Genomic DNA, 55,378 nt, shown 5'->3' with positions numbered 1-55,378 from the left:
GGGGGGTGCCTGGCGCCAACTCACGCGGTTACTGCTTTGATCGCCGGATACAGTGCCCGGTAACGCTGGTAAGCATCCGCGTAGGCACCGGCCAGACCGGAATCTGGTTCGATCGTGGCGTCGGTCTTCGGCGCGGAGCACACAGCCAGCGGATCGGCGCCGGTCGCGGCTATCAGGCCGAGCCGAGCGGCACCAAAGGCGGCGCCGAAATCGCCGTCGGCGGGGATGTCGACCGGCAGTTGCAGCGCGGTGGCGATCGCCTTCAGCCAGTAGCGCGAGCGCGAGCCGCCGCCGATCGCGGTCACGCGCGTCAAGGTCGTGCCGGCCGTCTTCAACGCTTCGAGGCTGTCGCGGAAGGCAAACGCGACGCCTTCGAGCACGGCCTGGGTTAGCACGGCGCGGCCCGATTCATGCGCTAAGCCAGTGAAGGAACCGCGAACGGCCGAATCATTGTGTGGCGTACGCTCGCCTGAGAGATAGGGCAGGAAGGACACGCCGGTCGGCGCCTTCAGCGCCTCGCCGAGTTCCGATGTCAGCTCGCCGGCGCCCTTGCTCGTGATCTCGCACAGCCAGTTGAGTGAATCGGTTGCCGACAGGATGACGCCCATCTGGTGCCAGGTGTCGGGCAGCGCATGGCAGAAGGTGTGCACCGCGCTTGCCGGGTTCGGCAGGTAGGACGCGTTTGCGGCAAACAGCACGCCCGACGTGCCGAGCGAGACAAAAGCCTGGCCGGCGCCGACCGTGCCCATGCCGCAGGCGGAAGCCGCATTGTCGCCGGCGCCGCCGGCGATCGGGATGCCAGCCTGGATACCCCATTGCGATGCGAGTTCGGCACGCAGACCGCCAGCTTTCGCGGTGCCCTCGACCAGCGCTGGCATATGGCTCTCGTCAAGCGATGTCGCGGCGAGCAGGTCCGCGGACCAGCGGCGCTTGCCGACGTCGAGCCAGGACGTACCGGCCGAGTCGGACATTTCGGAAATATGTTCGCCGGTCAGCCAAAGCCGCAGGAAATCCTTCGGCAAAAGCACCTTTGCCACCTTGGCGAAGACAGCGGGCTCGTTGTTCTTCACCCAGGCGAGTTTCGGCGCGGTGAAACCGGGAAATACAATGTTGCCGGTGAGCGCGCGGAAGCGTGGATCGGCATCGAGGGCCGCTGCCTCGAGATGGCTACGCGTATCGTTCCACAGGATGCACGGGCGCAGCACATGATCGGCCGCATCGAGCAAGGTCGCGCCATGCATCTGGCCGGACAGGCCGATGCCCTTCACCGCGGCGAACTGCTTGGGATAGGACGCCTTCAGTTCGGCGATCGCGTCCTCGCAGGCGCGTGTCCAATGCAGCGGATCCTGTTCGGACCAGCCAGGATGTGGCCGAGAGACATCAAGCGTGCCATGGCCGGAGCCGATGACGCCCTGTCCGGCATCGATCAGCAGCGCCTTGACGCCCGATGTGCCCAGGTCGAGGCCGAGATACATGGTTTCCTCCCACGTCTTTATTTTTTTCGGAGTCCGAAAAAATATACTTGAGCAGTTTTTAAGGCAAGATCCGCTCCGGGTCAATTCTCTGACAAATCGGCGGCGCGTCGCGAAAACAGCGCCGCCAGCGGACTGTCCGGGCGCGCCGTCGAGCGCTCCGTCGTCAGTGCCTGGGCGAGCGCGCCGTCGCCGGCGCGCAGGGCGGCCTCGATCAGCGTGAGATCGATGACGTCGCGCTGCGCGTGGCTGCCGCCAAAGCGATGGGCGATGGCCCGGATCGGACCGATCAGCCGGATGGTTTCGGCGTAGTTGCCCTCTCCGAACGCCTTGATCGCAAGCGTCAGGGGATGTCCGACATCCCGCGTGAAAACCGCGTTGTCGTCATTGCCCCGCATCGCCTCGCGCTGTGCCTCGAGCAAGATCCGGGCCGGAGCGTCGAGCCCGGCGCCGACAAAGGCCATCATCGCGTGGGCGTCGTTGAAGGCATAGTTGCCGGCGCCGGCCTTGGGCACCCAATTGGCGGCCAGTGTTGCCCAGCGGTCGCCGACATCGACGCCACCGAGATGGAGCCGCCACAGGATCGCCGATGCATCGACCATGTTGAGCGCCAGCGTCGATCTGGTGCCGTAGATCGGCCGGTCATAGAGCGCCAGCACCTCGCAGGTTTCGCCGAGATCGTAGTGGAACAATGCAAGGTGCCACCAATTGTGGACCTGGAGGAAGCTCTCCTTCGTCCAGGCTTCGGGATCGGCACGCATCCAGGCAATGCCGTCCCTTTGCCGGCTTTGCATTTCCATCACATGCGCCACCGCATGTTGCGCCCAGCCGTCGCGCGGTTCGATCTCGACCGCTGTACGACCCAGTCTTTCGGCCTGCGTATACTCGCCCATCTCTTCGAGCCCAAAAGCCTGCATGCCGAGGATGGCGTGGTAACCCGGCATGTCGGTCTGCCATGACGACAGGGCACGGGCGATGCGGTCGCGTAGCATGCGGGCGTTGCCGGTGAAGAAATCGACCTGGTGTCCGACCTGGAGCGCCAGGGCGTCCAGCGGGAAATCGATCGCTATGTCCTGCAGGATGCCGGAGGCCTGATGCCAGCGCCCGTTGGCAAGGTGGCCGAGGGCCGAGACATGCGCCCGCTCGCGCGTTGTCGCGGCAAGCGGCAGCGCCGCCTTGTGGCAGGTCCTGGCCATGGCCGTCGCCTCCGGTTCGGTGGCAAGGCCGAAAAGATAGCCCTTGAAGACATGCGCCATGACGAAACCGGGGTCCTGCGCGATGGCACGGTCGACGGAGTTCACCGGATCGCCAACGAAACACTGCAATTCGCGCACGGCCTGGCCGTAGGGTGCGAATCCCGCGTCCGTCGCGCCCGAAAATGCCAAGCCGGATGCGTCCCGGATAGTCATGCGAGAGTCCTTGGTCGGCGCCCCATGGGCATGATGCCCCTCGGTCCAACATGATCTTAAAGCATGGGTCACGGCAACGCCAAATCACGGGCACATCTGCACCATGTCAGATATTTTTGCAGTTCATCAACCATGAGAGGCAGATTAGGCTTTGTAAAAGCGAACGAATTGTGGCTTCATTGCGGCGCTGGTAAGGGGCTTAAATCGCGATCTGAGAGGGGACGCGATGCGGCATTTTGAAATACAGCTTCCGAACAGCGGCTCGGAGCACATCGGCAAGGCTATTTCTTTGGCGCGGCGAAGGCCCAGGCGAATTAATCCTGGGTTTATTAGCTTACTTGCAACTACATCTCTGATGTTGCTGCCTGGCTCCGCGGCCTTCGCGGCATGCGTGCTGGTTCCGTCTCCGGGGAATGACATCTTCACTTGCGATAGTGGCGATTCGGGCGGCAGCCTCAACGATACCGTCGGCAACAACACGCTGACCTTTCCCGCCGGCGGTACCGGCCAGGTGAGCGGCAACGTCACTTTCGGCGCCGGCACGGACCGCATCGACATGCAGTCCGGCACCATCACCGGCACGGTCGATCAGGGTGACGGCACGGATTTCTTCACCATCGGCAGCGGCATCGTCTCCGGCAATGTCCAGCAGGGCGCCGGCATCGACGACTTCAACATGAGCGGCGGGCAGGTTGGTTCGCTGAACCAGGGCGACGGGCTGGACACCTTCACCATGACCGGCGGGCGCATCATCGATTTCTTCGACGACGGCGACCGTGCCGTGATGACCGGGGGCCGCATCGGCCGTGTCAACATGAAGCTCGACAAGAACTATTTCAACATGTCGGGCGGCATCATCGACCGCAACCTCGTCACCGGCTTCGATCAGGACACCATCATTCTCTCCGGGGGCACGATCGGCGGCAACATCAGCGTCAGCGGCGGCAACGACAGCGTGACGATAACAGGCGGCACGGTAGGCGGCGATGTGCTGATGAGCTTCGGCGCCGACAATTTCGTCTGGAACGGCGGCGGCATCATCTATGGCTCGGTCGACCTCGGCGCCGACAACGATACCGCCAAGCTCAGCAATCTCACCAAGGCCAATCTTGGCGGAGCCGATGCGCTGAATGGCGGCCTGGGCACCGATGCGCTCACCTTCGACAACGTCAAGCTGGACGGCATCGCCAGAGTTCAGAACTGGGAAACCATCGACGCCACCAACGACACCCAACTGATCCTGGACGGCAATCTCGTGCTGGGCGACAGCGGCACGGGCACCGGAAAGCTCAGCGTCGACCAGGCAAGCACGCTCTATGGCGGCGGCTTCAACAGCTCCATCCAGGCCTTTACCGCGGGACAGTTGGCCGAAGTGGTCAATGCTGGCCGCATCGACCTGACCAACGGCAGCACCGGCGCCACCGATCGCCTGACCATATCGGGCAACTATGTCGGGATGGGCGGATTGCTCCTCCTCCAGACCGAGCTTGGCGACGACAGCTCCGCTTCCGACCGGCTGGTGCTGTCCGGCGGCACGGCCTCGGGCTCGACCGGCATTGCCGTGGTCAATGTCGGCGGCGCCGGGGCGCAGACCACCGCCGACGGCATCATGCTCGTCCAGGCGGTCAACGGCGCCACGTCGAGCGCCGGCGCCTTTGCCCTTGATGCGCCGGTCGCTGCCGGCGCCTTCGAGTATTATCTCTTCAAGGGCGGCGTCAGCGCCGGCAGCGAGCAGAACTGGTATCTGCGATCGACCCTGAACACACCGGCAACACCGGCCGCTGGGCCGTCGGCGCTTGAACCGCCGCCGCAGCCAGAGCCGGAGGCGCCGCGGACCGAGCCGCCGCCCCCACCGTCCGAGCTGCCGCCGGTGCCAGTGCCGACCGATGGCGACATCAACAACCCGCCGGTCGATTCGACACCGCCGGTGCAGGCGAGCGACCCCGAGCCCGAGGCGCCACCGGCACCGCCGCCAGCGCCGCCAGCGGATCCGCCACCGCCACCGCCGGTGGTGCCGACCGCCGTGCCGGACCTGCCGACGCCGGCAGCCGGCGAGACGATCCTGCTCTACCGCGTCGAGGTGCCCACCTACTCGGCCTTGCCGCCGGTGGCCGAGCATCTGGCGATGACGACACTCGGCACCTTCCACGAGCGGCGCGGCGAACAGAGCCTGTTGTCGAACGCGGAGCTGTCGCTGGTCTGGGGCCGCATCTACGGCCAGGACGCCAAGATGGGCTGGTCGGGAACGGTGTCGCCGTCCTTCGACGGCACCTTGTTCGGCCTGCAGGCGGGCTTCGACGTCTTCGGACGCGAAACCGCGTCGGGGCCGATCGATCGCGCCGGCCTGTTCGTCGCCTATGCCAGCATGAAGGGCGATGTGCGCGGCCAGGCACTGGGGCAGAATGATCTGTCCGTCGGCAAGCTCGACGCCAACGGCACCAGTGTCGGCGGCTACTGGACCCGCATCGGCCAGGGCGGCTGGTACCTCGACGGCGTCCTCATGGCCACCTTCTTCGGCGGCGACGCCACGTCGTCGCGCGACGTCGGTATCGATATTGGCGGAACAGGTGTCACCGCCTCACTGGAGGGCGGCTATCCCATAGCGCTGGCGCAGGGCTGGACGCTCGAACCGCAGGCGCAACTGATCTGGCAGCATCTGTCGCTCGACGATACCAAGGATCGTTTCTCGTCGGTTTCCTTCGACAGCGACGGCAGCGTCACCGGCCGGCTGGGCGCTCGCCTGCAAGGCGAGACCACTGTCAACGGCATAGCGCTGCAGCCTTACCTCAAGGCCAATATCTGGCATGATTTCGGCGGCACCGACCGTGTCAGCTTCGGCACCACCGACATCTCGACCGAGGGCAGGTCGACCTCGTTCGAGTTCGGCGGCGGTATCGTCGCCAAAGTGACGGACAAGGTCAGCATCTTCGCCACCGGCGACTACACCACCGGCGGCGACAAACGCCGCATCCTCGAGGGCAATCTGGGCTTCAGCGTCAAATGGTGAAGCAAGCAGCTGTGACGAGGTTCAGCCTGCCTGCAAATGGTCCGACCTGAATCTCAACACACCTTGGATGCGTTTCTCAATTGCTGGACCGCATCGCCACCGTGGCGATGCCGGCGCCGACCAGCAGCGTGCCGCCGGTGCGGTTGAAGATGCGGATCGCCTTGGGATTGCGCACCACGTTGCGGGCGCGTGCCGCGATCAGCGCGTAACCGAAGGCGTTGGCGAAGGCGAGCGCCAGGAACGTCGTCTCGAAAATCAGCATCTGCGTCCAGAAATTGGCATGCCGGTCGAGAAACTGCGGCAGGAAGGCGACGAAGAAGGTGATGCTCTTCGGGTTGAGCGCGGTGACCAGCCAGGCATGCGCCATCATCTTGGCCGACGACACCGTGTCGGTGCGCGGTTCGGCCTTCAGCGTACCGCCGGCGCGGAACAGTTTCACGCCGAGATAGATCAGATAGCCGGCGCCGATCAGCTTCAGGACGGTGAAGACAGTGGCGGAAGCCGCAAGCAGCGCGCCGATGCCAAGCATCGACAGGGTCATGGCGGTGAAGTCGCCGAGCGCCACGCCGACGGCCATCGGCAAGGCCGTGCGCCAGCCCTGGCCCAGCGCATAGGACACGACCAGAAGGATGGTCGGGCCCGGGATGATGAGAAGGATGCTCGACGCGGCAGCGAAGGCGGCCCAGTTTTCGAAGGACATGCTCGTCTCCCTTGAGCTTAAAGAAGAGGATAAATCCTTGGGTCCCGAAGAATGTAAAGGGCCGAATCTTTGTTTTCGCGCATTCCGGCCCGGCAACCGGCACAATTGCGCCAGCGGCAACTCGGTGTCAGGTCGCGCCGCTCAGCAAACGCAAGCAGCACAAGGCATTCACGCTTTGTCAACCATGAATGATGAAAATGCCCGCTATCCGGCCGGACCGTGCTTCCCGCCGAAAGCGTAGGGTTTGGGTATATGCGTGAGTTGCCGCAAGGTCCGACGCCGCCACGAAACGGCGACGCAATCGAAACCGATTTTCTTCTCTCCCGCCGTGCCGTCCTTTCCGGGGCCGGCGCTTTGGCGCTGCTCGGCGTCGCCGGCTGTTCGACTTCGGGTGGCGGCGACCTGCCGGCGCTCCAGCTCGACGATACGGTCACGGGTTCGGTGCCGATCCGGCCCTCGATCAGCGTCGACAAGAACATCACCAGTCCCGACGTCATGTACGCCTCCTTGACTGACCACGGCTTCAACGTGCCCGAGGTGCCCTATCTCAAGGTCAAGCCGGAATTCCGCCGCCAGATCGTCGTCGACACCACTGGCGAGGCGCCCGGCACCATCGTCGTGCATCTCAAGGAACGCATGCTCTATCTCGTCCAGCCGGGCGGCGACGCCATCCGCTACGGCGTCGGCATCGGCAAGGATGGCTTTCGCTGGTCTGGCCGCGCCAACATCCAGTACGGCCGGGAATGGCCGACCTGGACGCCGCCGCCCGAAATGATCCAGCGCAAGCCCGAACTGGTGAAGTGGCAGGGCGGCCAGCCCGGCGGCCTCACCAATCCGCTCGGCGCCCGCGCGCTCTACATCTACCAGGACGGCAAGGACACCGGCTACCGCATCCATGGCTCGCCCGAATGGTGGAGCATCGGCCAGGCGATGTCGTCGGGCTGCGTGCGCCTGATCAACCAGGACATCATCGACCTCTACAGCCGGGTATCGAAGAAAAACCCGGTCGTCGTCATGTGATCGTGGCCGCGGATTGCGGCCGCCAGACTCTTCCGTTGCGCGAGGCGACAAGACAGGCCAAGGTGCCTTGAAAACCATCGCCTCGGGAGACGTCAGGAATGGCCGGAACTTTTGTCATCGCGCAGGGCGGCGGCCCGACCGCCGTCATTAACCAGACCGTTGTGGGCGCCACGCTGGAGATCCGCAAGCGTCATCCCGGCGCCAAGGTGCTGGGCTCCATCCACGGCGTGCGCGGCATCCGTGACGGCAACTATGTCGACCTTTCCGCCATCCCGGAGGACCGGCTGCGGCTGATCGCCGGAACGCCGAGCGCCGCCCTCGGCTCGACGCGCGACAAGCCGGATGCCGCCTATTGCGAGGTCATCCTGAAGGGCCTGCAGAAGGCTGGCGCCGACGCCTTCATCTATATCGGCGGCAACGACACTTCGGGCACGCAGCAAATCCTGACCGATGCCGCCGGCGGCAAGATCGCCTTCGTCCATGCGCCGAAGACGATCGACAACGATCTCGAGGAAAACGACCATACGCCGGGCTTCATTTCGGCGGCCGAATTCGTCGCCGGCGCCTTCCTGTCCGTCGATCTCGATTTCCGCGCGCTGCCCGGCATCTATGTCGGCATCGTCATGGGCCGGCATGCCGGTTTCCTGACCGCGGCGGCGGCAGCCTGGCAACTCGATCCCGACAGCGGCCCGCATCTCGTCTACGTGCCGGAGCGGCCGTTCTCCGCCGCCGGTTTCATCGACGACGTGCGCGCCACGCTCGACCGCCACAAGCGCTGCATCGTCGCCGTGTCGGAAGGCGTCAGCACCGCCGACGGCAAGGCGCTGGTCGAAAGCCTGGTGCCGGCGGATAAGCTCGAGCGCGACCAGCACGGCAACGTCAAACTGTCGGGCAGCGACCTGCCGGCGGCGCTCGAACGGGCATTGGCCGACGGGCTGCCGGGCAAGCGGGCACGCGTCGACGCACTCGGCTACATGCCACGCGGCTATGTCGGCGCCATCAGCGCGGTCGACGCGCAGGAGGCGTTCGATGCCGGCGCCTTCGCGGTCGGCGTCGCCGAACAGGGCGGCGGCTCGGTGGCGTTGCAATATGATGGCAGCAAGATAGTGCTGAAGAAGGTGCCGCTGAAAAACGTCGCCGGCAAGACCCGCCACATGCCCGACGATTACATGAAGCCCGACGCCAACCAGCTTTCCGAGACCGGCATGGCCTATCTCAAGCGGCTGGTGCCGGAAAAATACAAGGTCGGAAAGCCGTTCGTCTGATGCCCGGCCTGCACATTATCCGGATTCTCACGTGAACTCAGGCTGGTTCTCCAGGCACATCGTCGACGACAGGACGACGATGCTGACCGAGCCGTTCGTGCACGACTATGTGCGCGCCAACATCTGGCATCTGACCGGCCGCGATGCCGACCTTCTGGTCGATACCGGCATGGGCATCTGTCCGCTGGCGCCGCAGATAAGGACGCCCGAAGGCAAGCCGCTTCTGGTCGTCGCCACCCATATCCACCTCGACCATGTCGGCTCGCTGCACGAATTTCCGCTGCGGGCCGGGCCAAGGATGAGCGCGGCGCAATTCGAGAGCATGGATGAGGCCGCGACTTACGCCTACATGTTCCACGATCTCAAGGGCGCCGTTTCGAAACTGCCGGCGCCAGGCTGGAAGTCGGCCGACTATGCGATAGCGCCGGCGCCGTTGACGCGTATGCTCGACGAAGGCGACGTGGTCGATCTCGGCGACCGCCGGTTTCAGGTGCTGCATCTCCCCGGGCACTCGCCGGATTCGATCGCGCTGTTCGATGAGGCCGACGGCCTGTTTTTCAGCGGCGACGCCATCTATGACGACACGCTGATCGACGATTTGCCGGATTCCGACCGGGAGGCCTATCGCGACACGATGCGCCGGCTGCTCGACCTGCCGGTCCGCATCGGCCATGGCGGCCACGGCCCGAGTTTCGACGGCAAGCGCATGCGCGAAATCGCGTCGGCCTATCTGCGGTCCGTAAGCGCGCCCTGAATTAAATCTTCGTAAGGTCTGGCAAAACCCCTAAATCGCGCGGATCGGCGCCCTAAATAGTTGTTGTCGATCCGGCCGGCCGCCATGCGTGGCGAGGCAGGCAAGCCCGGCCGCCGACACGCCGACGGGCACTCTCCCAGGAAGACCCGCGGCGCGGATCAACCCCTCGCCCGGACAGAACGACCATGTCAAACCTGAGCATTCTTCGTAGGCATCGCGTCGCCGCCCTGCTGGGCGCTGCGCTGCTGGCATCTCCCTTTGTCGTCTCGTTCGCCGACGGCGCGAACGGCGTCGGCACGGGCAACACGGTTGCAACGACGCAGACCCCCGTTGCCGGGACCATGGCCCCGAGGGGGTCGTTGGCGCCGATCGTGGCCACGACCAAGCCGGCCGTCGTGACCATCACCACGCTCATGAAAGCACGGCCTGAAGCAATGAACGGGACGTCGCCCTTCGACGGCAATTCGCCCTTCGACGATTATTTCCGACAGTTCTTCGGCGATCAGGGCATGCCTGGTCCCAAGACGCCTCCGCAACAGCAGCTGCCGCGCGCCGAGGCGCTCGGTTCGGGGTTCATCGTCGGTGCCGACGGCACCATCGTCACCAACAACCACGTCGTCGACGGCGCCTCCTCGATCAAGGTCACGCTCGACGACGGCACGGAGCTTCCGGCCAAGCTGGTCGGTCACGATACCAAGAACGACCTCGCCGTACTGAAGATCAACGCGGGCAAGTCGTTGCCAACCGTGAAATGGGGTGACTCCGACAAGCTCATGACGGGTGATCAGGTGCTGGCGATCGGCAATCCGTTCGGCATCGGCACCACGGTCACGGCCGGCATCGTCTCGGCGCGTGGCCGCGATTTGCATAGCGGGCCCTTCGACGATTTCATTCAGATCGACGCGCCGATCAATCGCGGCAATTCCGGCGGCCCGCTGGTGGACGTCAATGGGAATGTCGTCGGCATCAACACGGCGATCTTTTCGCCCAATGGCGGCAGCGTCGGTGTCGGCTTCGCCATTCCGTCGGACCAGGCTGAGAAGGTGGTCGCCAAGCTGATGAAGGGCGGCAACATCGAATACGGCTATCTCGGCGTCGAGATCCAGCCCGTCACCCCGGATGTGGCAAGCGCCATCGGGCTGGACCATCCCAGCGGTGCCTTGGTCTCGCAGGTCAATGACGGGTCGCCCGCGGCCAAGGCCGGCGTCGAGACCGGCGACGTCATCACCGGCTTCGCCGGGCAGGACGTCAAGGATCCCAAGGACCTGTCACGAGCCGTCGCTGACGTCGCGCCGGGCGCCAAGGAGAGGCTGGATGTCTGGCGCAAGGGCAAGGCCATGCGGATCTCGGTGGAGGTCGGGCGCAACAGCGACGATGTGAAAACGGCGTCGACCGATGACTCCAGCGCGCCGAGCACCGAGCAGGGTTCTCGCGTGCCGGCCGTCGGCCTCGGCTTGATGGATATCACGCCGGACATTCGCCAGCAGATGAACCTCCCCGAGAACGAGCACGGCGCGGTGGTTGCGAGCGTCAATCCTGACAAGCCGGCAGCGGCTGCCGGCATCCAGCCGGGCGATGTCATCGTCGCCGTCAACCAGGCTCCGGTGAAGAGCGCGAAGCAGGTGACCCAAGCGATTGCCCAAGCCGGCAAGTCCGGACGCAAATCGGTGCTGCTCCTGGTGGAACGTGGCGACACGCAGATCTATGTCGCCGTGCCGTTCGCCAATGGCTGACACCTGACACCGGCGTGGCGGGCTTGTGGACGACCCCGCCACGCCGGATTCTACCGGCTATAATTTGCGCAGCGCCACTTCCTGGACCAGGTGGTCGGCGCCCTTGCGCAGGATCAAGTCGGCGCGGGCGCGCGTCGGCAGGATGTTCTCGCGCAGGTTTTTCAGGTTGATGTTGGTCCACAGGCCTTCGGCGATCGCCTTGGCCGCATCCTCCGACAGCTGCGAATAGCGGTGGAAGAAGGAGTCCGGATTGCGGAAGGCGGTCTCGCGCAGCCGCATGAAGCGGGAAATATACCAATTGTGGATCAGCTTCTCGTCGGCATCGATATAGATGGCGAAGTCGAAGAAGTCCGACAGGAACGGCACGATCTTGCCGTCCTGCGGCAGCTTGCCCGGCTGCAGCACGTTGATGCCTTCGAAGATCAGGATGTCGGGCCGGTCGATGGTGACGAACTCGCCGGGGATGACGTCATAGGTCAGGTGCGAATAGACTGGCGCGCGGACGTCGGGCAACGCCGACTTGATGCCTGACAGGAAACGCAGCAGCGCGCCGACATCGTAGCTGTCGGGGAAACCCTTGCGCTCCATCAGGTTTTCGCGGCGCAGTACCTCGTTGGGCAGCAGGAAGCCATCCGTGGTGATGAGATCGACCTTGGGGCTCGACGGCCAGCGCGCCAGAAGTTCCTTGAGCACGCGCGCCGTGGTCGATTTACCGACCGCGACAGATCCGGCAATGCCGATGATGAACGGCGTCTTGGCCACGTCGACGGCGTTGAAGAAGGCCTGGCGCTGCCTGAACAGAAGCTGGCTCGCCTCGACATGCGCCGACAAAAGCCGCGACAGCGACAGATAGATGCGCTTGACCTCTTCGAGGTCGACCGGGTCGTTGAGCGAACGCAGGCGGCGGAACTCGTCCTCGCTCAGCGTCAGCGGCGTATCGGCGCGAAACCGCGACCATTGCTCGGCCGAGAAGAAGCGAAACGGGGAATATTTCTCGGTTGGCGCGAGCTGATCCATCGAGATACCTGCCCTCCCTCCCGATCAGCCCTTGGGCCGTGACGCCTTCTCGGCGATGCCCGAACGCCCAGTACGGGCTTCGAGCTCCTTGAGCACGTCGTTCAACGGAACACCCGAGATGCCGAGAACGACAAGCCAATGATATATAAGATCGGCGCTTTCGGAAACGAGGCCCTGTCTGTCGCCCTTGACGGCGGCGATCACGGTCTCGACCGCCTCCTCGCCGAGCTTCTGCGCCGCCTTGTCGATGCCCCGGGCGTAAAGCTTGGCGGTCCACGAATCCGCATCGCCGGAATGGGCGCGGTCGCTGACGATTTTTTCCAGGTCGGAGAGCGAAAACTCGGCCATGTCGATCTATCTTCTTGTTTAAGCCGGATTTTTCCCGAAAGCCGGCTTCGGGAGCATGCTCTAGGACCTGTTGCCCAGCGAGTCCAGCCGCATCGGCAGGCCGGCCCCGGCCATATGCGCCTTGGCTTGCGCGATGGTGTAGGTGCCGAAATGGAAAATGGATGCGGCCAGCACAGCACCCGCATGGCCGTCGCGAATGCCTTCGACCATGTGGTCGAGCGTGCCGACGCCCCCCGATGCGATGACTGGCGCGCGCACCGCGTCCGATACCGCGCGGGTCAGCGCGATGTCGTAGCCGGCCTTGGTGCCGTCGCGGTCCATCGAGGTCAACAGGATCTCGCCGGCGCCGCGATCGACCATTTGGCGCGCGAATTCGACGGCGTCGATGCCGGTTTTCTCGCGCCCGCCATGGGTGAAGATCTCCCAGCGCTCGGCCTCACCGGGGCCGGACACTCTCTTGGCATCGATGGCGACGACGATGCATTGGTTGCCGAATTTGTCGGCGGCTTCGGCGACGAAATCCGGATTCTTCACCGCGGCCGTGTTGATCGACACCTTGTCCGCGCCGGCCAGCAGCAATTTCCTGATGTCGGAGACCTGGCGCACGCCGCCGCCGACGGTCAGCGGCATGAAGCATTGTTCGGCGGTGCGGGCGATGACGTCGAAGATGGTCTCGCGATTGTCCGACGAAGCCGTGATGTCGAGAAAGCAGAGTTCGTCGGCGCCGGCGGCATCATAGGCCTTGGCTGCCTCCACCGGGTCGCCGGCGTCGATGAGATCGACGAAATTGACGCCCTTGACGACACGGCCGTCCTTGACGTCGAGGCAAGGGATGACGCGGGCTTTCAGCATCAGCGGCCCTCTATCGTGGCAAGCAGATCGTTGAGCAGTTGGCCGACCAGCGGCGGCACATCGGCCTGGGCGTCGAAGGCCGGATCGTAAGCGGAAACGGTGATGCCGATGACCGGTACCGCAAGCGCCATGGCGCAGACCGCGTCGCGCATCTGCTCCGGGTTCGGCCCGCCAGGGGTGACGTAGCGGTTGGCCTGCAGCGCCTTGGGATCATGCACGTCGAGATCGAGATGCATGTGCACGCTGTTGGCGCCGGCTGCTTTCAGTCTTTCCGTCGCTTGCGCCACGCCGGGACATTCCGTCCGGATGACCGGCAATGTTTCGAGAAGTTTTTCCTCCGCCGGATCGAGATCGCGGGCGTTGACGAGCACGCAGCGCGCGGGATCGATCGGCCTGAAACCGGGAATGGCCGCCGCCATCGGGCGCCAGCACAGGCCGAGCACCGTCGACAGCGCCATGCCGTCGAGAAAGCCGTATACGGACGTTTCGGGCGTGTTGAGGTCGCCATGCTGGTCGGCCCAGATGATCGCATCGGCGCCTTCGCCGGCGACCGCGCCGGCACTGGTCAGGCAGTTTCCGGCCAGCACGATGGGAAACCGCCCCCTGTCGCGGGCAATGCGGACCTCGCCCGAGACGGCATTGCAGACGGCAAAACCCGTGGCGATCTCGCGCTCCTGGTCGGCGCCGACCCTGCCGATGTCCTCGACCGTGACGTCGTGACCGGCAAGGGTTAGGGCATCGACGAGCCCGCCCGATATCAGCGCGTCGGGCCCCTGGCCCATGCCGCCGTGATAGTGGCCGCTGTCATAGGAGGCCAGGATGAGCGAAACCTTCACGATTGCGCCTCCGTCGCCGGCCGGCCCTGCAGGATCGCCAGCGCCTCGGCCGGGTCGATGCGGCCATCATAGAGGGCGCGGCCCGAGATCGCACCTTCGAGTTTTTGCGCGTCGGGCATGGTCATGCGCACGATGTCGGCGATCGAGGCCAGCCCGCCGGAAGCAATGACCGGGATCGACACGGCGTCGGCGAGGTCGATGGTGGCGTCCCAGTTGATGCCGGTCAGCACGCCGTCGCGGTCGATGTCGGTGTAGATGATGGCGGCGACGCCGGCGCCTTCGAATTTCCTGGCCAGTTCGATGACACCGAGGCTCGAGGCCTCGGCCCAGCCTTCGACGGCTACCTTGCCGCCCTTTGCGTCGATGCCGACGGCAACCTTGCCCGGAAACGCCTTGCAGGCCTGCCTGACCAGATCGGGATCGCGCACCGCCACCGTGCCGAGGATGACGCGGGCCAATCCACGGTCGAGCCAATCCTCGATCTGCTCCAGCGTGCGGATGCCGCCGCCGAGCTGCACGGGATTCTTTGTCGCTTTCAGGATGGCGCCGACCGCGGCGCTGTTGACGCTCTGACCCTGGAAGGCGCCGTTCAAGTCGACGACGTGCAGCCACTCAAAACCCTGCTCTTCAAAGGCTTTGGCCTGTGCTGCCGGATCATCATTGTAGATGGTCGCGGTCGCCATGTCGCCGTGCTTCAGCCGCACGCACTGGCCGTCCTTGAGATCGATGGCTGGAAACAGGATCATACGTTCAGGCGCCTTCAACGATGACGAAATGACCTGACGAAGCGGCAAGCCGGAATTTGGAGGCATGCTGGTATTCAGGCGAATGGTAGCATTCGACCGCCTTGTCGAAAGACTCGAACTCGACCAGCACATGGCGGTTGCCGGTAGGTCCTTCCGGATTTTCGTGGCGGCCGGCCCGCACGGCGAATTTCGCGCCATACTTCGCGAACGCCACAGCATTGGCCTCGATGTACTGTTTATATATCTCGGGGTCGCGGACATCGATCATCGCCATCCAGTAGCCCTTCTTGCTCATGGTGTTCAGGGCCTCCAGCGCAGGAAATTCGTGATCAGCGCCAGGCCCAGCGCCTGGCTCTTCTCCGGATGGAACTGCGTGCCGGCGAGATTGTCGCGGGCGACCGTGGCCGTCACCGCACCGCCATAGTCGGCGGCCGCAACGACCTCGTCCGGGTTCTTTGCATCGAGATGGTAGGAGTGGACGAAATACGCATGCAGGCCCGACGCGCCGGTCGGAATGCCGGAAAACAGCGGGTGCTGGCGCCTCAATTCGATCGTGTTCCAGCCGATCTGCGGGATCTTCAGCGCCGGATCGGAAGGCGTGATCTCCTTGACGTCGCCCGATATCCAGCCGAAGCCGTTGGTGATGGTCTTTTCGAGGCCGCGCTGCGACATCAGCTGCATGCCGACGCAAATGCCCAGGAAAGGCCGGCCCTTGGCGATGGCGACGTCCTCGACCGCCTCCCACATGCCCTCAACGGTACGCAGGCCGGCCGCGCAGTCGGCGTAAGCGCCGACGCCGGGCAGGACGATGCGGTCCGCGGTGCGTACACGGTCGGCATCGGCCGTCAGGTCGATCCGCGCCGATATGCCGGCCTCGCGCGCGGCGCGCTCGAAAGCCTTCGTTGCCGAGCGCAGATTGCCCGAACCGTAATCGATGATCGCAACCCGCATCTCAGCGCCGTCCCGGAATGTGGGTCAGCCCCAGCGCTATGCCGGGCTGCGTGGGGCGCGCCAAAGCGGCATCCGGAACGATGCGCGGCGCGGGTGCTGCTTCGTCCGAAAGGCCTTCGATTTCCAGGGCATAGCGCATATCGGCGTCCGCGAGCCAACCGGCCTCGACGACGCCCCATTCATGCCAGCCGCGGCGGCGCAGCGCCGCGATACGCAATCCCTGGCCCTCCAGCCCGACATAGAGCGAGACGAGCAGCGACAGCAGCGAGCCAGCGACACCGAGGCCAAGTTTCTGGCCAAGCATCGAAAGCACGCCCATGACGACAAAGACGAGCGCCGCTTCGACCCACAGCCGGTGCCAGGCAAGCCACAGCGGCGGCACGAGCAGGCCGAGCCAGGTGAAGCCGTCGCGGACCAACGTCGTCGTGTCGACTTTCTCGCTACGGCCAGGTGGCTCCATCACGACATAGGCGGTCATGAGACTATCCCTTCAAAGAACCCTTGGTGGAGGGAACCGCGTCAGGCCGGCGCGGATCACGCTCGAGCGCGGCGCGCAGCGCGTGCGCCACCGCCTTGAAGCAGGTCTCGGCGATATGATGGTTGTTGGCGCCATAATGGTTGGTGACATGCAGCGTGATGCCGGCATTCTGCGCCAGCGCCTGGAAGAATTCGCGCACCAGTTCGGTGTCGAAGGTGCCGATCTTGGGCGACGAGAACGAAACGTTCCAGACCAGGAAGGGCCGGCCCGACACGTCGATCGCCGCACGCGTCAGCGTCTCGTCCATGGCAAGGTCGATCGAAGCGTAGCGCATGATGCCGCGCCGCTCGCCCAGCGCCTTGGTCAAGGCCTGGCCGAGCGCAATGCCGGTGTCCTCGACCGTGTGGTGGTCGTCTATGTGCAGGTCGCCATTGGCCTTGACGGTCATGTCGATCAGCGAATGGCGGGAAAGCTGATCCAGCATATGGTCGAAGAAGCCGACGCCCGTGGCGATGTCCGATTTGCCGGAGCCGTCGACATGTATCGAGACCGAGATGTCGGTTTCCGCAGTCTTTCGGCTTGCGTCGGCGGAACGAGGCGCCATCACTCTATCCTTGTGCCAGTGGTTCAGATCGTGACCGGTTCACGGGCCTCAAGCGCTAGCGGGCTTGAAAACGAGAGCCTTCTAGCAGCATGATCCGGCGATTGCCAGTTGCGATCCCGGCCGCTATCGAGCCGTTTGCAATCATTGGCCCCGTGCATACATATGGCCGATCAAAGTTACTCGTACCGCGCCAATCGCCTTTTTGGGATGGCGCTGCTCGGAGCCAGGAAATGTCTGATAATCTGACCATGCACGCCACGACGATCGTGACCGTGCGCAAGGGCAACAAGGTGGTGATCGCCGGCGACGGCCAGGTCAGCCTTGGCCAGACCATCATGAAGGGCAACGCCCGCAAAGTGCGCCGCATCGGCAAGGGCGGCAATGTGATTGCCGGTTTCGCGGGTGCCACAGCCGACGCCTTCACGCTTTTGGAACGCCTCGAAGCCAAGCTCGAACAATATCCCGACCAACTGACGCGCGCCTGCGTCGAGCTTGCCAAGGACTGGCGCACGGACCGTTATCTGCGCCGGCTGGAGGCGATGATGCTGGTTGCCGACAAATCGGTCTCGCTGGCGCTGACCGGCAACGGCGACGTGCTGGAGCCCGAACATGGCGTCATGGCCATCGGTTCGGGCGGCAATTACGCGCTGGCCGCGGCGCGCGCGCTGATGGACAGCGACAAGGACGCCGAGGAGATCGCCCGCAAGGCGATGCAGATCGCGTCCGACATCTGCGTTTACACCAACAATAATTTCGTTGTCGAAACGCTCGATGCGGCTTGATCAGGCCGACCATGGCCCCGAACCGCAGGACCGCGTAAGCGAAAAGTGGACGCCGGTTTTCGGAAAGACCATGATCCAACCAGAAAATAGCTACGATTTTCGGCCGGTGACCAAAAAGGACCTGCCGATGATCGCAGGCTGGCTGGCCGAGGCGCATGTTGCAGAGTGGTGGGGCGATCCCGAGGCGGAAATCGCGGAGATTGCCGATCATATAGACTCGATTTCCGTCGAGCCGCTGATCGTTGAGCTCGACGGCAAGCCGATCGCCTATCTGCAGAGCTACGATCCGCATCTGGAAGACGGCCATCCCTATGCCGATCAGCCGTTCGGCACGCTCGGCATCGATATCTCGATCGGCCGGCCGGAACTCATCGGCATCGGCCATGGCTCGGCGATCGTGCGCCAGTTCGTCGAAGACCTGTTCGAGGAAGGCGTGCCGCGTGTCATTATCGACCCCGACCCAGCCAACATCAGGGCCATCCGGGCCTATGAAAAGGCGGGATTTCGGGCCATTGATCGCAGACAGTCGATCTATGGCGACGCCGTGCTGATGGCGATCGATGCCGAAGACGCGCAAGAGGGGTAATTCAGGATATGGTCACGGCCAGCGAGGACAAGAGCCTTTCCGCTTACGAGGATAGCTGGCGGATGGGGCTGCTGATCGTCGCCGGCCTGCTCGTCGCCCAGGCCGTCGCGCTCTACCTGATGGGCCATCCGCCGATCTGTACCTGTGGCTATGTCAAGCTGTGGCATGGGGTGGTGAACAGTTCGGAGAATTCCCAGCACATTTCGGACTGGTACACCTTTTCGCACATCATCCACGGCTTCCTGTTCTACGCGCTGGCCCGGTTCCTGTTCCCGCGCTCGCCGATCGGCTTGCGGCTGGCATTCGCCGTCCTCGTCGAGGGAGGCTGGGAAATCCTCGAAAATAGCCCGTTCATCATCGAGCGCTACCGCGCCGGCACCATTTCGCTCGATTATTACGGCGACAGCATCATCAATTCGGTGTCCGACACACTGGCCATGGTGCTGGGATTTGTCATGGCGCGAAGGCTACCTATATGGGTGATCGTCAGCCTCGCCATCCTCTTCGAACTGGGTACCGGCTATCTCATCCGGGACAATCTTACACTCAACGTGATCATGCTGCTGCATCCGTTCGAGACCATCAAGCAGTGGCAAAGTGGAATTTAGTGATATGAGCACGTTTTCTCCCCGCGAAATCGTTTCGGAACTCGACCGCTTCATCATCGGCCAGAAGGACGCCAAGCGCGCCGTGGCCATCGCTCTGCGCAACCGCTGGCGCCGCCAGCAGCTCGAAGGCCAGATGCGCGAAGAGGTGATGCCGAAGAACATTCTGATGATCGGCCCGACCGGCGTCGGCAAGACCGAGATTTCGCGCCGCCTGGCACGGCTCGCCGGCGCGCCGTTCGTCAAGGTCGAGGCGACCAAGTTCACCGAGGTCGGCTATGTCGGCCGCGACGTCGAACAGATCATCCGCGACCTGGTCGAGATCGCCATCGGCCTGACGCGCGAGAAGATGCGCGAGGACGTGAAGGCGCGCGCCCATGTCAACGCCGAGGAACGGGTGCTGGAAGCGCTGGTCGGCAAGACGGCGAGCCCGGCGACGCGCGATAGCTTCCGCAAGAAGCTGCGCGAGGGCGAGCTCGACGAAAAGGAAATCGAGGTCGAAGTGGCCGACACCGGCAATGGCGGCATGCCCGGCTTCGAGATTCCCGGCATGCCGGGCGCCAATATCGGCGTGCTCAACATCAACGACATGCTGTCGAAGGCGATGGGCGGCAAGAAGACCAAGCTGCGCAAGACCACGGTGAAGGAGTCCTACGACCTGCTGGTCGGCGACGAGTCCGACAAGCTGCTCGACCAGGACGAGGTGGTGCGCCGGGCGCTGGACGCAACGGAGAATGACGGCATCGTCTTCCTCGACGAAATCGACAAGATCGCCGCCCGGTCGGACATTTCGGGCGGCCCTTCGCGAGAAGGCGTGCAGCGCGACCTGCTGCCGCTGGTCGAAGGCACGACGGTAGCGACCAAATACGGTCCGGTGAAGACGGACCATATCCTGTTCATCGCTTCTGGTGCCTTCCATGTCTCCAAGCCATCCGACCTGCTGCCGGAACTGCAGGGCCGCCTGCCGATCCGCGTCGAGCTGCGCGCGCTGGAGAAGGAGGACTTCGTCCGCATCCTGACCGAGACCGAGGCGAGCCTGATCAAGCAGTATATCGCGCTGATGAAGACCGAAGGCGTTGAGCTCACCTTCACCGACGACGCCATCGATTCGCTCGCCGGTGTCGCCGTCGATCTCAACGCCAGCATCGAGAACATCGGCGCGAGGCGGCTGCAGACTGTGATGGAGCGGGTGCTGGACGACATCTCCTATGATGCGCCGGATCGCAACGGCACGGCGGTCACCATCGACGCCGCCTATGTCCAGAAGCATGTCGGCGACCTCTCCAGAAACACGGATTTGTCGCGGTTCATCCTTTGAACGAGGGCGCCGGAGCAGGCCGGCGCGGTCATGCAACAACGTCCGGCAGGAGCCATGTGTGGCCAGATGGTACCATCTGGCCACCTTTCGTCTCGCCGGATGATGGGGCGCTCTCGACTCGACCAAGTGCTTTACCTAGTTTGCGCCGCAATTCTCTAGGCGGCGGCGCATGAAAAAACTCATCTTGGTCATTCTCGGCTTGACGTTGGCGGCGACGCTGTTCGCCGCCGACGCGGCGACATTGGTGCCGGCGGGAAACCGCAATACCGAGCAGCCAGACATTCCCGGCGCCTCGAGCCGCCGCACGCAGGCGACCAACACCACCTTCCAGGCGAAGTACCGCAAGGTTTACGCGCTGCTGCAGAACGACGCCGATCTGCGCGCCAAGATCAAGAAGGCAGCAAGCGCCTATGGCATCGACCCCATGCACATCGTCGGCGCCATCGTCGGCGAGCACACCTACAATGTCGACGCCTACGACCGGCTGCAGACCTATTACGTCAAGGCGATCTCCTACCTCTCGAGCAAGCTCTCCTTCGCCTATGACGGCGAGGACATCACCGATTTCGTGCAGCGGCCGGAATTCAAGAAATGCGCCGCGATTTCGGACAGCTACGATCTGTGGGAATGCCGCGAACAGGTCTGGAACCGCTCGTTTCGCGGTAAGACTGTCGGCGGCGAGGATTTCCCCGACAACCGTTTCGGCGCCACCTTCTTCCAGCCCTACTATGCCGGCCAGACCTTCGGCCTCGGCCAGCTCAATCCCCTGACCGCCCTGCAGATGAGCGACCTCGTGCACAAGGTGTCGGGCTTGCCGAAGCTCGACGTCTCCGATCCCAATTCGGTCTACAAGACCATCATGGATCCGGACCTGACGCTGCCCTATGTCGCGGCGACCATCAAAAAGTCGATCGACGCCTATAGGAGCATCGCCGGCTTCGACATCTCTGGCAATCCGGGCGTCACGGCCACGCTGTACAATGTCGGCAATCCGGAGCAGCGCGCCTATGCGCTGAAGTCGGAAAACGACAGGCGCCGCGCCACCGGTGAGCCGGAGAAGCTGCCCGAAGAGAATTACTACGGCTGGCTCGTCAACGACAAGCTGGCGGAGCTCAAGGCGCTGTTCTAAGGACCTCTACCTCCCCTTCGTGGCGAGATCGGACCGAAAGATCCGGGTAGGGGCCGGTGCAGTCATACGCAATTGCCCTGCAACAAGGCAGAGGGCGGCCAACTTCACTCAGGCGGCCAGCAACGCCTTCAGCTTAACTTCAGGCGAGCCCAGCGCCTCCGGCGCCGGCTTGGCACGCTTGCCGATCAGAATTTCGGCCAGCCTTATGTCGCGGGCGACCGCATTGCCCGGGCCGATGCCGCTCGCCGCCACCAGCCTGCCGTCCTCGGCGAGATGGAAGAGGATGAAGGCGCCGTCACCGAGATCGCGGCGCACAAGGCCGCGGCCTTCGTCGGAGAGGCCGGCGATCTGCAAGCTCAGCCCATACTGATCCGACCAGAACCACGGAACAGCCGCATGCGCCTCGCCGGCGCCAAGCATGTTCTTTGCCGCCAGTGCGCCCTGTTCCTGTGCATTGCGCCAGGCCTCCAGCCGCACGCGGCGGCCGCCATAGACGGCGAGCGGAAACGAGCAGCAATCGCCGGCGGCGAAGATGTCGGGATCAGCGGTTTGCAGATAGGCATCGACTGATATGCCGTTTTCAATGGTCAGGCCGGCTTCGGCTGCGAGCACGGTCACCGGGACGGCGCCGATGCCGATGACGGCGAGGTCGGCCGAGATTTCGCGCCCGCCTGCAAGCGCCACCCGCACCTCCTTGCCCTCGTCGGCGATGGAGGCGATGCCTTCCCCGCAGACCACGTCGACACCCTCGGCGACATGCGCTTCATGGATGATTTCGGCGATCTCGGCCGGAACGCCGCGCATCAGGATACGTGGCTGCGCCTCGATGACGGTGACCGAGGCGCCGAGCTTGCGTGCGGCTGCCGCAAGTTCAAGGCCGATGAACCCGCCGCCAATGATGGCGATGCGGTTGCCGGCACGAAGGTGGGCGCGAATGGCCAGCGCGTCGGCGAAGGTTCTAAGATAGACGCAGCGCACGCCAAGGCCAGGCATCGGCAGCTTGCGCGGCGTCGAACCGGTGGCCAGCAGCAGCTTGTCGTAGGCCAGCACCGAACCGTCGGACAGGCGTACCATGTGCGACGCGCGCTCGATCGCCACGGCCTGGACGGAATGGACGTGCCGGATCGATTTTTCGGTCAGGATCTCGTCGCTGGCGATCGCCTTGATTGCGGGCGCATCGCTGGCCATCGCCTCCTTGGACAGAGGCGGACGTTCATAGGGCAAATGCGGCTCGTCACCCACCAGCGTCACCGGCCCGTCATAGCCGAGATCGCGCAAGGCAAGCGCGGCCCGTCCGCCGCATTCGCCGGCTCCGATGATCAGCATCCCCCGCGCCATGCCGGTCATCCGATCTGAACCAGGACCTTGCCGGCGTCGACCTTGACCGGATAGGTCCTGAGGTTGACGCAGACCGGCGCGCCCCTGGCCGCGCCGGTCTTGTAGTTGAAGCGGCCATTGTGCTTGGGGCATTCGATGATGTCGTCCATCACCAGCCCATCGGCGAGATGCACCTTCTCATGCGTGCAAAGTCCGTCGGTGGCGAAATATTCGTCGTCCGGGCTGCGATAGATGGCGAAGGTGCGCCCGCCATGATCGAAGCGCATCACGTCTTCTTCGTCGATGTCACCGGCGGCGCACGCCTCGACCCAATCGTTCATTCAGTCCTCCCCTGGGATCGCACGGCGGCGCGTGATTATTCAGCCGCGACCGCGACGGCGTCGTTGTGGAATTCCTCGCGGTACGGCCTGGCGGTCGGCGGCAGCTCGCGCTTGAGGAAATAATCCTCGTTGCGCAGCTGGCGGCGGAAGACCGGGATCATCTCGCGGTAGCCGGCCAGGATCGACGGCGTCGGCGCCGGCAAATCGTGCTTGATCAGCGCGTGCAGCTTCGGCAGCGCATGGTAGGGCACCATCGGGAACATGTGATGCTCGACGTGGTAATTCATGTTCCAGTAGATGAAGCGGCTGATCGGGTTCATGTAGACGGTGCGGCTGTTCAGCCGATGGTCGGTGACATTGTCGGCAAGGCCGCCATGCTGCAGCAGGCCGACCATCACGTGATGCCAGGCGCCATAAAGCCTGGGCAGGCCGACCAGCATCAGGGGCAGGAAAGATCCGGTGGAGAGCGCCAGCGCGATGGTCGCGGCATAGATCGCCGTCCAGATGCGGGCAACACGGATCGCTTTGGGCTGCTCCTGTTCGGGAATGAAGGTCTTCTCCGCCGCGCTGATGTTGCCGGCGGCATTGCGCAGCATGTCTGATATCGCATGCCAGGCGTCGAGCACGCCGACAAAACCAAGAACGAGGCGCACCAGGTCCGGCGGCCGCATGACCGAAATCTCAGGATCGCGGCCGACGATGATGGTGTCGGTGTGATGGCGCGTGTGGCTCCAGCGCCAGGTCACCGGATTGCGCATGATCATGAAGCAGGCGATCTGATAGACTGCGTCATTCATCCACTGCGTGCGGAACGCCGTGCCGTGGCCGCATTCGTGCCAGCGGGAATCGGTGGATGAGCCGTAAAGCACGCCATAGGCGAAGAAGAAGGGCACGCACCACCAACTGCCCCAGAACCAGGCAGCGCCGGCACCGCTGATGATGAGGGCGGCCAGCCAGATCGCCGTGTCGCGGATCGCCGGGCCATCGGAGCGCTGCATCAGCTCCTTCATCTGCTTGCGGGGAATGTCGGTGTGATACCACTCGGCCGCCGACAGCCCGTTTTCGACCGCAAGCCGGGCGTCGCGGCCGATCAGGCTGTAATCACGCCGGGACGGCGCTGCGGTCATGATTGCCTCCCATCGCGGGGCATTCGCCATGCGAATGCCGATCATCAACTAACTCCTTGCTCAGAAATAACGCCGAGCCATGATAGAATCAACATCACAAAGATAGTTTCTATCATTTCATATCAAAGTCAGGTATCGATATCAGGCAATCGAACGAGGGCGATCATGGCGAAACGGCCGACCATTACTGATCTGGCGCGAGTCTCCGGCGTCAGCGTCGCCACGGTGGACCGCGTGCTCAACAATCGCCTCCCAGTGCGGGAGGAAACCGCGCGCCGCGTCTACGAAACCGCGACCGAGATCGGCTATCACGCCGCCGGCCTGATCAAGCAGCGGATGCGCCAGGAACTGCCCGAGTATCGTCTGGGCTTTCTGCTGCTTCGGGGCAATGACGTTTTCTATGGTGATTTCGCTCGGGAACTCGAGCTGGCGGTCGCGCAATCGCAGCGCTTCCGCGGCGTCGCAACCGTCGATTTCGCCAGCTCTCTGGCCCCGGACGACATCGCCGCCCAGATGCGCAGGCTGGCGGCGAGATCGCGGGCCATTGCCGTGGTCGGCCCGGACCATCCGACGCTGACCGCCGTCGTGGAGGCGCTCAAGGCCAGGGGACTGCCGGTCTTCTCCCTTCTGTCCGACTTCGCCGCCGGCGTCCGTGAGGGCTATGTCGGCCTCGACAACCGCAAGGTCGGCCGCACCGCGGCCTGGATGATCGCCAGGGCGGCGAGGACGCCTGGCAAGGTCGCCCTTTTCGTCGGCAGCCATCGCTTCCATGGCCATGAGCTGCGGGAGATCGGCTTCCGCTCCTTCTTCCGCGAGCATGCGCCGGATTTCAGCGTGCTGGAGACGTTGGTCAATCTCGAGGCCAATCAGGTAACCCATGACGCGATGATCGATCTTCTGGCGCGGTATCCGGATCTCGTCGGCTGCTACGTCGCCGGCGGCGGCATGGAAGGCGCCGTCTCGGCGCTGCGGGCAGCGAAGCCTGGCAACATGCCGGTGGTCGTCTGCAACGAGATCAACGCCGAATCGCGCGCCGCGCTCGCCGACAACATCCTTACCATGGTGATCTCGACGCCGCTTGCCGCGCTCTGTCGTGAGCTCGTCGATCGGATGGCGCATGCCATCGAAGCCGGCGCGGCCAATGCGCCGGGTCAGATCTTCCTGCCCTTCGACATCTATTTGCCGGAAAACATCTGAAGCAATTTCGGGAAAATGCGCAGCGGCTTTCCGTCCGGGACGCGCCAGGAAGAGAGATAGGGCGTTTCGATGAAGCGACAGAGCGCTCCTGCAGTCCGCCGCCATGAACCGCCCGCCAGAAATGATAGAATCTATCAGAGCAGGCAGAAAATCGCGCGCCCGAATTTGGAATCGCCCTTGACGCCCCAACGTCAAATGGAATAAATATTTCACTAGATGTGGGTTTTGGTTCTTTCGTTCCGGAACATCCGTTCAAGGCAGTTCGGCGTCCAGCCGTTGGCGGCACGCTGCGGAACGAAATGGATATCAGGGAGAGATTCCCCAGGCAGATCGGGGATTCCGGAGAGATCGGTGCAACCGGACACCAAAGTGGAGGAGAGATACAATGAAGAAACTGCTTTTGGGCGTCGCCTTCGCGGCGCTGATGAGTTCATCGGCCATGGCCGCCAAGATCGGCGTCTCGATGGCCAAGTTCGACGACAATTTTCTCACCGTGCTGCGCAACGGCATGATCGAGCAGGCCAAGGGCATGAGCGGCGTCGAGCTGCAGGTCGAGGACGCACAGAACGACGTCGCCAAACAGCTCGACCAGATCAAGAACTTCGCCGCTTCGGGCGTCGATGCCATCATCGTCAACCCGGTCGACACCTCGGCCACCCAGGCGATGTCGGATGCGGCCGCCGCGGCCAAGATTCCGCTGGTCTATGTCAACCGCGAACCGGTCAACGTCGACAAGCTGCCCGACAACCAGGCCTTTGTCGCTTCCAACGAAGCTGATTCCGGCACGCTCGAAACCAAGGAAGTCTGCCGCCTGTTCAAGGAAGCCGGCAAGAAGGAAGCCAATGTCTATGTGATCATGGGCGAGCTTTCCAACCAGGCCGCCGTGCAGCGCACCAAGGACATTGAAGAGGTGATCGCCACGCCGGACTGCAGCTTCATCAAGATCATCGACAAGCAGACCTCGAACTGGGATCGCGACCAGGCCCAGAACCTGATGACCAACTGGCTGTCGACCGGCAAGAAGTTCGACGGCGTCATCGCCAACAATGACGAAAGCGCCATCGGCGCCATCCAGGCGATGAAGGCCGCCAACATCGACATGAAGGCAGTCGTCGTCGGCGGCGTCGACGCCACTCAGGACGCGCTTGCCGCCATGCAGGCCGGCGACCTCGACGTAACCGTGTTCCAGGATGCGGCCGGCCAGGGCGCCGGTGCGCTGGATGCGGCGCTCAAGCTGGCCAAGGGCGAGAAGGTCGAACACAAGGTCTATGTCCCGTTCCAGCTCGTCACCCCGGCAAACATCGACAAGTTCCTGAAGAAGAACTGAGCCGCGGACATACGGAGCGGCGCTCTCGCGCAAAGACAGCGCCGCTCCTCTTTCCCTCGGCGCCTGACAGCTGCTCGAGGAACGGCCGTGGCTGACGGAGGATAGAAGATTGGCACAGACATCTCACGGCGTCGGCGGGGTCAGCTATGACGCCAAGAAGCGCACATGGCCGGCCGAATTCAACGTCTTCCTGGCGCTCGTCATCCTTGTCGTCATCTTCGAACTGATCGGCCGCATCTTTCTCGGCGACAGCTTCCTGTTCAACACCCGCAGCGACGTCTCCGGCATCTTCAACGAGGCCCGCCTGCAGATCATCATCCTGCAGGTGTCGATCGTCGGCATCATCGCCATCGGCGTCACGCAGGTGATCATTACAGGCGGCATCGACCTGTCCTCGGGCTCGATCGTCGGCGCGACCGCCATGATCGCCATGAGCTTCGCCCAGGTCGCGACCGTCAACGGCAACCCGAATCCCAAGGCGATGTTCCTGGCGCAGGGCTGGACCGACCTGCCGGTGATCGTCCCGGTGCTGGTGGCGATCGGCTGCGGCCTGCTCGCCGGCTTCGTCAACGGCGCGCTGATCGCCTACACGCGCATTCCGCCCTTCATCGCCACGCTCGGCATGATGGTGACCGCGCGCGGCATCGCCAAATGGTGGTCCAAGGGCCAGCCGATCTCGTTCCCAACAGACAGTTTCGCCGCGATCGGCAAGGGCCTGATGCCAGTCATCATCTTCCTGTCACTGGCGGTGCTGTTCCAGCTGATCATGACCTACACCAGATATGGAAAGCATTGCTACGCGATCGGCTCCAATGAGGATGCCGCGCGCATGTCGGGCATCAAGATCGCCAACCACAAGATCCTCGTCTACGTCATCGCCGGCATACTCGCCGCGCTCGCCGCCGTGGTGCTCTCTTCCAAGAATCTCACCGCCCAGGCCGGCATGGGCGTGATGTATGAACTCGACGCGATCGCCATGGCGGTCATCGGCGGCGTTTCGCTGTCGGGCGGCCGTGGCTCCATCATCGGCACGGTGATCGGCTCGCTGATCTTCGGCGTCATCATCTCCGGCTTCACCTTCCTGCGCCTCGACGCCTACTACCAGGAGATGGTCAAGGGCGTGATCATCGTCGGCGCGGTCGTTCTCGATCAGTGGCGCCAGCGCATGCGGGCATTGAGGGCTTGACCATGTCAGATATCGTCCTGAAGACCGAAAACCTCACCAAGCGCTATGGCGGCGTGCATGCGCTCGAAGGCGCCAACTTCGAGCTGCGCAAGGGCGAGCATGTCGCCATCATGGGCGACAACGGCGCCGGCAAGTCGACCTTCGTGCGCCAGATCACCGCCGTCGAGCAGCGGACCAGCGGCCAGGTCTGGTTCGACGGCAAGGAAGTGAATTTCGCCGGCCCGATCGAGGCGCGCGAGGCGGGCATCGAGACGGTGTTCCAGAATCTGGCGCTGGCCGACGATCTCGACGTGCCGTCGAACCTGTTTCTCGGCCGCGAAAAAGTACTGTTCAATCTCGGGCCGTTCTCCATCCTCGACCGCAAATACATGCGCAAGGCGACCGAGGCGGCGCTGGTGCGCACGGCGGTGAAGATCCCCAATCTGTCCAACACCATCCGCCATATGTCGGGCGGCCAGCGCCAGTGCGTGGCGATCGCCAGGACGGCGACCTTCGCCTCCAAGCTGATCATCATGGACGAGCCGACGGCAGCGCTTGGCGTGCAGGAGACCGCGCAGGTCGAAAACATCATCCGCACGCTGAAGGACAATGGCGAGCCGCTGATCCTGATCAGCCACAACATGCGTCAGGTGTTCGACCTTTGCGACCGCATCGTGGTGTTCCGGCGCGGCCGCATCGTCGCCAATCTGCGCAAGGAGAATACCGACGGGCAGGACATCGTATCGTACATCACCGGCGCCAAGACCGGCGAGGCGGAACTCGCGGCCTGAGGCCGGGCGCGGAGGCGACGGTCATCGCCTTCCCGTCGATCTGACTTGACCGGAAAATGATCTAGCGCCCATGACCGGCGCCCCGCTTCGAACCATCCCCAGAGGAAATTTCCATGACTGTTCGCTTCGCCCTCCTTGGTGCCGGCCGCATCGGCAAGGTCCACGCCCGCGCCGTCGGTTCCAACCCCCAGGCAAAACTGGTCGCCGTTGCCGACGCCTTCGAGAAGGCGGCGAGCGAACTGGCTGTTGCCTATGGCGCCGAGGTGCGGACCATCGACGCCATCGAAAAATCGAAAGATATTGACGCGGTGGTCATCTGCACGCCGACCGACACGCATGCCGATCTGATCGAGCGCTTCGCCAAGGCCGGCAAGGCCATCTTCTGCGAGAAGCCGATCGACCTCGACGTCAAGCGGGTCGAGCAATGCCTGGCCGTGGTCGACAAGGCCAAGGCGACGCTGATGGTCGGCTTCAACAGGCGCTTCGACCCGCATTTCGCCGCCGTGCGCAAGGCGATCGACGACGGCGCCATCGGCACCGTCGAGATGGTCACCATCACGTCGCGCGATCCCGGCGCCCCGCCGCTCGACTACATCGCCCGCTCCGGCGGCATTTTCCGCGACATGACCATCCATGATTTCGACATGGCGCGCTTCCTGCTCGGCGAGGAGCCGGTCGCTGTCAGCGCACACGCTTCGGTGCTTGTGGACAAAAAAATCGGCGAGGCCGGCGATTTCGACTCGGTCAGCGTCATCCTTGAAACCGCATCGGGCAAGCAGGCCGTCATCTCCAATTCGCGCCGCGCCACCTATGGCTACGACCAGCGCATCGAGGTGCATGGCTCCAAGGGCATGGTGGCGGCCGAGAATCAGCGGCCGGTGTCGATCGAGCTGGCCAACGAGAAGGGCTATACGCGCCCGCCGCTGCACGATTTCTTCATGACCCGCTACCTCGACGCCTATGCCAACGAGATCGCCGCCTTCATCACCGCGGCGACGTCAGGCAAGAAGGCGGCGCCGAGTGGCGCGGACGGCCTCGTGGCGCTCAAGCTGGCCGATGCGGCGCTGAAGTCTGCGACCACGGGCAAGACCGTCCGCTTGGACAAGTAAGAACGCATCCGGACCCAACGCACAGGAGCATAGCGATGAGCGCATCCGCCGATCGCAATTCGAACACACGCGCCATCGTCACCGGCGGCGCGCAAGGCATCGGCTTTGCCGTCGCCGAAGCCCTGGCCGACGAGGGCTGCCGGGCGCTGGCGCTCATCGGCCGCTCGCAGGAAAAGGGTGACAAGGCAGTCGCCCATTTCAAGAAATCAGGCGTCGACGCCATCTTCATCAGCGCCGACGTTTCGAAGGTTGCCGACTGCAAGCGCGCGGTCGCCACCGCGCTCTCCCATTTCGGCGGCATCAACGCGCTGGTCAACGCCGCGGCCACCTCCGCGCGTGGCTCGCTGGTCGAGACATCGGAAGAGCTCTTCGACCAGATATTCGACACCAACGTGCGCGGCCCCTTCTTCCTGATGCAGGGCGTGGTGGCGCATCTCCTGGAGAAAAAGGCGCCCGGCTCGATCGTCAACGTGCTGTCGATGTCGGCGCATGCCGGCCAGTCCTTCCTCACGCCCTATTCGACCAGCAAGGGCGCACTGATGACGCTGACCAAGAACGTCGCCAACGCCTATCGCTTCAACCGCATCCGCTGCAACGCCGTGCTGCCCGGCTGGATGGACACCGAGGGCGAGGACATAGTTCAGAAGAAATGGCACGGAGCAGCCGACGACTGGCTGGAGAAGGCCGAAGCGGCGCAGCCGATGGGCCAGTTGGTCAAGCCGGACCAGCTCGCGCGGCTGATCAGCTACATGGTCAGCCCGCAATCGGGCGTCATGACCGGATCGCTGGTCGACTACGACCAGAGCGTCGCGGGATCGTCGCCGGAATAGCGACAACCGAGTAGTCCACGTCCAGAAGCAGTTCTGCCAAGCGCCGGCCCCTGTTGCCGGCGCTTCGCTATTCCAATATAGTCAAGGTAGTCAGAATGGTCACGGGGATCGAAATGCTGTCTGCTTCCAAAGAAAGCACCAACTGGACAGTCGCCGGTGCAAAAGCCCGGCTCTCGGAGGTTATCGAGCGCGCGCAGTCGTCGCCTCAGACAATCACCAGAAACGGCAAACCAAGCGTGGTTGTGGTCTCGGCCGAGGAATGGCAGCGGAAGACCGCGCGCAAGGGTACGCTTGCGGAGTTTCTGCTGGAGTCGCCGCTGCGCGGCGCCGATCTCGACCTTGAACGTCAACGCGACGAACCGCGTGATCTGCCGTTGTGAGATTGCTGCTCGACACGAATGTCCTGTCCGAGGTGACAAGGCCGTCGCCGGACGCACGCGTTTTGGATTGGCTGGACGGGCTTGATGAGGACCGCTCGTTCATCAGCGTCGTGTCGATCGCCGAGATCCGGCGCGGCGTCGCCCTCATGGATGAGGGCCGCAAACGCGAGGCGTTGGCCGAATGGCTCACTCGGGACTTGCCGCAGCGCTTCGAGCAGAGGGTTCTTCCGGTGGACGAACTGGTTGCCTTGGCTTGGGGCGACCTGATGGGCCTTGCGAAACGTCGCGGTCTGTCGTCGATGGACGGACTGATCGCAGCCACCGCGGTTGCGCAGGAGCTGACTTTGGCAACGCGCAACACCAGGGACTTCGAAGGCTTTGGAATTGAACTCTTCGATCCCTGGACCGCATGAGCCGTTCGGCGTTGCATGTCGGTCCTCGAAAGCGACCAATGTCCCCTTGTTACAGGAGGACGTCTCGATGCACCCGTACTGGATCAAGACAAGTGGTCATCTCGGTGTCGGCGTCACCGCACGGTCGGAAGCCGACGCCCTGCACCTCTTCGAGCTTGCCTTCGGATCCGCCCAGAAAATCGTCAGCATCGAGATCATCAAGGACATGAACGATCTCGACCATCACGTCCTGCCAAATTTGGGCAGCACCAACTGGCTCCGGCGCGGCATCTGGTTCTCCCAGGGCCAGGAGCACATCGCAAACTGAGGCAATGCGTTGCCTCATCAAGCCGCGTGACAAACGCCCTCGCTTCCACTATATGAGCCGCATGATCAACCTGACCGCCACGTACTGGTACTTTAGGAGCTCGCTGGCGGCGGGAGGATTGCGCTCGATCTGAAGATTGCAGCAACAAGATCCGAACAGCCGCCAGACCTGGCGGCTTTTTTGTTTCAGCCGGCAGGTTCCCAAACATAGTTTTACGCAGTTCCGGACGGAAAACCGCTACGCACTTTTCCTGGAATTGCTCTAACAGGAGCAGAAAGCCGTGTTGACCACCACAGACGACCTCCGGGTCAAGGAACTTAGACTGCTGAGCACGCCGGAAGAGGTGATGCGCGAGATACCGCGCTCACTGACGGCGACACGCACCGTTGCCGCCTCGCGCAACGCCATCCATTCCATCCTGACAGGGGCCGACGATCGACTTATTGTCATCGTCGGCCCCTGTTCCATCCACGATCCGGTCGCGGCCGTTGACTATGCCAGCCGTCTGGCGGCGCTGCGTGAGGCCCTGGCCGACCGGCTCGAGATCGTGATGCGCGTCTATTTCGAAAAGCCGCGCACGACGATCGGCTGGAAAGGCCTGATCAACGATCCCGACCTCGACGGCAGCTTCAACATCGACAAGGGGCTGCGGATGGCGCGCAACGTGCTTTCCGCCGTCAACAATCTCGGCCTGCCGGCGGCGACCGAATTCCTCGACATGACGACGCCGCAATACATTGCTGACCTCGTCGCCTGGGGCGCCATCGGCGCACGCACGACCGAGAGCCAGATCCATCGCGAGCTGGCCTCGGGCCTCTCCTGCCCGGTCGGCTTCAAGAACGGCACCGACGGCAATCTCAGGATCGCCGGCGAGGCGGTGAAGTCGGCCGCCCAGCCGCATCATTTCATGGCTGTGACCAAGGGCGGACGCAGCGCCATCGCGGCGACGACGGGCAACGAGGATTGCCATGTCATCCTGCGCGGCGGTGTTCAGCCCAACTATGACGCGGCAAGCGTCGAGGCCGCATCCTTGGAACTCGCCCGCATCGGCATCGCGCCCCGTCTGATGATCGACGTCAGCCACGCCAATTCAGCCAAGAAGTCCGAGAATCAGCCGAAAGTGGCGGCCGATGTCGCGGGCCAGGTGGCGGCGGGCGACGAGCGCATCATCGGCGTCATGATCGAGAGCAATCTCGTCGCCGGCCGGCAGGATGTCGTGGCCGGCAAGCCGTTGGTCTACGGCCAGAGCATCACTGATGGCTGCATCGACTGGGCGACAACCGAGACTGTGCTGCACGGTCTTGCCGGCGCCGTCGAATGGCGCCGCTCGGCCCGCCGCGCCATGCTGGACAGCCGGCAAGGGGCAGCCTGACACGACGGTGATAAGGGCGGCGCCAACCGGAATTACGCCGCCCTCAAGCCTTCCCATGCAGTGAACACGGAGACCGCAAACAGCAGCAGCCCGGCCGCCCGGCCGGCGAATGCTGTCGCTCGCGGATTGGCGACCAACAGCTTGCGGCTGCGGCCGGCTGATATTGCGAGCCCGCCATAGATCGCGGCCTGCGTCAGCACGGTCAGCAGGCCCATGATCGTCGCCTGCATCCAGATCGGACCGTAGTGCGGTTTCAGGAACTGCGGGTAGACAGCCAGGACGAAGAGATAGGCCTTGGGATTGATCAGGCAGGTCACGAAACCTTGGCGAAACGCCTTCCATGCGGAACGGCTGCCGACTGGCCCGTCATGGCCGACGGTGATCGAGCTGCGCATCAGCGTGAGGCCGATGAATGCCATGTAGGCGGCGCCGGCAAGCAGCAGTGGCTTGAACAGGATCGGCACGAAATGCATGAGCAGGCCGACGCCGATAGCGCCGTTCAGCGTGTGCACCATGCCGCCGACCATGATGCCGCCGGTCGCCGCCAGGCCCCTGTCGCGCCCACCGGTCAGCGCATTGGCAAGCACGAACAGCATGTCCATGCCTGGAACGGCGATGATGCCGAACAGGAGAAGAAAGAAAAGCCAGAGATTTTCCGCATAGCTCATGTCAGTTGCCCGTCGCCTCCCGCCGGCGCGCCGGCAAGGAACTTGTTGATTTTCAAGCCGATGGGCGATCCTATAGATCGAGCCAACTGACGATGGTGTGTCAGTTGTGATCGCAGCCGGTGAAAAAATGCGCAAGGCATCGCGCCTGTTCGAGATCATTCAGATCCTGCGGCTGGCCAGCCGGCCGGTGACGGCGGCAATGATTGCGGGGCAGCTGGAAGTGACGATACGCTCGATCTACCGCGACATCGCGGCACTGCAGGCCATGCGTGTCCCGATCGAGGGCGGCCGTGGCGTCGGCTACATACTGCGCCCCGGTTTCGACCTGCCGCCGCTGATGTTCTCGATCGAGGAGATGGAGGCGATCGTGCTGTCGCTGGCGCTGCTGGAGCGCACCGGAGACGACGAACTCAAGCAGGCGGCCAAGCGCGTCAGCGCCAAGATCGCCGGCGCGGTGCCGCCGCCCTTGCGTCAGACGCTCGAGGCCAATGCGTTGCACGCCTGGGGCTTCGCCGCACCGTCCGCCGGCACGATCGACCTTGCGCTGGTGCGCCGCGCCATCCGCGACGAGGAAAAGCTCGATCTTTCCTACCGCGACGAACTCGGCCGTGCCTCCGAGCGCCTGATTCGTCCGATCGCGCTGATCTATTATGCCGAGACCGCCAACATCGTAGCCTGGTGCGAATTGCGCCAGGCAATCCGCAATTTCCGCAGCGACCGCATCGAGGATTGCCAGCCGACCGGCCTACGCTTCAAGGGCGAAGGCGATCGTTTGCGGCAGATCTGGGTCGATGGATGGGAAGTCAATGCAGCGGCCGCCGGCTAAGGCGACCAGCGCAGTGAACCCTACCTTACATCCACCCAGCGCTTCTCCTCGAACGAACGCGCCATCGCATGCACGGTGCGCTCGATCTCCAGCCCTTCGGCGAACTCGATGAGCCGGGCCGGCTTGCCGGCAAGCCGCGTCAGCAATTCATGGCATTCGATGATCTTGAGGTCGTTGAAGCCGAGGCTGTGGCCGGGCGCCGGTACGAAAAGGTCGTAGGGCCTGTGCTGCGGCGCCACCAATATGGTGCGATAGCCCTGTTCGGTCGGCCGGTCCGATGTGAGGTAGAGCTGGAATTCGTTCATCCGCTCCTGGTCGAACAGGATCGATCCCTTGGAGCCGAAGATCTGGATGGCGATGCGGCCCTTGCGGCCCCAGGCCGAGCGGTTGACCTGCAGCGTGCCGGCAACGCCGTTTTCGAGATGCATCAGCACGCTGGCGATATCGTAGGTCTCGACCGCGCGGCGCCCGCCGGCCGCCAGTTTGCGGTCGGCATAGGGCTTGGCCATGTCGCAGATGACGCTGGCGACGCGGCCGAACAGCGCCGTGACCAGCGACAGCGGATGCACGGCGAAATCGTCGAGCGCACCGTAGCCGGAAGACGCCTCGTGCTTCCAGAAGAAAAGCGCCTCGGGATCGGCCATGAAATCCTCATCCATCTCGATGCGCAGATGGTTGACCTCGCCGATGATCTTCTCGTCGAGCAGCGCGCCGATGTGACGGATGGCCGGGCTCTGGATGTAGTTGTAGCCAAGCGCCGCGACCTTGCCTGATTTCTTGGCCGCGGCTGCCATCGCCTCGGCTTCGGCAAAGCTCGGGGCCATCGGCTTTTCGCACCACAGATGCTTGCCGGCTTCGAGGACGGCGATGGCCATCTCCGGATGAAACTGGTTGGGCGTGGTGAGCGAGACGATATCGACTTCGGGATCATTGATCACGGCGCGCCAGTCGCCGGAGGCCTTGGCGAAGCCGAGCTCGCCGGCCTTGCGCCTGGCGAGATCCTCGTTGATCTCGCCGAGATGGACGAGCCTTGGCTTGGTCGCGTCCGGAAAGACCGCACCGACCGCACTCCACGCGATGGCGTGGCATTTGCCCATGAAGCCCGTGCCGATAAGACCTACGCCGACCATTTTTCGTCCTCCGCTGCCATGAATGCTGCGTGGATGAATTAGTCCATTTTCTCCAGGAATGGAATGTCTGCCTCATTTTTTATGGCGTTCTTGCGCAGGCCCGCTATGATGGGGCAGAGAGAGCTTCCAGACAGCCTGAACAGAGCGACGATGGACGAACAGGTACCTCGCGACTTCGAGACGCTGCGCGCCACCATTCTGGATCGGCGCGAGAGCTTGCCCAAGCGCATCGCCCAGATCGCCGCCTATGCGCTCGACAATCCCGACGATATCGCCTTCGGCACCGCCGCCAGCATCGCCGCTTCGGCCGGCGTGCAGCCCTCGACCCTGATCCGCTTTGCCCAGCAACTCGGTTTCGACGGTTTTACCAGCCTGCAGCAGGTGTTCCGCGAGCGGCTGCGCGAGCGCAACTCCTCCTATGACGAGCGGCTGCAAGCGCTGCGCGCCAAGGCCGAGGGCGGCGCCGGTCACCGGGCGATCTTCGACGGCTTCATTGCCGCCGCCAGCACTTCGCTCAACGATATTTCCCGCACGCTGGATGACACGCATCTTGAAGACGCGATTTCGCTGCTGGCAAAGGCGCAGACCATCTATGTCTTGGCCAAGCGGCGCTCCTATCCCGTGGCGAGTTATATCGCCTATGCGCTCGGTAAGCTGAAGATCCGCAACCAGCTGATCGAATCGGCCGCCGGCCTGAATGCCGAGATGGTCGGCTTCGCCACGCCGGCGGACGCCGTCATCGCCATCAGCTTCTCGCCCTACGCGCCGGCCACGATCGAGGAGGCGCGCGCCATTGCCGAGCAGGGGGTGCCGATCGTTGCCATCACCGACAGCTCATTCTCGCCGCTCGCCCAGTTCGCCAGGGTCTGGTTCGAGGTTGCCGAGGCGGATTTCGCCGGCTTCCGCTCGCTGTCGGCGACAATGGCGCTGGCCATGGCGCTGACCGTCGGCGTCGGCGAGAAGCGGCGCGACGCGACTCGCAAGCGCAAGGCTTGATCGAGCATCCCATCAAGGCAATTTTAGCCAAGGGAATGCTCATTCCATATTGACTATGGATTGGAATTATTATTTCATATTGTCGGCGCCACGCTGCCGCTCGCGCGTGTTACCCAAACAATGTTGTCCATGACGACAAGACCGACGGGAGGTTCCAATGAGCGAAGCCGTGGACGCAAGACAGGCGCCGCTCGACGTCATCACCATCGGCCGCGCGTCCGTCGACCTCTATGGCCAGCAGATCGGCTCGCGGCTTGAGGACATCACCTCTTTCGCCAAGTCGGTCGGCGGCTGCCCGGCCAACATCTCGGTCGGCACGGCGCGCCTCGGGTTGCGCTCGGCACTGCTGACGCGTGTCGGCGACGAGCAGATGGGCCGCTTCATCCGCGAACAGCTGAAGCGCGAAGGCGTCAATGTCGACGGGCTGAAGACCGACAAGGAGCGGCTGACCGCGCTGGTGCTGCTTTCGGTCGAGAGCGAAGGCGTTTCGCCGATGATCTTCTACCGTTCGGACTGCGCCGACATGGCGCTGGCCGAAGAGGACATCGACGAGGCGTTTATTTCCTCGGCCCGCGCGATCGTCGTCACCGGAACGCACTTTTCCCGCCCCAACAGTGACGCCGCCCAGCGCAAGGCCATCCGCATCATGAAGGCCAGGGGCGGCAAGGTGGTCTTCGACATCGACTACCGGCCGAACCTGTGGGGTCTCGCCGGCCACGCCGAGGGCTTTGAGCGTTATGTCAAATCGGACCGGGTCTCGGCCCAGTTGAAGACGGTGCTGCCCGATTGCGATCTCATCGTCGGCACCGAGGAAGAGATCATGATCGCGTCCGGCGCCGACGACTGCCTGAGCGCGCTGAAGGCGATCCGGGCCCTGTCCTCGGCCACCATCGTCTTGAAGCGCGGCGCCATGGGCTGCATCGTCTATGACGGGCCGATCAGCGACGATCTCGAGGACGGCATCGTCGGCGAGGGTTTCCCGATCGAGATCTACAACGTGCTGGGCGCCGGTGACGCCTTCATGTCGGGCTTGCTGCGTGGCTGGCTCGGCGGCGAAAGCTTCGCCACCGCGGCGACCTGGGCCAATGCGTGCGGCGCCTTCGCCGTGTCGCGGCTGCTCTGCGCGCCGGAATATCCGACCTTCGAGGAGCTGCAGTTCTTCCTCAGGAACGGCAGCAAGCATCGCGCGCTGCGCAAGGACGAGGCAATCAACCACATCCATTGGGCGACGACACGCCGGCGCGACATCCCGTCGCTGATGGCGCTTGCCTGCGATCACCGTGTGCAGCTCGAGGATGTAGCAGCCAAGACCGGTGCCGATCCGGCGCGCATACGCGACTTCAAGGTGCTGGCGGTCAAGGCAGCGGCCAAGGTCGCCGCCGGCCGCGACGGCTATGGCATGCTGATCGACGAGAAACACGGCCGCGAGGCGATGTTCGAGTTCGCCCGGCATTCCTTCGCCTGGCTTGGACGCCCGGTGGAACTGCCGGGCTCGCGGCCGCTGCGCTTCGAATTCTCCCAGGACATCGGCTCGCAACTCACCGAATGGCCGGTCGATCACTGCATCAAGTGCCTGTGCTTCTACCATCCGGACGATCCGGCGGCCTTGAAGGAAGAACAGCAGCAGAAGCTGCGCGCGCTGTTCGAGGCCGCACGCAAAGTCGGCCGGGAACTTCTGATCGAGATCATCGCCGGCAAGCATGGCAAGCTCGACGATACGACGATCCCGCGCGCGCTGGAGGAACTCTATGCGCTCGGCATCAAGCCGGACTGGTGGAAGCTCGAACCGCAGGCGTCGAGCGGCGCCTGGGCCAGGATCGAGGCGGTGATCCTGAGGCACGATCCCCGGTGTCGAGGCATCGTACTGCTTGGCCTGGAAGCGCCGCAGGACGAACTGGAAGCGGCGTTCGCCGCCACCGCCAAGGCGCCCATCGTGAAAGGCTTTGCCGTCGGCCGCACCATCTTCGTCCACGCCGCCGAACAATGGCTGGCCGGCAAGATGTCGGATGAGGAGGCTGTCGCCGACATGGCGTCGCGCTTCGAACAACTGACCGAGGCGTGGCTTGCCGCCCGCGGCCGCAAGGCGGCATAACAAGGCGCTGCATAAGGACTGCGGAGGAAAAACCGATATGACCAAGACAATCCGCCTGACGATGGCGCAGGCGCTGACCCGCTTCCTGTCCCACCAGATGACCGAGATCGACGGCAAAAAGGTGCCGATTTTTGGTGGCGTCTGGGCGATCTTCGGCCATGGCAATGTCGCCGGCATCGGCGAAGCGCTCTACCAGGTGCGCGACCAACTGCCGACCTTTCGCGCCCATAACGAACAGGCGATGGCGCATGCGGCGATCGCCTATGGCAAGGCCAATTTCCGCCGTCGCTTCATGGCCGCGACCTCTTCGATCGGCCCCGGCGCGCTGAACATGGTGACGGCGGCAGCACTTGCCCACGTAAACAGGTTGCCCGTCCTGTTTTTGCCGGGCGATGTCTTCGCCAACCGCATTCCCGACCCGGTGCTGCAGCAGGCCGAGGATTTTTCCGACGGCACGGCGACGGTCAACGACTGCTTCCGGCCGGTGTCGCGCTATTTCGACCGCATCACGCGGCCGGAACAGATCATCCCGGCGCTCAATCGCGCCATGCAGGTGCTGACCGACCCGGCCGATTGCGGCCCGGTGACGCTTTCGCTCTGCCAGGATGTACAGGCCGAGGCCTATGACTATCCCGAGAGCTTCTTTGCCGAGCGGATCTGGCGCCAGCGGCGGCCGCGTCCGGACCGCGGCGAACTGGCGGCCGCCGTCGCGGCACTCAAGGGCGCCAGGAAGCCATTGATCATTGCCGGCGGCGGCGTTCTCTATTCGCAGGCTTCCGATGAACTGGCCAAATTCGCGCAAGGCGCGGGCATTCCGGTCTGCGAGACGCAAGGCGGCAAGTCCTCGCTGCCGGACGATCACAAGCTCAACATGGCGGCGGTTGGCGTCACCGGCACCTCGGCCGCCAACCGGCTGGCGGAAGAGGCCGATGTGGTGCTTGCCATCGGCACGCGGCTGCAGGATTTCACCACCGGCTCGTGGGCGCTGTTCAAGAAGTCGGGCAAGACCATCATCGGGCTCAACGTGCAGCCTTTCGATGCCGGCAAACACCGGGCGCTGCCGCTGGTCGCCGACGCGGCCGAAGGGCTCGCCGAACTCGCCGCCGCGCTGCAAGACTGGAAGGCGCCTGAGGCCTGGACCGACAATGCGGTCACCGGCAAGAAAGCCTGGCAGGCCGATGCGGCCAAGGTGACGGCCTCGACCAATGCCGCTTTCCCCTCCGACGCGCAGGTGATCGGCGCCGTACAGCGCGCCATGGGCTCCGGCGTGACGCTGCTGCACGCGGCAGGCGGCCTTCCCGGCGAATTGCACAAGCTCTGGCAAGCGGGCGCGCCCGGCTCCTACCATGCCGAATACGGCTTCTCGACCATGGGCTACGAAATCGCCGGCGGGCTCGGCACCAAGATGGCCAAGCCCGACGATGAGGTCGTGGTCATGATCGGCGACGGCTCCTATCTGATGCTGAATTCCGAGATCGCCACCTCGGTGATGCTTGGCCTCAAGCTCACCATCGTGCTGCTCGACAACAGGGGTTTTGGCTGCATCAACCGGCTGCAGATGGCGACCGGTGGCGCCAACTTCAACAATCTCCTGAAAGACTCGCGCCACGATATTTTGCCCGACATCGACTTTGCCGCGCATGCGGCGAGCATGGGGGCGATCGCCGAGAAGGTGCCGTCCATCGCCGAGCTGGAAAACGCGCTGCAGAAGGCCAAGAAGAACGACCGCACCACCGTGCTGGTCATCGACACCGATCCGCTGGTTTCCACCGACGCCGGCGGCCATTGGTGGGACGTGGCGGTGCCGGAAGTGTCCGCCCGCAGCCAGGTCAACGCGGCGCGCAAGGTCTATGATGAGAAACGGCAGATGCAGACCATCGGCGATTGATGTCGGCGCCGAGGCTCCTCCCTTCTCCCGTTTACGGGGAGAAGGTGCCGGCAGGCGGATGAGGGCGGCTCCAACGAACAAGAACTGTTTTAGCACCGGAGTGACGACTTGAAAGCCAAACTGGGCATGTCCCCCATTGCATGGTGGAACGACGATCTTGCCGAACTCAGCGATGACGTGTCGCTGGAGGAATGCTTGCGCCAATCGCGCTCGGCCGGCTTTACAGGCATGGAGATGGGCCGTCGCTTCCCCAACGATCCCGCCGTCATGCTGCCGATCCTGAAGGCCGCCGACGTGACGCTCTGCGGCGGCTGGTTCTCGGGCACGCTGGTCGACGAGGAAATGGCTGCCAACAAGGACCGCATCCAGCCGATGATCGACCTGTTCAAGGCGGTTGACGCGCCTTGCATCGTCTATGGCGAGGTCGGCCGCTCGATCCAGGGCGACCGATCCAAGCCGCTCGCCACCAAGCCGAAGCTCACCAGTGATGAGATGAAAGCCTACGCGCGGCGCCTGACGGAATTCGGAGAATGGTGCGCCGAGCAAGGCATGCCGCTTTCCTATCACCATCACATGGCGGCCGTGGTCGAGACCGAGCCGGAGCTCGATGCCTTCATGCGCCATTCCGGCGAAGGCATCCCGCTGCTGCTCGATGCCGGACACCTCGCGTTTGCCGGCGGCGACGTGCTGCGCGCCATCGACAACCATCACAAGCGCATCAGCCATGTCCATGTGAAGGATGTGCGCATGGATGTGATCGACAAGCTCGACCGTACGAAGCAGTCCTTCCTCGACGCCGTGGCGCTCGGCGCCTTCACCGTGCCGGGCGACGGTTCGCTCGATTTTGGCGCCATCGTGCAGCGCTTCGCGGATCATGGCTATGAAGGCTGGTTCGTGGTCGAGGCCGAGCAGGATCCCAGGAAGAACCCGCCGCTCAAGATGGCTGAGGTCGGCTACAAGGAGCTGATGCGGGTGATGACGGATGCCGGCTACACCGTCGAGACGCAAGGCTTTCCGAGTGCCTGAAGGCTGGATTCACGGTGCCGCGCGGTCTATCTGAGGCAGATTGCTGAGTTACGGATGGCGCGATGAAAGATTATGAACACCCGTTCTTCCGCCCGCTTTGGCGGCGCATCGCCGTCGTCGCGGTCTGCCTGATCTGGTCGGTGATCGAATTCGCTTCCGGCACGCCGTTCTGGGGCGTGATCGCGCTCGGTTTCGCCGGCTACGGCGCCTGGCAGTTTTTTTATCTCTACAAGCCGGCTGAAGAAAAAGAGGCCGAGCCCGAACCGAAGGAGTGACTGGTCGCGTAGGCGATTAGCTTGCAGCGCCTCGGCCAATCTGAGGCGTCTGCGATGATCCTTTTGAACAACCGGTGAAATCGTCGGCCTGGACAAGCTGCAACCCGTCAAGCCACTGGAACAGGAGAGACAAAATGTCCAAACTGCTCGTCAAAGCCGACAAGGGCCATGGCCGCGTCGCGCATGTGACGCCGAAAAGCGCCGGCTGGACTTATGTCGGTTTCGACCTGCATCGGCTGAAACCAGGCGAAAGCGCCTCGGGAAAGACGGACGACCGTGAAGTCTGCCTGGTGTTCGTGACCGGCAAGGGTACCGCGACAGCCGCCGGCAAGGATCTCGGCCTGCTCGGCGAGCGCATGTCGCCTTTCGAGGGCAAGCCGTGGTCCGTCTACGTGCCGCAGGGATCGGACTGGTCGGTGACGGCCGATACCGAGCTGGAACTTGGCGTGTGCTCGGCGCCCGGCCTTGGCGGCGGCCTGCCGGTCCGGGTGATCGGACCGGACGATCTCGGCCAGGAGGTGCGGGGCAAGGGCACCAACACGCGCTACGTCACCAACATCCTGCCGGAAGGCCAGCCCGCCGACTCATTGCTGGTGGTCGAGGTCATCACGCCCGGCGGCCACACGTCGAGCTACCCGCCGCACAAGCATGACCAGGACAACCTGCCCGCTGAATCCTATCTCGAGGAGACCTACTACCACCGCCTCAACCCGCCGCAGGGCTTTGCCTTCCAGCGCGTCTATACCGACGCCGACAAGGATGGCCGGCGCGCGCTGGACGAAGCCATGGCGATCGAGGACGGCGACGTGGTGCTGGTGCCCAGGGGCTATCATCCCTGTGCCGCCTGCCACGGCTATGACCTCTATTATCTCAATGTGATGGCCGGGCCGAAGCGGACGTGGAAATTCCACAATGCGCCCGAGCACGAATGGTTGATGAAGGCCTGACCGCTCTGCGTTTCCGGCTGAACCTATTGGTCCAGCTTTGAAAAATCGTCGGCTAACGACCCTGAGGGTCGATTTGCCTTCGAAAACCCTTCAAAGCTTCGTCAATCCGTCATGGAAATCACCTATGGCAACAGTTCCAGTGCATGTCACCCAAAAGTGCGTAGCGGTTTTGGGACGACGACATGCACCAAATGAAGATTTAAAGCGCGTCGCACCCTCACTTCAAACGCGGCGCGCTTTAACGAGGACTTCCCATGCGTTATGCCATTTATTTCACTCCCCGGCAGGACGAGCCGCTGGCGCGAATCGCCGCCAACTGGCTGGGCCGCGACCCGTTTGGTGCCGCGACCAGGCCTGTTGAGGCCGTTGCCGACTTGTCTGCGGCGGAAGTGGCCTTCCACACCGCTTCGGCGCGCCGCTATGGCTTTCATGCCACGCTGAAAGCGCCCTTCCACCTGGCTGCCACAGAGACCGAGGCTTCGCTGCGCGCGGCGCTCGACCGTTTTGCCGAAGCAACGCCTGTCGTGACGGTCCCGCGCCTTGTCGTCAGCCAGATCGACGGCTTCTTCGCGCTTGTGCCGGATGGTCCGCTGCCTCCGCTCAACCGCTTCGCCGACGACGTCGTGCGCGATTTCGACCGGTTTCGCGCTCCGTTGAGCGAGGCCGAGATCGAGCGGCGCAGTCCGGATTCGCTGAAGCCGGCCGAGTTTCGCAATCTCTGCCAATGGGGTTACCCCTATGTCTTCGACACCTTCCGCTTCCACATGACCCTGTCCGGCCGAGCCGGACCGCAGGAAAGCCCCCGGCTGCGCGCGGCGATCGACAGCCTTTTCGCCGATGTGTTGCGCCAGCCCGTGCTGGTGGATGCGCTGACATTGTTTGTCGAACCCGAACCCGGTGCGCCGTTCATGGCGCTTTCCCAGCACGGCCTCGGACGCCGCCCGGCCCGGAAAATCGCCTGAACGAACCCGACTGCAAGAATCAAGGACTACCCGCAATGACCGTCGAAACTGTCCTTTCCAACGCCCGCATCGTTCTTGCCGACGAGATCGTCGAGGGTTCACTGGTGCTGCGCGACGGCTTTATCGCCGGCATCGATGCTGGCACTGGCCGCATCGGCGAGGACATGGGCGGCGACTATATCATTCCCGGGCTGGTCGAACTCCACACCGATCATCTCGAAGGCCATTACGCGCCGCGGCCGAAAGTGCGCTGGAACCCGATCGCCGCGGTGCTTGCCCATGACGCGCAGGTCGCGACCGCCGGCATCACCACCGTGCTCGACGCGCTCCGCGTCGGCATGGACGAAGACGCCGACCTGACATTGGACGACATCCGCAAGCTGGCCGATGCGATCGAGGACAGCGTTGCGCAGGACCGTCTGCGGGCCGATCATTTCCTGCATCTTCGCTGCGAGGTTTCAGCGCCGGATTGCCTCAAGGCATTCGCCAATTTCGACGGCGACGAGCGGGTCAGGCTGGCATCGCTGATGGACCATGCGCCGGGCCAGCGCCAGTTCGTCAATCTGGAAACCTATGCCTACTACTACCAGCGCAAGCTGAAACTCTCGGATCGCGACTTCCAGAAATTCTGCGAGAAGCGGATGGACGAATCGGCACGCAACTCCGGACCGAACCGCGTCTTCATCGCCGCCGCCTGCCAGGAGCGCGGTATCGTGCTCGCCAGCCACGACGACGCCACGTCGGCCCATGTCGACGAGGCCATTGAGCAGGGCGTGCGGGTGGCCGAGTTCCCGACCACCGAGGAAGCGGCGCGGGCCTCGAAGGCCGCCGGGCTCGGCGTGCTGATGGGCGCGCCCAATGTCATGCGCGGCGCCTCGCATTCGGGCAATGTCTCGGCCCGCACCTTGGCCAGCGACGGCCTGCTCGACATCCTGTCCTCCGATTACATCCCCTTCAGCCTGATCCAGTCGGCCTTCTTCCTCGGTGACATGGTCGAAGGCATTTCGCTGCCGCAGGCCGTCGCCATGGTTTCGAAGAACCCGGCGCAGGCCGTCGGCCTTGACGACCGCGGTGTCATCGAGCAGGGACGCCGCGCCGATCTGGTGCGCGTGCGCGTCGACGATCACGTTCCGGTCGTACGCACCGTATGGCGGCAGGGACGCCGGGTGGCATGATGGTGTCGGCCTTGATCGAGCGCGAACTGTCCGCCGAAACCTTTCCGATCCGTCACGGCGTCTTTGTCGCTGTCGTGGGCCCGAGCGGTGCCGGCAAGGACACGGTGATCGGTTATGCCAAGGCGCGTTTCGCCGACGAGACGCAACTGGAGTTCGTGCGCCGCGTCATCACCAGGCCGAGCGACGCGGCGAGCGAGGATCACGACACGCTGGCTGACGCCGCCTTCGCCGAGGCCGATGCCGACGGCGCCTTCGCCATCTCCTGGGAAGCGCATGGCCTGCGCTATGGCCTGCCTGCCGATGTCGACTGGTCCGTCTCCAATGGCCACGTCGCCGTGGCCAACGTGTCGCGCGCGATCATCCCCACCTTGCGCGAACGCTATGCCAATCTGGCAATCGTCGAGATCACCGCTTCGCCCGAGGTGCTGGCGGAACGGCTGGCGATGCGCGGCCGCGAGTCGCGCGGCGAAGTGCTGGCGCGGCTGGCGCGCAGCGCCAATGTGACCTTGTCCGGTCCGGGCGTCACGTCGATCGACAATAGCGGCCCGCGCGAGGTGGCCGGCGAGCGCTTCGCCGAGCTGCTGCGCAAGGCGATGGCCTTTTCCGACATGTCGGGCCTGATCTAGAGCCGGGCCCGCTTCACCCGTTTGCTTGCGCTGCCGCCGGAACGCTTGGGGATGCTGGCCGCCTAGGGTGATTCTGGATTACGATCCGGAATTCGCCCCGGGAATCAGGGTCGAGCCAGACAGGAAGCCTTGATGCAGACATTGACACCCATCCTCTCGACAATCACGGCGGCATTTCTCGCCTCCTTGGTCGAAGTTGTCGAAGCTTTCACCATCGTGCTTGCGGTCGGAGTGACACGCAGCTGGCGTCCGGCACTGACGGGCGCCGCGCTGGCGCTGGCGCTGCTGGCGGCCCTGGTGCTGGCGTTCGGGCCGTTGCTGGCGCTGGTGCCGGTCACGATGCTGCAGTTCGCTGTCGGGGTGCTGCTGATCCTGTTCGGCATGCGCTGGCTGCGAAAGGCCATCCTGCGCAGCGTCGGCGTCATCGCCCTGCATGACGAGGAGGCGGCCTTCGCCAAGGAAACCGCGGCGCTGCACCGGCAGGCCGACGACCGGCGCGCCGACTACCTCGCCGGACTGGCCTCCTTCAAGGCGGTGCTGCTCGAGGGCGTCGAGGTGGTGTTCATCGTCATCGCCGTCGGCGCCGCGCATGGACAGACATTTTACGCCAGCATGGGCGCGCTGGCCGCTTTCATCCTGGTGATGCTTGTCGGTCTGGCGGTTCACCGGCCGCTGGCGCGCGTGCCCGAGAATGCGCTGAAATTCGTGGTCGGGCTGATGCTGACCAGCTTCGGCATCTTCTGGACCGGCGAGGGGATCGGCGCCGACTGGCCGGGCGCCGATCTTGCCCTGCTCGCCATCTTCGCCATCGTCGCTCTGGCGTCATTCGCCATGGTGCGCTGGCTGCGCGGCACCCGTCCGACAGCAGCCGGAGGGCTCGCCCGATGAACGTCCTTCGTCTCGTCGCCAGGGAATTCTTCGGCATGTTCGTCGATGACGGCAATCTGGCGCTGCTGGCGCTGGTCCTGGTGGCCGCCGTTACCGCGGGGGTGAAGCTGCTCGCACTGCCACCGCTGCTTGGCGGTGGGCTGCTGCTGGTCGGCTGCCTTGCCATCCTTTTGCAAAGCGTTCGCCGCGCCGCACGCGAGGGCAGCAGGTAGTTAAGCAAGGCCGCATGGACGGGATGACCCGACGGTGGCCATGAAGGCACGCAAGCCCCGCGGCTCCCCGCAGCGCGGGTATGCTACTTCTTCCACAGGGACAAGCACCACGCTGGCTGGCGTTATTCCGCCGCCGCGCCGACCGCGCCCTTGCGGGCGGCATCGACCATCCGCCGCCGCGCCCGGAACACGCCCCATTGCTGGTCGACCAGCACGCCGATGAGGATGACGCCACCCATCACCGCGAAGTTGAGCGAGGAGGGAATGCCGAGCAGGTTGACCAGGTTCTGCAATTCCTGCAGCAGCACCGTGCCGAGGATGACGCCGATCAGCGAGCCCTCGCCGCCGCGCAGCGAGAAGCCGCCGAGCACGGCGGCCGCAATGGCGTAGAGCTCGTAGAACTGGCCATGGCTGGCCGGCGAGATCGAGCGCGTATACATGGCGAAATAAATCGCCGACAGCGCGGTGAGCACGCCGCAGATGACGTAAGCCGCCATGACGACGCGCCCGGTGCGAATGCCGGAATATTTCGCCGCCTCCTCGTTCTTGCCGATGGCGTAGAGATAGCGCCCGAACACCGAGCGGTGCAGCACCACCCACATGACGATGGCGATGACGATCAGCGCGAAGAAGGAGTTCGGCACGCCATACGAGCGGCCGGCGGTCAGGAATTCGAGCGTTGGGAAATTCTGGCCGAAGGCGAAGCCCGCCGTGCCGTCGGCGGTGTAGAAGCGCGCGACGCCGCGATAGATCAACAGGCCGCACAAGGTGACGACGAAGGGCTGCAGCTTGAGCCGCGTGATCAGCCAGCCATGCGCCAGCCCGATGATGGCGCCGAGCACCAGGATCAGCACGAAGGCGATCGGCCATCCCATGCCGCGTACGGCGATGAAGTCGATGAACAGCGTCCCGAGCAACGCGACGACGGAGCCAACGGACAGCTCGATGCCGCCGGTGATGATGACGAAGGCCTGCCCTATCGACAGGATACCAAACAGACCGATGAGGTTCGAGGTGTTGGCGAGATTGATCGGCAGGAGGAAGCGCGGATTGATGATGGCAACAATCGCTCCGACCACCAGGATCAGGATCAGCAGGCCAAGATCTTTCTTTGTCATGGTCGTCTCCGCTTAGCTAAAGCGCGTCGCGCGCTTCAGCTCTTTGTTTATGCATGCCGTTGCCGCAAAACCGAGGGTCACTTTTGCGCGGCATGCATTAGTTTGCCGGCTTGCCCACCGCCAGCAGCAGCACGTTTTCCTGGCTGAACTGATCCTTGTCGAGAATGCCCGAGATCTGGCCCTCATGCATGACGGCAATGCGATCGGAGACGCCGATCACCTCTTCCATGTCGCTGGAGATCATCAGCACGGCGACGCCGGCGTCCGCCAGCGCCCGCATCAGCCCGTAAATCTCCGCCTTGGCGCCGATGTCGATGCCGCGCGTCGGCTCGTCGAGGATCATCACCTTCGGGTTCATGGCGAGCCATTTGCCGAGCACGACTTTTTGCTGGTTGCCGCCCGACAGCGTGCCGGTGCGCGTCTGCACCGAAGGCGCCTTGATGCCGAGATTCTTCTTTTGCTTCTCGGCGGTAGCGACTTCCGCGCTGTTGGAGACCAGCGAGCGCCTGGCATGCGCCGGCAAATTGGGGAGTGAAATATTCTGGGCGATCGACAGGTCGAGCAGGATGCCGGTCAGCTTGCGGTCTTCCGGCACGAGGAAAATGCCTTGCGCGACGGCATCGGCGGCACTCGCCAGCGCCAGCGGCTTGCCGTTGAGTTCCAGCGTGCCGCCAAGGCTGGCTTCGATGCCGAAGAACACCCGCGCCAGTTCGGTGCGGCCGGAGCCGACGAGGCCGGCAAGGCCGAGGATTTCGCCGCGCCTGACGTCGAGATCGACCGGCCGGCTGGGATAGGTGGGGGTGCGGATGGCCTTGGCCGAGAGCGCCACGGCGCCCGGCGCCCGCCCCGCCTCGGAGGCCTTTTCACGTTCCTTCAACATGCGGCCGATCATCAGCTTGACCATCTGGTCGTGGTTGATGTCGCGCTTGCCTAGCGTGCCGGCCAGCATGCCGTCGCGCAGCACGACGACCCGGTCGGCGACGCGCTCGATCTCGTGCAGGCGGTGCGAAATGAAGATGACGCTGATGCCGTCGGCCTTCAGCGCCTTGATGACATCGAGCAGCTTGTCGGTTTCGGCGAGCGGCAGGCTCGATGTCGGCTCGTCGAGGATGACCAATCTGGCCTTGATCGACAGCGCCTTGGCGATCTCGACCATCTGCTGCTGCGCCAGCGACAGGTCCGCGACCTGTGTGTCGGCTGAGAAATTGGCGCCGACGCGCTTCAGCAGCGGCGCCACCATTTCGCGCAGTTTCGCGCGGTCGACCAGCCTCAGCGGCCCGGCGCGCAGCGGTTCGCGGCCGAAGAAGATGTTGGCGGCGACATCGAGGTTTTCGAACAGGTTGAGTTCCTGGTGGACGAAGGCGATGCCGGAACCAAGGCTGCCTTCGACCGTCAGGTCCTTATGGGCGGTGCCGTCGACGGTGATGGTGCCGGTATCCGGCGTGGTGACGCCGCCGAGGATCTTCATCAGCGTCGACTTGCCCGCGCCGTTCTCGCCGACTAGGCCGATGACCTCGCCCGGCCTGACCTCCATGGAAAACCCGTCGAGCGCCACGACGCCCGGATAGGTCTTGCGCACGTTCTCCAGGCTGAGGAACGGAGTGGTCGCCGCGATGGATGTGTCGGAATAATTCATCATGCCTGACAGCAGCCGGTGGGCCAAAACGGCCCGATCTGCAGACTGACGATCCCGGCAGGGTTCGTCAATGCGAACAGCCGGCTCAAGCGAGTTGAGCCGGCTGAACCGGGTGTAGTCTTAGTTTCCAGACATCGCCTTGAGATTGGCGGCATAGGCGTCAACGTCATCCTTGCCGATGATCTTGGTCGGGATGATGATCAGGCCGTTGGCCGGGATGCCCGATTTGTCGCCCTTGAGATAGGCGGCCATCAGCTTCATGCCCTGATAGGCCCATTCGAAGGGCTGCTGCACGACGGTGGCGGCAATGGTTCCTTCCTTGACGCCGCCCAGCGTGATCGGATCGTCATCGAAGCCGACGACGGTGATCGAGCCGAGCTTGCCGGCATCGCGCAGCGCCTCATAGATGCGTGGCGTGTTGTAGGAGTAGAAGCCGACCATGCAGGTGACGTCGGGGCTGGCGACAAGCGCGTCCTCGACATTCTTCTTGGCGCGCGCCTGGTCGATGTCGTCGCCGCGCACGTCGACGAGCTCGATCTTGGTGCCGGCGAGGCCATCCTTCATGCCCTGGATGCGCTCCTTGGCATTGTCGGCGCCGAGCAGGCCGACGAAGCCGAGGCATTTGCCGCCGTTCGGCATCGCCTTCTTGGCGATTTCAGCCGCCTGCTTGCCGGCGTCGACGTTGGACGAGCCGATATAGGCGACGCGCTTAGTCTGCGGAGCATCGCTGTCGGTGGTGAACAGCGCCGTTTGCGAAGCGATCTTGTTCAGGCCATCGGTCGAGGTCTTGGGATCCACGGCCGAGACCATGATGCCCTTGACGCCGGCGGTCACCAGATCGTCCATCAGCCGCTGCTGGATGGCGACCGAGGATTGTTCGGGATATTTGAGTTCGAGCGTGTAGTCGGGCAGTTCGCCCTGCGCCTTCTTGACGCCGGCTTCGGCCGCTTTCCAGAAATCGGAAGCGCCGTTGACGACGAAGGCCAGCGTCGGCTTGTCGTCGGCGCGCGCGATAGCTGTCGCCGTCAGGCCGACAGCCAGGGCCGCGGCGGCCACGGATGCATTGCGTATCAAGGATTTCATGTTCAACCTCCCGTTTTGGTCAGTCGTAGGACTGACCGGACTAGCTCACTGGAATGTCTTGCTCACTGGATTGTCTTGCACACTGGAATTGCCGTTTGCGGCTTGGACGCCCCTCCTCCCCAAGGGTCCCGCACTGAGAAGACTGGCGTCGTTCCCAGCCACGGCCACGGACTTTAGACAACCATTCCTCATTCGTAAATAGTCCGATTTGTCTGACATATCACATATGCGAGACAATGTTGGCGGAGGCAAATACCGCTCGCCATCGGGCCATTCACAGACGCTCCCACCACACTCCCACCACACCTGGACCCGACCGGGCCGGATGCGATGGATTGACGGTACAGCGCATTCTTGTATTAGTAAACACTATTAGCAAGGACCGATTTGCCGACGCGTCGATCCCTTGGCCGCACGAAGCCGAAGCCGCACGATCTTGGGATTTTGCGGCGCTTGAGCTTGCAGATGGGATGAGGTCGCGAGGATGATAATAGTTATTAGTTCGGTCGATGTCCCCTTGGACTGGAAGCATCGCCTCATCTTGTCGGCCCGGCGGGCCGCGGCTAGACAGGCTGGGGATTTGGGGGCGGCATGAGCGAGACGATGGACCGGGCCATTGGGAAGCGCCGCAAGGCGGCGGCAAAGCCCAAGGGCCGCGTCACCATGACCGACATTGCGCGCGCCGCCGGCTGCTCGCAGGCGACGGTCTCCTTCGTGCTCAACAATTCGCCGGGCATTCGCCTGTCGCAGCAGACCCGGGAGCGGGTGATCGAGGCGGCGCGGGCGCTCGGCTACAGCGCCCCCGCCTTTTCGGCGCTGAAGCAGCCGGTTGCAGCTTTCGAGGGCGCCGCCTTTGATGGGCCCGCCTTTGATGGGCCCGCCTTTGATGGGCTCGACGGCGTGATCGGCTTTGCCGTCGACCAGCTCGCCACCAGCCCGGAGGCGGTCGTGGCCATCGAGGGCGCGCGGCAGGCCTCGTGGAATGCCGGCAACGTGCTTTTGGTGGCGCAGACCATGGGCGACGCCGTGATGGAGCCGCGCGCCATACAGGCGCTGACTAGGCGGGGCATTTCGGCGCTGATCTACATGACCATCTTCACCCGCGAGATCACGGCGCCGGACTTCCTCTACGGCCTCGACATCCCAGTCATCCTGCTCAACTGCTACACGTCGGACTATGCCTTCCCCGCCGTGGTGCCCTCCGAGATCGCCGGCGGCCAGAGCTCGACGCGGCACCTGATCGGTCACGGCCACCGCCGCATCGCCACCATCACGGGCGAACCCTGGATGCAGGCCGCGCAGGACCGGCTGAAAGGTTACCGCCGCGCGCTCGCCACCGCCGACATCCCGTTCGACCCCGAACTGGTGGTCGAGGGCGACTGGTCGGCCAGCGCCGGTTACGCCGCGACGGTGAAGCTCTTGGCCCTGAAGGACCGCCCGACCGCCATCTTCTGTCAGAACGACCGCACCGCGATCGGCTGCTACGAAGCGCTGAAGGAAGCCGGCCTGCACATTCCCGCCGACATTTCGGTCGTCGGCTACGACGACGAGGAAATCGCCCGGCATTTGTTCCCGCCGCTGACCACCTCGATCCTGCCGCATATGGCGATGGGCCAATGGGCGATCGAGCAGCTGGAAGCGCCGGCGCAGGTGGGCAGGGGGCGCTATCCCATCACCAAGCTGGAGTGCCCGCTGGTGGAGCGGGAGAGCGTGGCGACGTTCAAGGGCGCCGCATAAACGCCGGCCTTTTCTCCGTCCCACCGTGCCCCCCGCGCCTTGGCTTCATCCTGATTGCAGTCTAGCCTTCGCCCACAGCCAGAAGAGGGGCATATGACGTCGAGTTTCACCGTTCATGACGCATCCGGCTATGAGCAGCTCATGGGCCGCTGGAGCCGAAAGCTCGCGCCCAAATTCATCGATTTCGCCGGGCTCGCCCCCGGCGAACAGATCCTCGACGTCGGCTGCGGCACCGGCAGCCTGACCTTTGAGCTGGCGAAATCCGCCGGGCTCGCGGCGATCACGGCAATCGACTTTTCGCCTGTTTTCGTCGAGGCGGCAAAGCGGCGCAACACCGATCCGCGCATCGAGATCAAGCAGGCGGACGCCACCGCCTTGCCGTTCGCCGACAATGCGTTCGACCGCGCGCTGGCGCTGCTGGTGCTTCACTTCGTGCCGGAAGCCGGCAAGGCGGTTGCCGAGATGCGCCGGGTAACGCGGCCGGGCGGCGTGGTCGCGGCCGTGGTGTGGGACCATCTCGGCGGCATGGCGGGCATGCGCATGATGATCGACACGGTGGCCGCGCTCAGCGAAGGCGGCCGCCAGATGCGCAGCCGCTATTGCTTCCAGCCGATGATGCAGCCCGGTGAAATGAAACGGACCTTCGTGGAGCAGGGGCTGGCCGAAATGACCGAAACCGAGCTGATGATCCGCATGGATTACCAGGACTTCGCCGACTATTGGGCGCCGATATCGGCCGGCGAGGGCTCACTCGGCAAATACATGACCACGCTGGAGCCGGCCGAGCGGGTGCGCACCGAGGCTGCCGTACGCGATGCCTATCAGGCCGGGCGACCGGACGGGCCGAGGTCGTTCGCCAATGTCGCCTGGGCGTGCAGGGGCGTGGTGCCCTGACCGCCCATGCGGCGAAGCGCCTATAAAAACTGCGGTCAGGCCTGCCGAGCGACCAGATCGACATAGCGCTGCAGGTAGAGCGGCCAGCCCTGATCGCCGGCGACGGCGTCGCGGACGCCTTCCCAGCCCTGGCCATGGCGCTCCAGGTTGCGATGCTCGATCTCGACGCGAGTGCGCTCAGCCGTTTCGGCTGTGAACCGCACCTCCCACTCGCTGGTCTTGGCCGGGTCGGTCTCGATGCGCCATTGCGGGCTGATGTCCCAGCTCAGGAGCACGCGGTTGGGCGGCTCGTAAGCCAGCACGCGCGCCCAGCGGCACTCGCTGCCGTCGACGCCGCGGTCATAGACGTGGCCGCCGACCCGAGGCTCGAACACCGTCTCGGCGATTTGGGCTGCAAGCAGATTGTGCTCTGGCGGTTTGAAACGGCCGAAATCCTCGGTGAAAACCTTGAAGGCGCGCGCGATCGGCGCCTCGACCACCACGGATTGTTTTACGGAGGCGATGGGGACTTGCGTGTTCATGGTCACTCCTCTGGTGGGGTCTCGACGGCCAGCTTGTAGGCCGCGAGCGTCTTGCTCCAGAACCGGTCGAGCCAGGCGCGCATCTGGCCAAGCCCGTGCGGATCGATGTGGTAGACGTTGCTGGCGCCCTTCGGCTCCGCGCGCACTAGCCGCGAATCCCGAAGCACCTTGAGATGCTGCGACACCGCGGACTGCGACACGCTGACCTGCCGCGTGACCTCCGCCACCGTGCGCGGCCGCTCCGCGATCAGCTCGAAAATCTGCCTTCGGGTCGGATCACCCAGGGCGGCAAGCTGTGCGCTATCAACAGTCATGACTTATGATTAGCGCAGACTGATGATTGAGTCAATGTCAGGCGGGTCCAGTGTGGCGGCGAGGAGATTTCTGCCGAGAGAGATCACGGGTCAGTCCGGGTGGAAGGAATTCCGAAGGTCGAAATCCACCCGGGCATAAGGCTGGCCGCGCGGCTATCCCTTGCGTTCTTCAAGGCTGTTGCCGCCGTCGACCACCAGCAAGGCGCCGTTGATATAGCTGGCGCTCTCGGAGGCCAGGAACACGACCGCCGCCGCGACCTCATCGGGCCGGCCGGCGCGGCCCGGCGGCGCATGCAGGGCCGCTATCCGCTCCGCCTCGCTCGACGCGCCTGTCTCGATCCAGCCAGGCGCCACGGCATTGGCGGTGACGCCGTGGCGCGCCACTTCCAGCGCCAATGTACGGGTCAGGCCGACCATCCCGGCCTTCGCCGCGGAATAGGCGGCGGTGCCCTGGTAGGAGACCAGCGGCCCGGTCACCGATGCGACATTGACGATGCGGCCATACCCCGCTTCGACCATCGCCGGCAGAAACGCCCTGGTAACGAGAAACGCGGTCTTCAGGCTGGTCTCGATGCCCTGGTCCCACTCGGCCTCGCTCATCGTCAGGAAGGTCCTGTCGACGGATGGCGAGGCCAGCGATCCCATGCCGGCATTGTTGACCAGGATATCGACAGCGCCGACCTCGGCCCGCAGCCGCTCCACCTCCGCGGCAATGGTGAGATCGGCGACCGCGGCCGTGGCATCGATGCCCTCGCCGCGAAGCTCGCCAGCGCGCTCCATCACCCGCGCGCTGGCGCCGGTCAGGCAAACCGCATGCCCGGCCCGGCCAAACCGGCGCGCAATGGCAAAGCCGATACCGTCAACAGCGCCGGCGCCGGTGATCAGGACGCGCCTGGTTTTGGCGGTGGTTGTGGCCAAGTGAGGCTCCAAAGCCCGTTCGGGCCAAAGGGTTACCGAAGTCTCCGGTATAAACCGTTACCCATCTCTCCGGGCCGTACACCGATGCCCTTCCCGAGAGATGGGTGACAGTTCATTCCGGATAGATGGGTTACACTTTCGGCCCTTTGCAAGGAGAG

Annotated in this window: 58 protein-coding genes; 35 read left to right on the top strand and 23 right to left on the bottom strand. The window is 64.1% G+C overall.

Going from position 1 to position 55,378, the window contains the following annotated elements:
- Window positions 1-20 precede the first annotated feature (20 nt).
- Together xylB and FJ941_RS24455 are read right to left on the bottom strand one after the other, a co-directional pair.
- Window positions 21-1,475 (bottom strand): xylulokinase, encoded by a 1,455-nt coding sequence (gene xylB / locus FJ941_RS24460; protein ID WP_140509644.1) that lies wholly within the window; start codon window positions 1,473-1,475, stop codon window positions 21-23.
- 80 nt (window positions 1,476-1,555) lie between these two features.
- Entirely contained in the window at window positions 1,556-2,881 is a 1,326-nt protein-coding gene (locus FJ941_RS24455) for a tetratricopeptide repeat protein (RefSeq protein WP_140509642.1), read from the bottom strand.
- Between the two features lie 226 nt (window positions 2,882-3,107).
- On the opposite strand from FJ941_RS24455, the gene FJ941_RS24450 reads away from it, so the two are divergent.
- A complete protein-coding gene (locus FJ941_RS24450) occupies window positions 3,108-5,888 on the top strand; it encodes an autotransporter outer membrane beta-barrel domain-containing protein (RefSeq protein ID WP_140509640.1) in 2,781 nt (926 codons plus the stop codon).
- Window positions 5,889-5,964: 76 nt separating this feature from the next.
- Here FJ941_RS24450 and FJ941_RS24445 read toward each other — a convergent pair whose 3' ends face one another.
- Window positions 5,965-6,588 (bottom strand): LysE family translocator, encoded by a 624-nt coding sequence (locus FJ941_RS24445; protein WP_140509639.1) that lies wholly within the window; start codon window positions 6,586-6,588, stop codon window positions 5,965-5,967.
- Between FJ941_RS24445 and FJ941_RS29255 the strand changes: the two genes are divergently transcribed.
- From FJ941_RS29255 to FJ941_RS24425, 5 genes are all read left to right on the top strand, one after another.
- Window positions 6,587-6,829, top strand: coding sequence for a hypothetical protein (locus tag FJ941_RS29255; RefSeq protein WP_210242230.1), 243 nt, complete (start codon window positions 6,587-6,589; stop codon window positions 6,827-6,829). The genes FJ941_RS24445 and FJ941_RS29255 overlap by 2 nt on opposite strands.
- A gap of 11 nt (window positions 6,830-6,840) precedes the next feature.
- Window positions 6,841-7,608 (top strand): L,D-transpeptidase, encoded by a 768-nt coding sequence (locus tag FJ941_RS24440; RefSeq protein WP_140509637.1) that lies wholly within the window; start codon window positions 6,841-6,843, stop codon window positions 7,606-7,608.
- A 98-nt stretch (window positions 7,609-7,706) separates the two neighbouring features.
- A complete protein-coding gene (locus FJ941_RS24435; protein ID WP_140509635.1) occupies window positions 7,707-8,873 on the top strand; it encodes a diphosphate--fructose-6-phosphate 1-phosphotransferase in 1,167 nt (388 codons plus the stop codon).
- A 79-nt stretch (window positions 8,874-8,952) separates the two neighbouring features.
- Complete coding sequence (locus FJ941_RS24430) at window positions 8,953-9,627, top strand: MBL fold metallo-hydrolase (protein ID WP_140509690.1); 675 nt, start codon at window positions 8,953-8,955, stop codon at window positions 9,625-9,627.
- Between the two features lie 185 nt (window positions 9,628-9,812).
- The gene (locus FJ941_RS24425; protein WP_140509633.1) at window positions 9,813-11,360 is read left to right on the top strand and encodes a DegQ family serine endoprotease; all 1,548 of its coding nucleotides are present in this window, start codon (window positions 9,813-9,815) and stop codon (window positions 11,358-11,360) included.
- Between the two features lie 57 nt (window positions 11,361-11,417).
- On the opposite strand, the gene coaA is transcribed toward FJ941_RS24425, so the two are convergent.
- From coaA to hisB, 9 genes are read right to left on the bottom strand one after another with little or no spacing between them, the layout of a single operon-like run.
- Window positions 11,418-12,377 (bottom strand): type I pantothenate kinase, encoded by a 960-nt coding sequence (gene coaA, locus FJ941_RS24420; RefSeq protein WP_027142439.1) that lies wholly within the window; start codon window positions 12,375-12,377, stop codon window positions 11,418-11,420.
- A 24-nt stretch (window positions 12,378-12,401) separates the two neighbouring features.
- On the bottom strand, window positions 12,402-12,725 hold the full coding sequence (locus tag FJ941_RS24415) for a phosphoribosyl-ATP diphosphatase (RefSeq protein WP_140509632.1): 324 nt from the start codon (window positions 12,723-12,725) through the stop codon (window positions 12,402-12,404).
- A 60-nt stretch (window positions 12,726-12,785) separates the two neighbouring features.
- Entirely contained in the window at window positions 12,786-13,580 is a 795-nt protein-coding gene (gene hisF, locus FJ941_RS24410; RefSeq protein WP_181169949.1) for an imidazole glycerol phosphate synthase subunit HisF, read from the bottom strand.
- Window positions 13,577-14,413 (bottom strand): arginase family protein, encoded by an 837-nt coding sequence (locus FJ941_RS24405; protein WP_140509628.1) that lies wholly within the window; start codon window positions 14,411-14,413, stop codon window positions 13,577-13,579. The genes hisF and FJ941_RS24405 overlap by 4 nt, the downstream gene beginning before the upstream one ends.
- Window positions 14,410-15,159: a 1-(5-phosphoribosyl)-5-[(5-phosphoribosylamino)methylideneamino]imidazole-4-carboxamide isomerase gene (gene hisA, locus FJ941_RS24400; protein ID WP_140509626.1), complete on the bottom strand. Its 750-nt coding sequence runs from the start codon at window positions 15,157-15,159 to the stop codon at window positions 14,410-14,412. Before hisA ends, FJ941_RS24405 begins: the two co-directional genes overlap by 4 nt.
- 4 nt (window positions 15,160-15,163) lie before the next feature.
- Window positions 15,164-15,454, bottom strand: coding sequence for a DUF1330 domain-containing protein (locus tag FJ941_RS24395; RefSeq protein ID WP_027142434.1), 291 nt, complete (start codon window positions 15,452-15,454; stop codon window positions 15,164-15,166).
- A gap of 5 nt (window positions 15,455-15,459) precedes the next feature.
- Complete coding sequence (hisH, locus tag FJ941_RS24390) at window positions 15,460-16,110, bottom strand: imidazole glycerol phosphate synthase subunit HisH (protein ID WP_140509625.1); 651 nt, start codon at window positions 16,108-16,110, stop codon at window positions 15,460-15,462.
- Window position 16,111: 1 nt separating this feature from the next.
- Window positions 16,112-16,588, bottom strand: a complete 477-nt coding sequence (locus FJ941_RS24385; RefSeq protein WP_140509623.1) for a DUF2628 domain-containing protein — start codon at window positions 16,586-16,588, stop codon at window positions 16,112-16,114.
- A gap of 4 nt (window positions 16,589-16,592) precedes the next feature.
- Window positions 16,593-17,192 (bottom strand): imidazoleglycerol-phosphate dehydratase HisB, encoded by a 600-nt coding sequence (gene hisB / locus FJ941_RS24380; protein WP_140509622.1) that lies wholly within the window; start codon window positions 17,190-17,192, stop codon window positions 16,593-16,595.
- Window positions 17,193-17,422: 230 nt separating this feature from the next.
- Between hisB and hslV the strand changes: the two genes are divergently transcribed.
- The 5 genes from hslV to FJ941_RS24355 all read left to right on the top strand — a co-directional run bounded on the left by hslV (window position 17,423) and on the right by FJ941_RS24355 (window position 21,612).
- Complete coding sequence (gene hslV / locus FJ941_RS24375) at window positions 17,423-17,974, top strand: ATP-dependent protease subunit HslV (RefSeq protein WP_027142430.1); 552 nt, start codon at window positions 17,423-17,425, stop codon at window positions 17,972-17,974.
- A gap of 70 nt (window positions 17,975-18,044) precedes the next feature.
- Window positions 18,045-18,560 (top strand): GNAT family N-acetyltransferase, encoded by a 516-nt coding sequence (locus FJ941_RS24370; RefSeq protein WP_140509620.1) that lies wholly within the window; start codon window positions 18,045-18,047, stop codon window positions 18,558-18,560.
- Window positions 18,561-18,568: 8 nt separating this feature from the next.
- Window positions 18,569-19,168, top strand: coding sequence for a DUF2585 domain-containing protein (locus FJ941_RS24365; RefSeq protein ID WP_140509619.1), 600 nt, complete (start codon window positions 18,569-18,571; stop codon window positions 19,166-19,168).
- 4 nt (window positions 19,169-19,172) lie between these two features.
- Window positions 19,173-20,483: an ATP-dependent protease ATPase subunit HslU gene (gene hslU, locus FJ941_RS24360; protein ID WP_140509617.1), complete on the top strand. Its 1,311-nt coding sequence runs from the start codon at window positions 19,173-19,175 to the stop codon at window positions 20,481-20,483.
- 169 nt (window positions 20,484-20,652) lie between these two features.
- A complete protein-coding gene (locus FJ941_RS24355) occupies window positions 20,653-21,612 on the top strand; it encodes a DUF1402 family protein (protein ID WP_140509615.1) in 960 nt (319 codons plus the stop codon).
- A gap of 108 nt (window positions 21,613-21,720) precedes the next feature.
- Here the strand turns inward: FJ941_RS24355 and FJ941_RS24350 are convergent, their stop codons facing one another.
- From FJ941_RS24350 to FJ941_RS24340, 3 genes are read right to left on the bottom strand one after another with little or no spacing between them, the layout of a single operon-like run.
- A complete protein-coding gene (locus tag FJ941_RS24350) occupies window positions 21,721-22,959 on the bottom strand; it encodes an FAD-dependent oxidoreductase (RefSeq protein WP_181169944.1) in 1,239 nt (412 codons plus the stop codon).
- The gene (locus FJ941_RS24345) at window positions 22,956-23,270 is read right to left on the bottom strand and encodes a MocE family 2Fe-2S type ferredoxin (protein WP_140509611.1); all 315 of its coding nucleotides are present in this window, start codon (window positions 23,268-23,270) and stop codon (window positions 22,956-22,958) included. The genes FJ941_RS24350 and FJ941_RS24345 overlap by 4 nt, the downstream gene beginning before the upstream one ends.
- 35 nt (window positions 23,271-23,305) lie before the next feature.
- Complete coding sequence (locus tag FJ941_RS24340) at window positions 23,306-24,397, bottom strand: fatty acid desaturase family protein (protein ID WP_140509610.1); 1,092 nt, start codon at window positions 24,395-24,397, stop codon at window positions 23,306-23,308.
- A gap of 165 nt (window positions 24,398-24,562) precedes the next feature.
- Between FJ941_RS24340 and FJ941_RS24335 the strand changes: the two genes are divergently transcribed.
- The 10 genes from FJ941_RS24335 (at window position 24,563) to FJ941_RS24290 (ending at window position 33,288) form a co-directional block, all read left to right on the top strand.
- Window positions 24,563-25,594 carry a LacI family DNA-binding transcriptional regulator gene (locus tag FJ941_RS24335; RefSeq protein ID WP_140509608.1) on the top strand — a complete coding sequence of 344 codons (1,032 nt, stop codon included), beginning with the start codon at window positions 24,563-24,565 and terminating at the stop codon, window positions 25,592-25,594.
- A 385-nt stretch (window positions 25,595-25,979) separates the two neighbouring features.
- Window positions 25,980-26,921 (top strand): sugar ABC transporter substrate-binding protein, encoded by a 942-nt coding sequence (locus tag FJ941_RS24330; protein ID WP_140509606.1) that lies wholly within the window; start codon window positions 25,980-25,982, stop codon window positions 26,919-26,921.
- 109 nt (window positions 26,922-27,030) lie between these two features.
- Window positions 27,031-28,107 carry an ABC transporter permease gene (locus FJ941_RS24325; protein ID WP_140509604.1) on the top strand — a complete coding sequence of 359 codons (1,077 nt, stop codon included), beginning with the start codon at window positions 27,031-27,033 and terminating at the stop codon, window positions 28,105-28,107.
- A 2-nt stretch (window positions 28,108-28,109) separates the two neighbouring features.
- Window positions 28,110-28,877 (top strand): ATP-binding cassette domain-containing protein, encoded by a 768-nt coding sequence (locus tag FJ941_RS24320; protein WP_023772158.1) that lies wholly within the window; start codon window positions 28,110-28,112, stop codon window positions 28,875-28,877.
- Between the two features lie 113 nt (window positions 28,878-28,990).
- Entirely contained in the window at window positions 28,991-29,986 is a 996-nt protein-coding gene (gene iolG / locus FJ941_RS24315) for an inositol 2-dehydrogenase (protein ID WP_140509602.1), read from the top strand.
- Window positions 29,987-30,021: 35 nt separating this feature from the next.
- On the top strand, window positions 30,022-30,816 hold the full coding sequence (locus FJ941_RS24310; protein WP_140509601.1) for an SDR family oxidoreductase: 795 nt from the start codon (window positions 30,022-30,024) through the stop codon (window positions 30,814-30,816).
- A gap of 95 nt (window positions 30,817-30,911) precedes the next feature.
- Window positions 30,912-31,196: a type II toxin-antitoxin system prevent-host-death family antitoxin gene (locus FJ941_RS24305; RefSeq protein ID WP_246673974.1), complete on the top strand. Its 285-nt coding sequence runs from the start codon at window positions 30,912-30,914 to the stop codon at window positions 31,194-31,196.
- Complete coding sequence (locus tag FJ941_RS24300; protein WP_140509599.1) at window positions 31,193-31,609, top strand: type II toxin-antitoxin system VapC family toxin; 417 nt, start codon at window positions 31,193-31,195, stop codon at window positions 31,607-31,609. The genes FJ941_RS24305 and FJ941_RS24300 overlap by 4 nt, the downstream gene beginning before the upstream one ends.
- 67 nt (window positions 31,610-31,676) lie before the next feature.
- A complete protein-coding gene (locus tag FJ941_RS24295; RefSeq protein WP_140509598.1) occupies window positions 31,677-31,916 on the top strand; it encodes a hypothetical protein in 240 nt (79 codons plus the stop codon).
- A gap of 280 nt (window positions 31,917-32,196) precedes the next feature.
- Window positions 32,197-33,288: a 3-deoxy-7-phosphoheptulonate synthase gene (locus FJ941_RS24290; protein ID WP_140509596.1), complete on the top strand. Its 1,092-nt coding sequence runs from the start codon at window positions 32,197-32,199 to the stop codon at window positions 33,286-33,288.
- A 32-nt stretch (window positions 33,289-33,320) separates the two neighbouring features.
- Here the strand turns inward: FJ941_RS24290 and FJ941_RS24285 are convergent, their stop codons facing one another.
- Window positions 33,321-33,956: a LysE family translocator gene (locus tag FJ941_RS24285; RefSeq protein ID WP_140509594.1), complete on the bottom strand. Its 636-nt coding sequence runs from the start codon at window positions 33,954-33,956 to the stop codon at window positions 33,321-33,323.
- Between the two features lie 127 nt (window positions 33,957-34,083).
- Here FJ941_RS24285 and FJ941_RS24280 point away from each other — a divergent pair, with 127 nt between their 5' ends.
- The gene (locus FJ941_RS24280; RefSeq protein WP_140509592.1) at window positions 34,084-34,782 is read left to right on the top strand and encodes a YafY family protein; all 699 of its coding nucleotides are present in this window, start codon (window positions 34,084-34,086) and stop codon (window positions 34,780-34,782) included.
- 20 nt (window positions 34,783-34,802) lie between these two features.
- On the opposite strand, the gene FJ941_RS24275 is transcribed toward FJ941_RS24280, so the two are convergent.
- Complete coding sequence (locus FJ941_RS24275; RefSeq protein ID WP_140509590.1) at window positions 34,803-35,912, bottom strand: Gfo/Idh/MocA family oxidoreductase; 1,110 nt, start codon at window positions 35,910-35,912, stop codon at window positions 34,803-34,805.
- Between the two features lie 150 nt (window positions 35,913-36,062).
- On the opposite strand from FJ941_RS24275, the gene FJ941_RS24270 reads away from it, so the two are divergent.
- The 11 genes from FJ941_RS24270 (at window position 36,063) to FJ941_RS24220 (ending at window position 46,999) form a co-directional block, all read left to right on the top strand.
- Window positions 36,063-36,908: a MurR/RpiR family transcriptional regulator gene (locus FJ941_RS24270; protein WP_140509589.1), complete on the top strand. Its 846-nt coding sequence runs from the start codon at window positions 36,063-36,065 to the stop codon at window positions 36,906-36,908.
- A 157-nt stretch (window positions 36,909-37,065) separates the two neighbouring features.
- Window positions 37,066-39,000: a 5-dehydro-2-deoxygluconokinase gene (gene iolC, locus FJ941_RS24265; RefSeq protein ID WP_140509587.1), complete on the top strand. Its 1,935-nt coding sequence runs from the start codon at window positions 37,066-37,068 to the stop codon at window positions 38,998-39,000.
- 37 nt (window positions 39,001-39,037) lie between these two features.
- Entirely contained in the window at window positions 39,038-40,888 is a 1,851-nt protein-coding gene (gene iolD, locus FJ941_RS24260) for a 3D-(3,5/4)-trihydroxycyclohexane-1,2-dione acylhydrolase (decyclizing) (protein ID WP_140509586.1), read from the top strand.
- Between the two features lie 108 nt (window positions 40,889-40,996).
- Entirely contained in the window at window positions 40,997-41,914 is a 918-nt protein-coding gene (gene iolE / locus FJ941_RS24255; protein ID WP_140509584.1) for a myo-inosose-2 dehydratase, read from the top strand.
- Between the two features lie 62 nt (window positions 41,915-41,976).
- Window positions 41,977-42,189: a DUF3329 domain-containing protein gene (locus tag FJ941_RS24250; protein WP_140509582.1), complete on the top strand. Its 213-nt coding sequence runs from the start codon at window positions 41,977-41,979 to the stop codon at window positions 42,187-42,189.
- Between the two features lie 134 nt (window positions 42,190-42,323).
- Window positions 42,324-43,136, top strand: a complete 813-nt coding sequence (iolB, locus tag FJ941_RS24245) for a 5-deoxy-glucuronate isomerase (RefSeq protein ID WP_140509580.1) — start codon at window positions 42,324-42,326, stop codon at window positions 43,134-43,136.
- A 254-nt stretch (window positions 43,137-43,390) separates the two neighbouring features.
- Window positions 43,391-44,098, top strand: a complete 708-nt coding sequence (locus tag FJ941_RS24240; RefSeq protein ID WP_140509578.1) for a DUF1045 domain-containing protein — start codon at window positions 43,391-43,393, stop codon at window positions 44,096-44,098.
- A 35-nt stretch (window positions 44,099-44,133) separates the two neighbouring features.
- The gene (locus tag FJ941_RS24235) at window positions 44,134-45,273 is read left to right on the top strand and encodes an alpha-D-ribose 1-methylphosphonate 5-triphosphate diphosphatase (protein ID WP_140509577.1); all 1,140 of its coding nucleotides are present in this window, start codon (window positions 44,134-44,136) and stop codon (window positions 45,271-45,273) included.
- A complete protein-coding gene (gene phnN / locus FJ941_RS24230; RefSeq protein WP_181169942.1) occupies window positions 45,270-45,899 on the top strand; it encodes a phosphonate metabolism protein/1,5-bisphosphokinase (PRPP-forming) PhnN in 630 nt (209 codons plus the stop codon). The genes FJ941_RS24235 and phnN overlap by 4 nt, the downstream gene beginning before the upstream one ends.
- Window positions 45,900-46,031: 132 nt before the next feature.
- The gene (locus FJ941_RS24225; protein WP_140509575.1) at window positions 46,032-46,787 is read left to right on the top strand and encodes a COG4280 domain-containing protein; all 756 of its coding nucleotides are present in this window, start codon (window positions 46,032-46,034) and stop codon (window positions 46,785-46,787) included.
- The gene (locus FJ941_RS24220; protein ID WP_140509573.1) at window positions 46,784-46,999 is read left to right on the top strand and encodes a hypothetical protein; all 216 of its coding nucleotides are present in this window, start codon (window positions 46,784-46,786) and stop codon (window positions 46,997-46,999) included. Before FJ941_RS24225 ends, FJ941_RS24220 begins: the two co-directional genes overlap by 4 nt.
- 122 nt (window positions 47,000-47,121) lie before the next feature.
- Here FJ941_RS24220 and FJ941_RS24215 read toward each other — a convergent pair whose 3' ends face one another.
- The 3 genes from FJ941_RS24215 to FJ941_RS24205 form a co-directional block, all read right to left on the bottom strand.
- Complete coding sequence (locus FJ941_RS24215; RefSeq protein ID WP_140509571.1) at window positions 47,122-48,117, bottom strand: ABC transporter permease; 996 nt, start codon at window positions 48,115-48,117, stop codon at window positions 47,122-47,124.
- A gap of 97 nt (window positions 48,118-48,214) precedes the next feature.
- Window positions 48,215-49,753 carry a sugar ABC transporter ATP-binding protein gene (locus FJ941_RS24210; RefSeq protein WP_140509684.1) on the bottom strand — a complete coding sequence of 513 codons (1,539 nt, stop codon included), beginning with the start codon at window positions 49,751-49,753 and terminating at the stop codon, window positions 48,215-48,217.
- Between the two features lie 120 nt (window positions 49,754-49,873).
- Window positions 49,874-50,836, bottom strand: coding sequence for a sugar-binding protein (locus tag FJ941_RS24205; RefSeq protein ID WP_140509570.1), 963 nt, complete (start codon window positions 50,834-50,836; stop codon window positions 49,874-49,876).
- Window positions 50,837-51,427: 591 nt separating this feature from the next.
- Here FJ941_RS24205 and FJ941_RS24200 point away from each other — a divergent pair.
- Both FJ941_RS24200 and FJ941_RS24195 read left to right on the top strand, forming a co-directional pair.
- Complete coding sequence (locus tag FJ941_RS24200; protein WP_181169940.1) at window positions 51,428-52,573, top strand: LacI family DNA-binding transcriptional regulator; 1,146 nt, start codon at window positions 51,428-51,430, stop codon at window positions 52,571-52,573.
- A 93-nt stretch (window positions 52,574-52,666) separates the two neighbouring features.
- Window positions 52,667-53,467, top strand: a complete 801-nt coding sequence (locus FJ941_RS24195) for a class I SAM-dependent methyltransferase (RefSeq protein WP_140509568.1) — start codon at window positions 52,667-52,669, stop codon at window positions 53,465-53,467.
- Window positions 53,468-53,502: 35 nt separating this feature from the next.
- Here FJ941_RS24195 and FJ941_RS24190 read toward each other — a convergent pair whose 3' ends face one another.
- From FJ941_RS24190 to FJ941_RS24180, 3 genes are all read right to left on the bottom strand, one after another.
- The gene (locus tag FJ941_RS24190) at window positions 53,503-53,988 is read right to left on the bottom strand and encodes an SRPBCC family protein (protein ID WP_140509566.1); all 486 of its coding nucleotides are present in this window, start codon (window positions 53,986-53,988) and stop codon (window positions 53,503-53,505) included.
- A gap of 2 nt (window positions 53,989-53,990) precedes the next feature.
- The gene (locus tag FJ941_RS24185) at window positions 53,991-54,302 is read right to left on the bottom strand and encodes a metalloregulator ArsR/SmtB family transcription factor (RefSeq protein ID WP_140509564.1); all 312 of its coding nucleotides are present in this window, start codon (window positions 54,300-54,302) and stop codon (window positions 53,991-53,993) included.
- Between the two features lie 153 nt (window positions 54,303-54,455).
- Window positions 54,456-55,220 (bottom strand): SDR family NAD(P)-dependent oxidoreductase, encoded by a 765-nt coding sequence (locus FJ941_RS24180; RefSeq protein ID WP_140509563.1) that lies wholly within the window; start codon window positions 55,218-55,220, stop codon window positions 54,456-54,458.
- Window positions 55,221-55,378 lie beyond the last annotated feature (158 nt).

The sequence above is a fragment of the Mesorhizobium sp. B2-3-13 genome (assembly GCF_006442195.1).
GTDB lineage: Bacteria > Pseudomonadota > Alphaproteobacteria > Rhizobiales > Rhizobiaceae > Mesorhizobium > Mesorhizobium salmacidum.
This window is presented reverse-complemented; position numbering and strand designations above follow the sequence as displayed.

Excerpts from the sequence above, each read along its gene's own strand:
- FJ941_RS24225 (WP_140509575.1), top strand. The coding sequence starts at position 46,032 with ATGCAGACATTGACACCCATCCTCTCGACAATCACGGCGGCATTTCTC.
- FJ941_RS29255 (WP_210242230.1), top strand. The coding sequence starts at position 6,587 with ATGCTCGTCTCCCTTGAGCTTAAAGAAGAGGATAAATCCTTGGGTCCC.
- FJ941_RS24415 (WP_140509632.1), bottom strand. The coding sequence starts at position 12,725 with ATGGCCGAGTTTTCGCTCTCCGACCTGGAAAAAATCGTCAGCGACCGC.
- FJ941_RS24455 (WP_140509642.1), bottom strand. The coding sequence starts at position 2,881 with ATGACTATCCGGGACGCATCCGGCTTGGCATTTTCGGGCGCGACGGAC.
- FJ941_RS24215 (WP_140509571.1), bottom strand. The coding sequence starts at position 48,117 with ATGACAAAGAAAGATCTTGGCCTGCTGATCCTGATCCTGGTGGTCGGA.
- FJ941_RS24295 (WP_140509598.1), top strand. The coding sequence starts at position 31,677 with ATGCACCCGTACTGGATCAAGACAAGTGGTCATCTCGGTGTCGGCGTC.
- FJ941_RS24450 (WP_140509640.1), top strand. The coding sequence starts at position 3,108 with ATGCGGCATTTTGAAATACAGCTTCCGAACAGCGGCTCGGAGCACATC.
- FJ941_RS24190 (WP_140509566.1), bottom strand. The coding sequence starts at position 53,988 with ATGAACACGCAAGTCCCCATCGCCTCCGTAAAACAATCCGTGGTGGTC.
- FJ941_RS24220 (WP_140509573.1), top strand. The coding sequence starts at position 46,784 with ATGAACGTCCTTCGTCTCGTCGCCAGGGAATTCTTCGGCATGTTCGTC.
- xylB (WP_140509644.1), bottom strand. The coding sequence starts at position 1,475 with ATGTATCTCGGCCTCGACCTGGGCACATCGGGCGTCAAGGCGCTGCTG.
- FJ941_RS24350 (WP_181169944.1), bottom strand. The coding sequence starts at position 22,959 with ATGACCGGCATGGCGCGGGGGATGCTGATCATCGGAGCCGGCGAATGC.
- coaA (WP_027142439.1), bottom strand. The coding sequence starts at position 12,377 with ATGGATCAGCTCGCGCCAACCGAGAAATATTCCCCGTTTCGCTTCTTC.
- FJ941_RS24275 (WP_140509590.1), bottom strand. The coding sequence starts at position 35,912 with ATGGTCGGCGTAGGTCTTATCGGCACGGGCTTCATGGGCAAATGCCAC.
- FJ941_RS24435 (WP_140509635.1), top strand. The coding sequence starts at position 7,707 with ATGGCCGGAACTTTTGTCATCGCGCAGGGCGGCGGCCCGACCGCCGTC.
- iolB (WP_140509580.1), top strand. The coding sequence starts at position 42,324 with ATGTCCAAACTGCTCGTCAAAGCCGACAAGGGCCATGGCCGCGTCGCG.
- FJ941_RS24335 (WP_140509608.1), top strand. The coding sequence starts at position 24,563 with ATGGCGAAACGGCCGACCATTACTGATCTGGCGCGAGTCTCCGGCGTC.
- FJ941_RS24310 (WP_140509601.1), top strand. The coding sequence starts at position 30,022 with ATGAGCGCATCCGCCGATCGCAATTCGAACACACGCGCCATCGTCACC.
- FJ941_RS24285 (WP_140509594.1), bottom strand. The coding sequence starts at position 33,956 with ATGAGCTATGCGGAAAATCTCTGGCTTTTCTTTCTTCTCCTGTTCGGC.
- FJ941_RS24250 (WP_140509582.1), top strand. The coding sequence starts at position 41,977 with ATGAAAGATTATGAACACCCGTTCTTCCGCCCGCTTTGGCGGCGCATC.
- iolC (WP_140509587.1), top strand. The coding sequence starts at position 37,066 with ATGAGCGAAGCCGTGGACGCAAGACAGGCGCCGCTCGACGTCATCACC.
- FJ941_RS24385 (WP_140509623.1), bottom strand. The coding sequence starts at position 16,588 with ATGACCGCCTATGTCGTGATGGAGCCACCTGGCCGTAGCGAGAAAGTC.
- FJ941_RS24395 (WP_027142434.1), bottom strand. The coding sequence starts at position 15,454 with ATGAGCAAGAAGGGCTACTGGATGGCGATGATCGATGTCCGCGACCCC.
- FJ941_RS24355 (WP_140509615.1), top strand. The coding sequence starts at position 20,653 with ATGAAAAAACTCATCTTGGTCATTCTCGGCTTGACGTTGGCGGCGACG.
- FJ941_RS24205 (WP_140509570.1), bottom strand. The coding sequence starts at position 50,836 with ATGAAATCCTTGATACGCAATGCATCCGTGGCCGCCGCGGCCCTGGCT.
- FJ941_RS24425 (WP_140509633.1), top strand. The coding sequence starts at position 9,813 with ATGTCAAACCTGAGCATTCTTCGTAGGCATCGCGTCGCCGCCCTGCTG.
- FJ941_RS24370 (WP_140509620.1), top strand. The coding sequence starts at position 18,045 with ATGATCCAACCAGAAAATAGCTACGATTTTCGGCCGGTGACCAAAAAG.
- hisB (WP_140509622.1), bottom strand. The coding sequence starts at position 17,192 with ATGGCGCCTCGTTCCGCCGACGCAAGCCGAAAGACTGCGGAAACCGAC.
- FJ941_RS24345 (WP_140509611.1), bottom strand. The coding sequence starts at position 23,270 with ATGAACGATTGGGTCGAGGCGTGCGCCGCCGGTGACATCGACGAAGAA.
- iolG (WP_140509602.1), top strand. The coding sequence starts at position 28,991 with ATGACTGTTCGCTTCGCCCTCCTTGGTGCCGGCCGCATCGGCAAGGTC.
- FJ941_RS24445 (WP_140509639.1), bottom strand. The coding sequence starts at position 6,588 with ATGTCCTTCGAAAACTGGGCCGCCTTCGCTGCCGCGTCGAGCATCCTT.
- FJ941_RS24330 (WP_140509606.1), top strand. The coding sequence starts at position 25,980 with ATGAAGAAACTGCTTTTGGGCGTCGCCTTCGCGGCGCTGATGAGTTCA.
- FJ941_RS24305 (WP_246673974.1), top strand. The coding sequence starts at position 30,912 with ATGGTCACGGGGATCGAAATGCTGTCTGCTTCCAAAGAAAGCACCAAC.
- hslV (WP_027142430.1), top strand. The coding sequence starts at position 17,423 with ATGTCTGATAATCTGACCATGCACGCCACGACGATCGTGACCGTGCGC.
- FJ941_RS24280 (WP_140509592.1), top strand. The coding sequence starts at position 34,084 with ATGCGCAAGGCATCGCGCCTGTTCGAGATCATTCAGATCCTGCGGCTG.
- FJ941_RS24185 (WP_140509564.1), bottom strand. The coding sequence starts at position 54,302 with ATGACTGTTGATAGCGCACAGCTTGCCGCCCTGGGTGATCCGACCCGA.
- FJ941_RS24365 (WP_140509619.1), top strand. The coding sequence starts at position 18,569 with ATGGTCACGGCCAGCGAGGACAAGAGCCTTTCCGCTTACGAGGATAGC.
- phnN (WP_181169942.1), top strand. The coding sequence starts at position 45,270 with ATGATGGTGTCGGCCTTGATCGAGCGCGAACTGTCCGCCGAAACCTTT.
- FJ941_RS24235 (WP_140509577.1), top strand. The coding sequence starts at position 44,134 with ATGACCGTCGAAACTGTCCTTTCCAACGCCCGCATCGTTCTTGCCGAC.
- FJ941_RS24210 (WP_140509684.1), bottom strand. The coding sequence starts at position 49,753 with ATGAATTATTCCGACACATCCATCGCGGCGACCACTCCGTTCCTCAGC.
- FJ941_RS24270 (WP_140509589.1), top strand. The coding sequence starts at position 36,063 with ATGGACGAACAGGTACCTCGCGACTTCGAGACGCTGCGCGCCACCATT.
- FJ941_RS24430 (WP_140509690.1), top strand. The coding sequence starts at position 8,953 with ATGCTGACCGAGCCGTTCGTGCACGACTATGTGCGCGCCAACATCTGG.
- hslU (WP_140509617.1), top strand. The coding sequence starts at position 19,173 with ATGAGCACGTTTTCTCCCCGCGAAATCGTTTCGGAACTCGACCGCTTC.
- FJ941_RS24320 (WP_023772158.1), top strand. The coding sequence starts at position 28,110 with ATGTCAGATATCGTCCTGAAGACCGAAAACCTCACCAAGCGCTATGGC.
- iolD (WP_140509586.1), top strand. The coding sequence starts at position 39,038 with ATGACCAAGACAATCCGCCTGACGATGGCGCAGGCGCTGACCCGCTTC.
- hisA (WP_140509626.1), bottom strand. The coding sequence starts at position 15,159 with ATGATCCTGTTTCCAGCCATCGATCTCAAGGACGGCCAGTGCGTGCGG.
- FJ941_RS24440 (WP_140509637.1), top strand. The coding sequence starts at position 6,841 with ATGCGTGAGTTGCCGCAAGGTCCGACGCCGCCACGAAACGGCGACGCA.
- FJ941_RS24195 (WP_140509568.1), top strand. The coding sequence starts at position 52,667 with ATGACGTCGAGTTTCACCGTTCATGACGCATCCGGCTATGAGCAGCTC.
- FJ941_RS24200 (WP_181169940.1), top strand. The coding sequence starts at position 51,428 with ATGAGCGAGACGATGGACCGGGCCATTGGGAAGCGCCGCAAGGCGGCG.
- FJ941_RS24240 (WP_140509578.1), top strand. The coding sequence starts at position 43,391 with ATGCGTTATGCCATTTATTTCACTCCCCGGCAGGACGAGCCGCTGGCG.
- hisH (WP_140509625.1), bottom strand. The coding sequence starts at position 16,110 with ATGCGGGTTGCGATCATCGATTACGGTTCGGGCAATCTGCGCTCGGCA.
- FJ941_RS24340 (WP_140509610.1), bottom strand. The coding sequence starts at position 24,397 with ATGACCGCAGCGCCGTCCCGGCGTGATTACAGCCTGATCGGCCGCGAC.